21 protein-coding genes and 2 pseudogenes (1 of these 23 running past the window's edge) are annotated in these 57671 nt (G+C 72.6%); 16 read left to right on the top strand and 7 right to left on the bottom strand.

Annotated elements, in window-relative coordinates; all coding sequences use genetic code 11:
• The 3 genes from AC07CM_RS41455 to AC07CM_RS41445 all read right to left on the bottom strand — a co-directional run.
• A protein-coding gene (locus AC07CM_RS41455) for an AAA family ATPase (protein ID WP_478881711.1) crosses the window boundary here: on the bottom strand, positions 1–2053 show its 5' portion. It extends 782 nt beyond the left edge of the window; 2053 of the gene's 2835 nt are visible here — the first part of the coding sequence; the start codon lies at positions 2051–2053; its stop codon lies beyond the left edge, outside the window.
• An 80-nt stretch (positions 2054–2133) separates the two neighbouring features.
• Entirely contained in the window at positions 2134–2985 is an 852-nt protein-coding gene (locus tag AC07CM_RS41450) for a mycofactocin-coupled SDR family oxidoreductase (RefSeq protein ID WP_478881710.1), read from the bottom strand.
• Between the two features lie 687 nt (positions 2986–3672).
• Positions 3673–3921 (bottom strand): acyl carrier protein, encoded by a 249-nt coding sequence (locus AC07CM_RS41445; RefSeq protein WP_478881709.1) that lies wholly within the window; start codon positions 3919–3921, stop codon positions 3673–3675.
• 98 nt (positions 3922–4019) lie between these two features.
• Between AC07CM_RS41445 and AC07CM_RS41440 the strand changes: the two genes are divergently transcribed.
• The 7 genes and pseudogenes from AC07CM_RS41440 to AC07CM_RS41410 all read left to right on the top strand — a co-directional run bounded on the left by AC07CM_RS41440 (position 4020) and on the right by AC07CM_RS41410 (position 26160).
• The gene (locus AC07CM_RS41440) at positions 4020–5573 is read left to right on the top strand and encodes an AMP-binding protein (RefSeq protein ID WP_478881708.1); all 1554 of its coding nucleotides are present in this window, start codon (positions 4020–4022) and stop codon (positions 5571–5573) included.
• A 93-nt stretch (positions 5574–5666) separates the two neighbouring features.
• Positions 5667–21950 carry a type I polyketide synthase gene (locus AC07CM_RS41435; RefSeq protein WP_478881707.1) on the top strand — a complete coding sequence of 5428 codons (16284 nt, stop codon included), beginning with the start codon at positions 5667–5669 and terminating at the stop codon, positions 21948–21950.
• Positions 21947–22000: pseudogene (locus AC07CM_RS41430) on the top strand (hypothetical protein); the annotation flags it as partial. The gene AC07CM_RS41435 and the pseudogene AC07CM_RS41430, both read left to right, overlap by 4 nt.
• A pseudogene (locus AC07CM_RS41425) lies at positions 21983–23302 on the top strand (type I polyketide synthase); the annotation flags it as partial. The pseudogenes AC07CM_RS41430 and AC07CM_RS41425, both read left to right, overlap by 18 nt.
• A 45-nt stretch (positions 23303–23347) precedes the next feature.
• Complete coding sequence (locus AC07CM_RS41420; RefSeq protein ID WP_478881706.1) at positions 23348–23896, top strand: flavin reductase family protein; 549 nt, start codon at positions 23348–23350, stop codon at positions 23894–23896.
• Between the two features lie 113 nt (positions 23897–24009).
• Positions 24010–25317 carry an LLM class flavin-dependent oxidoreductase gene (locus AC07CM_RS41415; protein ID WP_478881705.1) on the top strand — a complete coding sequence of 436 codons (1308 nt, stop codon included), beginning with the start codon at positions 24010–24012 and terminating at the stop codon, positions 25315–25317.
• A gap of 78 nt (positions 25318–25395) precedes the next feature.
• Positions 25396–26160, top strand: a complete 765-nt coding sequence (locus AC07CM_RS41410) for a thioesterase II family protein (RefSeq protein ID WP_478881704.1) — start codon at positions 25396–25398, stop codon at positions 26158–26160.
• A 9-nt stretch (positions 26161–26169) separates the two neighbouring features.
• Here AC07CM_RS41410 and AC07CM_RS41405 read toward each other — a convergent pair whose 3' ends face one another.
• Complete coding sequence (locus AC07CM_RS41405; RefSeq protein ID WP_478881703.1) at positions 26170–26943, bottom strand: TetR/AcrR family transcriptional regulator; 774 nt, start codon at positions 26941–26943, stop codon at positions 26170–26172.
• 34 nt (positions 26944–26977) lie between these two features.
• A complete protein-coding gene (locus AC07CM_RS41400) occupies positions 26978–27250 on the bottom strand; it encodes a hypothetical protein (RefSeq protein WP_478881702.1) in 273 nt (90 codons plus the stop codon).
• A gap of 193 nt (positions 27251–27443) precedes the next feature.
• On the opposite strand from AC07CM_RS41400, the gene AC07CM_RS41395 reads away from it, so the two are divergent.
• Both AC07CM_RS41395 and AC07CM_RS41390 read left to right on the top strand, forming a co-directional pair.
• Positions 27444–28418 (top strand): ATP-binding cassette domain-containing protein, encoded by a 975-nt coding sequence (locus tag AC07CM_RS41395; protein WP_478881701.1) that lies wholly within the window; start codon positions 27444–27446, stop codon positions 28416–28418.
• Positions 28419–28458: 40 nt separating this feature from the next.
• Entirely contained in the window at positions 28459–29202 is a 744-nt protein-coding gene (locus tag AC07CM_RS41390; RefSeq protein ID WP_478881716.1) for an ABC transporter permease, read from the top strand.
• Positions 29203–29280: 78 nt separating this feature from the next.
• Here the strand turns inward: AC07CM_RS41390 and AC07CM_RS41385 are convergent, their stop codons facing one another.
• On the bottom strand, positions 29281–30027 hold the full coding sequence (locus AC07CM_RS41385) for a TylF/MycF/NovP-related O-methyltransferase (RefSeq protein WP_478881700.1): 747 nt from the start codon (positions 30025–30027) through the stop codon (positions 29281–29283).
• Positions 30028–30286: 259 nt separating this feature from the next.
• Positions 30287–31042, bottom strand: a complete 756-nt coding sequence (locus AC07CM_RS41380; protein WP_478881699.1) for a TetR/AcrR family transcriptional regulator — start codon at positions 31040–31042, stop codon at positions 30287–30289.
• A gap of 410 nt (positions 31043–31452) precedes the next feature.
• On the opposite strand from AC07CM_RS41380, the gene AC07CM_RS41375 reads away from it, so the two are divergent.
• The 7 genes from AC07CM_RS41375 to AC07CM_RS41345 form a co-directional block, all read left to right on the top strand.
• Positions 31453–32688 carry a cytochrome P450 gene (locus tag AC07CM_RS41375; protein WP_478881698.1) on the top strand — a complete coding sequence of 412 codons (1236 nt, stop codon included), beginning with the start codon at positions 31453–31455 and terminating at the stop codon, positions 32686–32688.
• A gap of 16 nt (positions 32689–32704) precedes the next feature.
• Complete coding sequence (locus AC07CM_RS41370) at positions 32705–32899, top strand: ferredoxin (protein ID WP_478881697.1); 195 nt, start codon at positions 32705–32707, stop codon at positions 32897–32899.
• Positions 32900–32969: 70 nt separating this feature from the next.
• Complete coding sequence (locus tag AC07CM_RS41365) at positions 32970–34160, top strand: DUF993 family protein (protein ID WP_478881696.1); 1191 nt, start codon at positions 32970–32972, stop codon at positions 34158–34160.
• Positions 34157–35575, top strand: a complete 1419-nt coding sequence (locus AC07CM_RS41360; protein WP_478881695.1) for an NAD(P)/FAD-dependent oxidoreductase — start codon at positions 34157–34159, stop codon at positions 35573–35575. The genes AC07CM_RS41365 and AC07CM_RS41360 overlap by 4 nt, the downstream gene beginning before the upstream one ends.
• Entirely contained in the window at positions 35572–43407 is a 7836-nt protein-coding gene (locus tag AC07CM_RS41355; RefSeq protein WP_478881694.1) for an SDR family NAD(P)-dependent oxidoreductase, read from the top strand. Before AC07CM_RS41360 ends, AC07CM_RS41355 begins: the two co-directional genes overlap by 4 nt.
• Positions 43408–43413: 6 nt before the next feature.
• Positions 43414–48273 (top strand): type I polyketide synthase, encoded by a 4860-nt coding sequence (locus AC07CM_RS41350; RefSeq protein WP_478881693.1) that lies wholly within the window; start codon positions 43414–43416, stop codon positions 48271–48273.
• 33 nt (positions 48274–48306) lie between these two features.
• The coding region (locus AC07CM_RS41345; RefSeq protein ID WP_478881692.1) for a type I polyketide synthase at positions 48307–57671 on the top strand (9365 nt) is incomplete at its 3' end.

Below are 57671 nucleotides of genomic sequence, written 5' to 3'. Positions count from 1 at the left end.
AGCCCCTCGCCTCCAGGTAGTACAGCCCGAGGAACGTTTCGAACATGGCGTCCGGCACGGGCTGGCGCAGCACCTGGGCGGCCGCGTCGTAGTCGCCGAGGCTGGTGCGGGCGGAGACCAGAGTGGCCCGCGGCAGTCCGATGAGGATGCCCCAGGCCTTGGCCGGCAGGAGCTGGAGCGCCTGCTCCGCCTGCTGTACGGCGGTGGCCAGGTCGCCGAGCCGCAGCGCGATGCTCGCGTTGATGCCGCTGAGCACCGCCTGCCAGGTGATGTCGCCGAACCGGGCCGCCTCCTGGACGAGCCGCTCGCACCAGGAACGCGCCAGATGCGGCTTGCTGCCGCACCGCAGGGCGAGCAGCGCGCCCGCCACCACCTCGAGGGCCGTGTCTCCGACATGGCAGCTCTGGAGGATGTGCTGCGCGGACGTGGTGGCCGTGTCGCCGCCGCCCCGGACCCAGAACGTCGTCATCCGGTCCACCGCGTGGGCCCAGGTGCCCCGGCGCGCCGAGACCCGGCCGCCGTCGGTGCCGGGCGTCTTCAGCCGGCGGTCGGAGCCGAAGTACCAGTGGAACGTGGCGGACAACTCGGCGGCGCTTCGCGGATCGAGACCTTCGGGCGCGTCGGACAGCACGGCCGCCGCCCGCGTCGCCGCCTCGACCTCGCCGTGCCACAGGGAGTACCGCACGACCGCGACCGCGGCGGCGACCGGCAGCTGCCCCGCCAGCACGGCGTCGCGCAGTAACGGCAGGTAGGTCGTGGCCACCGCGGAGTTCTTCCGCCAGAGGGCACGGGTGAGGGCGTACATGCTGGCGTGCCGCTCTCGCGGGTCGGCGCTCGCGCCGACCGCGAGCTCCAGGCAGCGCACCGCGGTCTCCGGGTCGCCCGCGGTCAGCGCGTGCTCGGACGCGTCGCGCAGCGCGGCCACCGCCCACGGCTCGGGTGCCTGGTCGGCCGCCAGCAGGTGCCGGGCCACGTCCATCGCGGCCGCGCCACCCTGGGACAGCAGCCGTGCCACCCGGGTGTGCAGCGCCGACCGCTCGCCGTGCGGCATGCCGTCGAGGATCGCGGACTCACCACGCGGATGCCGGATCCGTCCGCCGAGCAGCAGCCCGGCCTCCGTGAGGATGCGGACGAGCTCCTCGGTGTCCTCGAGCCTGCTGTTCAGCAGCTGGGCGATCAGTGCCGGTGAGGAGCGGTCGCCGAGGACCGCGGCGGCGCGCGCCACGGACAGCAGCTCGGCGTCCCACCGGTACAGGCCGGCCAGCACGGCCTGCGCGTAGGCGACCCCGGCCACGGGTCCCTCGTGGTCCGCGTCCTCGTCGGCGGACACGGCGCCGAGCCGGTCGTCGAGCGCCGCGTGCAGCAGCATCGGGTTGCCGCCGGTGAGCCGGTGGTACCCGTGGGCGAGCTGCGCGGGATCCGGGACGCCCTCCTTGGCGAAGAGGGTGGTGATGTCCTCGACCGACAGCGGAGCCAGCCGGATGTGACTGTAGGGGTGGCGGGTCAGCTCGGCCCGGAACTCGGGGAGCGTCGGCTTGCCGCGGTGCCACTCGTTGAGGACGATCAGCAGCCGTGTGCTGACCATTCTGCGCTGCAGCGAGAGCAGCAGTCGTAGCGACGGGGCGTCGGCGAACTGCACGTCGTCCACGGCGAGCACCAGTGGCTGGTCCGCGCACAGGTCCAGGAGCAGGCCGCACAGTTCGCGGACCTTGGTGTCCAGGGTGCCGTACGGAGTCAGCTGGTTCGCTCCCCACGAACCTGCCGACTCGTCCGGGATGCCGATGAGCCGCGCCGCGTGTTCCGGCAGGGACGCCGCCGGGCCCGCGCTGCGGAGCAACTGGTCCACGATGCCCATGGCCAGCTTCCGTTCGGCTCTCGAACCCGTGGCGCTGAGCACCAGGGCGCCCGACTTCACCGCCTGCCGCGAGAACTCGTGCAGCAGATGTGTCTTGCCGCTGGCCAGGCCGCCCTCGACGAGGGCCAGTTTGCCGTTACCGCACATGCTCTCCGCCAGCAGGTCTCGCAACTGGGACAGCGCTGCGTCGTAGCCCATTCTCGCCATAAGTGCCTACCCCCCGAGCTCGGCCTTTTCCGTGCTGAGCGAGACTTCGCGCCTACCCGCGCCCGCCCCGTTCACAGACGATGTCTGGCGATGGCGCCTCCGTCGATCCTCAGCTGCGTTCCGGTGACGTAACGAGATTCGTCCGAGGCCAGGTAGACCACGGCGTGGGAGACGTCCGAGGTGGAGACGTGGGTGATGGGCATCGCCTGGATGGTGGCCAGGATCGGCGCCACGTCGTCCTTGGTCGGGTTCTCCAGGTCCGGACGGTAGGTCCGGAGCATGGCGTCGTTGTTGGTCATGTCGGTGTCCACGGTGGTCGGGTGGACCGAGTTGACCCGGATGCCGCGGGGCGCGAGCTGAAGGGTGAGTTCCTTCATGTAGTCGACGAGGACGTGCTTGCTGAAGCGGTATCCGACGTAGCCGGCGCCGGCCATCTCGTCCTCGCCTATGGGCGGCAGCAGGCTCGCGATCGAACCGGACAGGATGACGGAGGCGCCGTCGCGCAGGTGCGGCAGCGCGGCGTGCACGGTGTTGAGTACGCCGACGAGGTTGACGTCGATGCTCGCGGCGAAGCCGTCGACGCTCACGTCCGAACCCATGGGCAGGATGCCCGCGTTGGGGATCAGGACGTCGACACCTCCGTCGAGCTCGGCGACGCCCTCGGCGACGGCCGAGCGGACGGCGGCGTAGTCGCGCACATCGGCGTACTTCACGACCGCGCGGCGCCCGGTCTCGCGGACCTGTCTGGCGGTCTCCTCCAGGTCCTCGTTGCTGGCCATGGAGTAGCCGGCGGTCTCGATGTCCTTGCACAGGTCGACCGCGACGACGTCGGCACCCTCCTGGGCCAGCCGGACCGCGTGGCTGCGGCCCTGCCCTCTGGCCGCGCCGGTGATCACGACAACCTTGTTCTCAACCCGACCCATCTTTGGGGACCTCTTTCACGCGATGGAAGCTCTGCTTTTCAGGTGGGAAGTAAAATGCGGGTTTCGCCGTGGGGACTGGCCGACGCCAAATCGTTCACGAACGGCACGGGAGTTTGCGGCGAATCGCTGCTGTGTTCACCTGGGAACGGTTGAATGGGCAAGTAACCGGCGCCGAATGGCGGGGCACAGGTCCGCACGCGGACCGGTGATCTTGGCCGTAATGCTGTCCGTCATGATGGTCGCATTATTTGTCTGACTGTTCGACGGCGCAAGAGAATCGGTAAATATCTTGTGGAGATGACCGCTTGCTCATGGTGGGTGCGCTCTCCGGCCCGTGGCCGTTCCCTCAGGTTTCACTCAAACCGCTTGACATCGATCCGAGTTGACGTTCCTTCGCCGGCGCTCCATGTGCCGTTGGCCGATTTACGTCGGTGCGCCCGTGGCGGGGGCCGAACCGCGGGCGGCCGGCGAGGCGTGCCGTCCGGCCATCCCGGCCGAAGGTGACTTACCGTCAAGTATTCGCGCGTAGCGTTGACTTCTGAGTGAGCGCGGTGTCAGGGGAGGGGTTGCCGGCCGGTGAACTCTGGGGTCGGTAGGGGTTGTGGCGCGCGCCGGCTCCCCGTCAGCATGACGCCCGAAAAGGGTCAGCCGCTCACTTGGGCCGGCGTCCTCCGGTGACTCGCTCGGTCATTCGGCGGGTGCGGTCATCTGCGAAATACTCGCCCAGATCCGACCGGGTGTGGCGAACGTTTCCAGGCTGAGCAGGTCGTTGACGAACCGGATGTGGTACTCCGCCTCCAGGTCGCTGATCAGCTCCACAGTGGCCATGGAATCCAGGCCGTAATCCCGGAGCGAGGTTTCCTCGTCAATCACATCCGCCGCGGATATGAACGGAAGGTATCTGCGCAGTATGGCGTCGAACTTGGCGTCGAGCATGATGACTCCGACTCAGAGGCGTGGCTGCTCTTCGCGATGCAAGACCACTACCGGACGTATCGACAACCCCTATCCCCCCTTACTCGCTGGAGATCGGAATGTCCGACCTGGTCGACTCCGCGCTGACGGCGCGCTTCCTGCGGGGCCTGGCCGCCGCCCCCGCCGACACCGCGGTGAGGATCGGCGCACGCTCCGTGAGCTACTCCGAACTGCACGAGCTGGCCCTGCGCCGGGCGGGCGCGCTGCGCACCGCGCCGGGCGGCCCGCCGCGTGCCGTGGGCGTGCTCACCGACCGGACCCTGGAGGGCTACGCCGGCGTCCTCGCCGCACTGTACGCCGGGGCCACCGTGGTACCACTGCACGCGGGCTTCCCGCTGGAGCGCACCCGCCGGATGCTGGTGACGGCCCGCGTGGACGCGGTGATCGCCGACGGGCCCGGCCTCGCCACTTTGTGTGAACTCGCCCGGGCCGGGCTGCGGTTGCCGGTGCTCGCGCCCGAGGCCGGCGACGGCACCCCGCATCTGATCCCGACGACCGGGCGCACACTCGACGCACCGGCCCGGGTGCGCGACACCGACACCGCCTACATCCTGTTCACCTCCGGCTCGACCGGCCGGCCCAAAGGCGTGCCCATCACCCACGGCATGACCCGGCACTACTTCACCCTCGCCGACCGGCACTACGACTTCTGCGCCGACGACGCGTTCTCCCAGACGTTCGACCTGAACTTCGACTGCGCGATGTTCGACATGTTCTGCGCATGGGGAGCCGGCGCGAGCCTCCACCCCGTCCCGGCACAGGCCTACCGGGATCTGCCCGGCTTCTTCGCCGAACGGGCCCTGACCGTCTGGTTCTCCGCGCCGAGCGCCATCGCCCTCGCCCGCCGCACCGGAGGTCTCGTCCCCGGCGGAATGCCGACGCTGCGCTGGAGCCTGTTCGCCGGCGAGGCACTGCGCGCGGCGGACGTCGTCGACTGGCAGGCCGCGGCCCCCGCCTCCACCGTCGAGAACATCTACGGGCCCACCGAACTCACCCTGACCGTCACCGGCCACCGCTGGTCCCCGAAGACCTCACCGGACCTTTGCGTCAACGGCCTCGTGCCGATCGGCACGGTGCACGAGGGCCACGACCACCTGCTGCTCACGCCGGACGGGCGGTTCTCCGACCAGGAGGGCGAACTGTGCGTCACCGGCCCCCAGATGACCCCCGGGTATCTCGAACCGGAGGACAACGAGGGACGGTTCCTCCGGCACGACGGCCGCATGTGGTACCGCACCGGCGACCGGGTGCGCGCACTGGCCGACGGCGAGCTGATCTACCTCGGCCGCTGGGACTCCCAGGTACAGGTCAACGGCTGGCGAGTGGAACTGGCCGAGATCGAGTTCGCGCTCAGCGCCTGCCCCGGTGTACGGGACGCGGTCGCCGTCACCCGCACCGCCGGTGGCACCGTCGAGATCGTGGTCTTCTACACCGGCGAACCCGTGCCCCCCGCCCGGCTGACCAAGCAGCTCGCCGAGCTCCTGCCCAAGGGCATGCTGCCCCGGCGGTTCACCCATCTGACGGAATTCCCACTGAACTCCAACCGGAAGATCGACCGCAGACGCCTCGCCGAGGAAGCGGCCGGGGAGCCCGGCACTATGCGGCCCAACTGAACCCGCGTAGGGGTCGCTAGGGGCTCTTGGCCGACGTCCGTTGCGCGAACGTGGCCCGCAACGGCAGGCGGATGCAGATCGCGGAGGAACCTCTTGACGTCGGCACACACGCTGGGGGTGCTGCCCGCACCCGAGCAGATACGAGTCTTGGTCGAGCTGGTGCGTGAGCAGGTGCTGGCCGTGCTGCGCGAGGCCGGCGAGGAGCCGGACGCGGTCGACCCCGCCCGCCCGTTCCGCGAACTCGGCGTGGACTCCCTCGGCCTGGTCAAGCTCCAGCGGCTGCTGAACGCCGCCACCGGCCTGACCATGCCGCCCACCGTCGGCTTCGACTTCCCCACGGCCGCGGACCTGGCCCACCATCTGCGAGCCGAACTCGTCGGATCGGTGGCCGAAGCCACCGACGAGTTCACGCCACCCCCGGCCACGGACGAGCCCATCGCCGTCGTCGGCATCGGCTGCCGCTTCCCGGGCGGCGTCGCCTCCCCCGAACAACTCTGGCAGCTGATCGCCGAGGGACGGCACGTCGTCGACGACTTCCCCGACGACCGCGGCTGGGACCTCGACCGGCTCTACGACCCGGACCCCGCCACCCCCGGCTCCACATACGTCCGCCATGGCGGATTCCTACGGGACGCCGGTGACTTCGACGCCGGCTTCTTCGGGATCAGCCCCCGCGAGGCGCTGGCCATGGAACCGCAACAGCGACTCGTCCTGGAGACCGCGTGGGAGGCGCTGGAACGCGCCGGCATCAACCCCGGCACCCTCCGGGGCAGCCGCTCGGGCGTGTTCATCGGCGCCGACCCGCAGGACTACGGCATGCCGCTGCACGAGGCCCCGGACGGACTCGACGGCTACCTGATGACCGGCAACTCCCCGAGCGTGCTGTCCGGGCGGGTCGCCTACGTCCTCGGTACCGAGGGCCCGACGCTGAGCGTGGACACCGCGTGCTCCAGCGCGCTGGTCGCCCTGCACCTCGCCGTGCAGTCGCTGCGTGCCGGCGAGTGCTCGCTCGCGCTGACCGGTGCCGCGTCCGTCATGGTCCACCCGGGTGCGTTCACCTCGTTCAGCCGCCAGCGCGGACTCGCTCCCGACGGGATCTGCCGGCCCTTCGCCGCCGCCGCGAGCGGCACCGCCTGGTCCGAGGGCGCAGCCGTCTTCGTCCTGGCCCGGCTGTCCGAGGCACGGCGGCTCGGACACCCCGTGCTGGCGACGATCCGAGGTACGGCCATCAACTCGGACGGCGCCAGCAACGGACTGACCGCGCCCAACGGCCTCGCGCAGCAGCGTGTCATCCGGCAGGCACTGGCCAACGCCGGGCTCACCGCCGGCGACGTGGACGCCGTCGAGGCGCACGGTACGGCCACCACCCTCGGCGACCCGATCGAGGCACACGCGCTGATCGCCACCTACGGCACGGCGCACTCGCCCGGGACACCGCTGTGGCTGGGCTCGGTCAAGTCCAACATCGGGCACAGCCAGTCCGCAGCGGGCGCCGCCGGACTCATCAAGATGATCATGGCGATGCGGCACGGTGTGCTGCCGCAGACCCTCCACGTCGACCAGCCCACCCCGCACGTCGACTGGTCCTCCGGCACCGTGCGTCTGCTGACCGAGGCCGCGCCCTGGAAGCCGTGCGACCGCCCGCGCCGCGCCGGCGTCTCGGCGTTCGGCGTCAGCGGCACCAACGCCCACGTCGTCGTCGAGGAACCCCCACGCCCCGAGCCCGCCCCCGAGCCGCGCCCACAGCCCGAGGGCCCGCTGCCCCTGGCCGTCTCCGCCCGCTCCGAGCAGGCCCTGCAAGCCCAGGCACAACGCCTGCTGGACCTCGTACGCACCGAGCCACAACCCCGGAGGGACGACCTCGGTCTCTCCCTCGCCGTCGGCCGGGCCGCCATGCCGCACCGGGCAGTGCTGCCGGCGGCCGACGCGGACGAACTCCAGGCCGGCCTGCGCGCCCTCGCGGCCGGTGAGACACATCCCGCGCTGCTCACCGGGACGGCGACCGGTGGGGGGCTGGCCTTTCTCTTCACCGGGCAGGGCAGCCAGCGGAACGCCATGGGCCGGCAGCTCTACCGCACCGACGCCCGATTCGCGGAGGCGCTCGACGAGGCGATCGGCTACCTCGACCTCCAGCTCGAACGCTCCCTGTGGGACGTGCTGTTCGGCGACGACGACCCCGAAACGGCCGCGCTGCTCGACCAGACCATGTACGCCCAGCCCGCGCTGTTCGCCCTGGAGACCGCCCTGTTCCGGCTGGTCGAGTCCTGGGGGCTGCGCCCGGACTTCGTCGCCGGTCACTCGGTCGGCGAACTGACCGCGGCCCACGTCGCGGGAGTGCTCAGCCTCCCCGACGCGGCGATGCTGGTGGCCGCCCGCGGCCGGCTGATGCAGGAACTCCCGCAGACGGGCGCCATGGTGGCCGTCGCGGCGCCCGCCGACGAGGTCACCGAGCTGCTGCGCGAGGCACCCGGCGTCGACATCGCCGCGATCAACGGCCCCCACGCCGTCGTCATCTCCGGCGACGAGACCTCCACCGTCCAGGTCGCCGCCGCACTCGCGGCCCGCGGACACCGGACCAAACGCCTGCGGGTCAGCCACGCCTTCCACTCGGCGCTCATGGACCCCATGCTGGCCGAGTTCCGCCGGATCGCACAGGTCATGACGTACGCCGAGCCCACGATCCCCGTCGTGTCCAACGTGACCGGCGGCCTGCTCGCCACGGACCGGCTGCGTTCGCCCGAGTACTGGGTCGAACACGTCCGGCAGCCCGTGCGGTTCGCCGACGGGATCGCCTTCCTCGAGGCGGCCGGCGTCACCACGTTCCTCGAACTCGGCCCCGACGGCGTACTCACGTCGACGGCACAGGACTGCGTCGACGACGAGGCCGACTGCGCGTTCGCCCCGGCGCTGCGCCGCGACCACGACGAGCAGACCTCCATCCTGTCGGCCGTAGCCCTGGCACACGTACGCGGCGCGCACGTCGCCTGGGACACCTGCTACCCGGACGCCCAGCGGATCGAACTGCCGACCTACGCCTTCCAGCGGCAGCGGTACTGGCTCACCGCGGAGAAGACGACGGGCGACGCGCGAGTCGTCGGACAGCAGCCTGTCGGGCATCCGCTGATCGGCGCGATGCTGACCCTGGCGGCCGGCGACGGCGTACTGCTGAGCGGCCGACTCTCACGCCGCGTACAGCCATGGCTCGCCGACCACGTCATCGCCGGCAGCACCCTGCTGCCGGGCACGGCGTTCGTGGAACTCGCCCTGCTCGCCGCGGACCAGGTCGGCTGCGGCACCGTCGAGGTACTGGACCTGGAGACCCCGCTGACCCTGCCGGACGACTGCGGGACCGCCCTGCAGATCGTGGTCGGCGAGGCCGACACGGCAGGCCGGCGCACCGTGGAGTTCTACGCCCGCCGCGAGGACAGCACCACCGAGGACGACTGGACACGCCACGCGGGCGGCGTACTCGCCCGTGCCACCACCGCTCCCGCGGCGGGGACGGCGGAGTGGCCGCCGCCGGGTGCGGAGCCGGTGGACGTCGCCGACTTCTACGAACGGCTCACGCGGGAGGGATACGGGTACGGGGCCGCCTTCCAGGGCCTGCGCGCCCTGTGGCGCACGGACGCGGAGGTGTACGCCGAGGTCGCGCTCCCGGCCGGTCACGGCGACCGCGCCTACGGCCTGCACCCGGCCCTGCTGGACGCGTCCCTGCACGCGCTCGGCCATGCCCTGCCGCAGCCTGACGGCCAGGTGACCCTGCCCTTCACCTGGCGCGGAGTGACCCTGCACGCCACCGGCGCGAACGTGGTGCGGGTACGGATCACCGCTACCGGACCCGACTCGGTCGGCATCGAACTCACCGACACCACAGGCGCGTTGGTGGCTTCGGTGGACTCCCTGGTCGTGCGGTCGGTCGACGCCGACCGGATCGGCGGCACCGGCACCAGAGGCGCACTGCTCCGCGTCGACTGGACCGAACTGCCGCTCGCCGAATCCACCGGGAACGCCACCTGGGCCGTCCTGGGGCCCGACCCCTACGGACTCGTCGAGGCCCTCGGCGCCCGGCGCGCGACCGACCTGTCCGAGGCGGCGGGCGCCGACCTGGTGATGGCCACCTTCCGGCCGAGGGCCGGGGTCGCGCCACTCGATGCGGCACGAGACGTCGCCGGGCAGGCGCTGCGCCTGGTGCAGGACTTCCTGGCCGACGAGCGACTCGGCGCCGCACGGCTGGTCGTCGTCAGCGGGAACGCCGTGCCGGCACTGTGGACGGAGGCACCCGACGACGCGGCGCCGGCGACGGCAGCCGTGTCGGGGCTGCTGCGCGCGGCGCAGGCGGAGCATCCGGGCCGCGTGATCCTGGTGGACGGGGACGCGAGGACGGCCGGGACGGCGGCGGACCTCGCATCGCTGCTGCCCGCGGCCGTGGCCTGCGGGGAGCCCGAGCTGGCCGTGCGCCACGGGCGGCTGCTAGCCCCCCGCCTGGTGCGCGGCGGCGGCACGGCCGAAGCGGCCGGCTGGCCCGCCCACGGCACCGTGCTGATCACCGGCGGCACCGGAGGGCTCGGGGCGCTGGTGGCCCGCCACCTGGTCACCGAGCACGGCGTACGACGGCTGGTCCTGGCCGGCCGACGTGGCCTCGAAGCCCCCGGCGCCGAGCGCCTGCGCGACGAGCTCACCGAGGCCGGAGCCACCGTCACCATCGCCGCCTGCGACGTCGCCGACCGAGGCGCGCTGGCCGCCGTACTCGACGCCGTACCCGAGGACCATCCCCTCACCGGAGTCGTGCACGCGGCCGGCGTCGTCGACGACGGCACCTTCGAGGACCTGACCCCCGACCGCATCGGCACCGTCTTCGCCCCCAAGGCCGACGGCGCCTGGAACCTGCACGAGCTGACCCGCGACCTGCCCCTGCACGCCTTCGTCCTGTTCTCGTCGGCGGCCGGATTCCTCGACGGCGCGGGCCAGGCCAACTACGCGGCGGCCAACACCTTCCTCGACGCGCTGGCCCAGCACAGACGACTGTCGGGGCTGCCCGCCACGTCCATCGGCTGGGGACTGTGGCCACGCGAGCACGGCATGGGCGCAGGCCTGTCCGACGTGGCCGTCCACCGCGTGACCAGGCTCGGCCTGCGCGAACTCTCCGTCGCCGAGAACCTCGCCATGATGGACGCCGCACTGCGCTCCGGCGAGGCGTTCACCGCACCCCTCTGGTTCGACGCGCACGCCCTGCGGGGGAGGCCGGGAGGCGTACCGCCGCTGCTGCGCACCCTGGTCCGGGCACCCGTCCGCCGAACGGCAGGCGCGGCCGGCGCCGACCCGGCCGGTCCCACCTCCATCGCACAGCGCCTGGCCGAACTGTCCGACGAGCAGCGGCGGGACCACCTCCTGGACCTCGTACGCGAGCAGGTCGCAGCCGTGCTCGGCCACTCCGGCGCGGACGCGATCGACGCCAAAAGGGCCTTCAACGACATCGGCTTCGACTCACTGGCCGCCGTCGAACTGCGCAACGCCCTGAACACGGCCACCGGTCTGCGCCTGTCCGCCACCCTCGTCTTCGACTACCCGACACCCCTCGCGCTGGCCACACACCTCGAAGACCGCATCCTCCAGGGCGGCCCGAAACGGAAGGCCTCCGTGCCCGCGGTACGCGCGGCGTCCGACGATCCCGTCGCGATCATCGGCATGGCCTGCCGCTATCCGGGCGGCGTGTCCTCGCCCGAAGACCTGTGGCGGCTCGTCGCCGAAAGCCGGGACGCCATCGCCGAGTTCCCCGGCGACCGTGGCTGGGACATCGCCGAACTGTACGACCCCGAGCCGGGCAAGCCCGGCAGGACCTCCACCAAGGAGGGTGGATTCCTCTACGACGCCGCCCTGTTCGACCCGGACTTCTTCGGCATCAGCCCGCGCGAGGCCGTGGCCATGGACCCGCAGCAGAGGCTCATGCTGGAGGCATCCTGGGAGGCGTTCGAACGGGCCGGGATCGACCCCCGTTCGGTCCACGGTTCACGCACCGGTGTCTTCGCCGGCGTCATGTACCACGACTGGGCCACCCGGCCCGGCGAGATACCGGAGGAGTACGCCGGCTATCTCGGCAACGGCGGTCACACCGCCGTGGTGTCCGGCCGGGTGGCGTACACGTTCGGCCTGGAGGGCCCGGCGGTCACCGTCGACACGGCCTGCTCGTCCTCCCTGGTCGCCCTGCACCTGGCGGCCCAGGCCCTGCGCAACGGCGAGTGCACGCTGGCCCTGGCCGGCGGCGTCACCGTGATGTCCACGGCGGACACCTTCGTCGACATGAACCGGCAGGGCGGCCTGTCCTCGGACGGCCGCTGCCGCTCGTTCGCCGATGCGGCCGACGGCACCGGCTGGGGCGAGGGCGTGGGTGTGCTGCTGGTGGAGCGGTTGTCGGACGCGCGTCGTCTTGGGCATCCGGTGCTGGCGGTGGTGCGGGGTTCGGCGGTGAACCAGGACGGCGCGTCGAATGGTTTGACGGCGCCGAACGGGCCCTCGCAGGAGCGGGTGATCGAGCAGGCGTTGGCGTCGGCGGCTTTGTCGTCGGCGGATGTTGATGTGGTGGAGGGGCACGGGACGGGGACGGTCCTGGGTGATCCGATCGAGGCGCAGGCGTTGCTGGCGACGTATGGGCAGGGTCGGCCGGAGGACAGGCCGTTGTGGCTGGGGTCGATCAAGTCGAACATCGGTCATACGCAGGCTGCGGCGGGCGTGGCCGGGATCATGAAGATGGTTCTGGCGATGCGGCATGGTGTGTTGCCGCGGACGTTGCATGTGGATGAGCCGTCGGGACAGGTGGACTGGTCTTCCGGCGCGGTGGAGTTGTTGACCGAGGCTCGGGAATGGGCGGAGGTTGCGGGGCGTCCGCGTCGGGCGGCGGTGTCGTCGTTCGGGATCAGTGGGACGAACGCGCACGTGATCGTGGAGGAGCCGCCGGTGGTCGAGGCGGTCGCTGTTTCCGGTGATGTCGCCCCTGTGGCGTGGGTGGTGTCGGGGAAGACGCCCGAGGCGCTGACGGCTTACGCCGACCAGCTCAGGTCTCATGTGGCCGGGCGTGAGGCGTTGCGTCCGGTGGATGTGGCGTGGACGCTGGCCGGTCGTGCGAAGTTCGAGCAGCGGGCCGTGGTGGTCGGTGCGGACCGTGAGGAACTGCTGCGCGGTCTGGACGGCGTGGGTGTGGTGTCCCCGGTGGCGGGCAGGCTGGCGTATCTGTTCACCGGGCAGGGTGCGCAGCGGCTCGGCATGGGACGTCAACTGGCCTCCCGTTTCCCGGTGTTCGCCGACGCATTTGACGAGGTGGCCGCGGCGCTGGACGCGTATCTGGAGCGGCCGCTGCGCGAGGTCGTATGGGGCGAGGACCCCGATCTGGTGAAGCAGACGGGCTGGGCGCAGCCGGGGCTGTTCGCCGTCGAGGTTGCGCTGTTCCGCCTTCTGGAGTCGGCGGGGCTGAAGCCCGACTTCGTGGCCGGGCATTCCATCGGTGAGCTGGCCGCGGTACACGTCGCCGGTGTACTGACGCTCAAGGATGCGGCCCAACTCGTAGCTTCCCGCGGCCGGTTGATGCAGGGGCTGCCCGCTGGTGGCGCCATGGCCTCCGTTCGGGCCGAAGAGGCCGCAGTACGGGTCGCTCTTGCCGATGGTGCCGAGATCGCAGCGGTCAACGGACCCGGTTCTGTAGTGATTTCGGGCTCCGAGGACGCGGTCGCAAAGACGATCGAGAGGCTCCAGGGCCACAAGGTCACCCGCCTCCGTGTCAGCCACGCCTTCCACTCCCCGCTGATGGAGCCGATGCTGACCGACTTCGCCGAGATCGCGTCCCAGCTGTCCTACGACGCACCGCGCATCCCGGTGATCTCGACCCTGACCGGCCGACAGGCCGCCGAGGAGCTGTGCGATCCCGACTACTGGGTCCGCCAGGTACGTCAGCCGGTCCGCTTCGCCGACGCGGTGGCCGCGCTGACGGCCCAGGGCGCGACCAGGTTCCTCGAGGTCGGCCCGGACACCGTCCTGGCCGCCATGGCCGAGGACACCCTCCCCGCCGAGGCCTACGCGGTTGCCACTCAGCGCCGCGATCGCGAAGAGGCGTACTCACTCCTCTCCGCCCTCGGCGACCTCCACTCCCGTGGCACCGACATCGACTTCACCGCCCTCCACCCCGGACGGCACATCGAAGGTCTCCCCACGTACCCCTTCCAACGCGACCACTACTGGCTGACCCCCCTCCGCACCGCCGGTGACGTCGGCTCGGCCGGGCTGGAGGCCGTCGAGCATCCGCTGCTGAGCGCTGCCGTCACCGTGGCCGACGCGGACCGGGTGATCATGACGGGCCGGCTGTCGCCCGGCCGGCAGGAATGGCTGGCCGATCACGACATCCTGGGGAGTCTGCTGCTGCCGGGCACCGGTTTCGTGGAGCTGGCCATGCGGGCCGGGGACCACGTCGGTTGCGGACGGCTGGAGGAGCTGACCCACCGGGCGCCACTGATCCTGCCCGCAGCCGGCACGGTGACCGTGCAGGTCGTGGTGGACGCGCCGGACGAGGCGGGCGTGCGCGCACTGACCGTCCACTCGCGGCCCGACGCCGACACACCGTGGACGCTGCACGCGACCGGCGCGGTGGCCCCCGCCATGGCCGACGCGTCCTTCGACCTGGCCGAGTGGCCGCCGGCGGGGGCGACTCCGTTGAACGTCGAGGGGTTCTACGAGGGCCTGCGCGAGCGCGGCTACGGCTACGGACCCGTGTTCCGTGCGCTGCGCCGGGCATGGCGGCAGGGTGAGCACGTCTACGCCGAGGTGGAGCTGCCCGAGGGCAGTGACGGCACCGTGTACGGGCTGCACCCCGCTCTCCTGGACGCGGCCATGCACGCCGACCAGTTGGGGGAGCACGGTGCCGTGGACGGCGACACGCTGCTGCCGTTCTCCTGGTCCGGTGTGACCCTGTACGCCACGGGCGCGACGGCGCTGCGGGTGCATCTGGAGCGGCTGCGCGGCGACGAGGTGTGCGCCATACGGCTGGCCGACCCGACGGGGCGGCCGGTCGCGACCGTGGAGCAGATGACCGTACGCCCGGTGTCCGCCGGACAACTCGACCAGGGCGGTCACGGCGGCGAGCTCCTCCGGCTGGCGTGGACACCCGCGCCGGTTCCGGAGAGCGCGGGCGAGGCCGCGCTCGTGGGCGATCTTCCCGGCACCGGGCTCGCGCGGTTCCCCGGACTGGCCGCGCTGGACGTCGTACCGCCCGTGGTGTTCTGGGCCGTGGGGCCCGTCGAGGGCGATCCGGTGCGCGGCTCCCGCGCGGGTACCGTCGAGGTGCTGGCGGCCGTGCAGGAGTGGCTGGCGGAGGACCGGTTCGCCGGCAGCCGGCTGGTGTTCGTGACCCGGGCTGCCGTGGCGACCACCGAGGCGGAACCGGTCGAGGTCGGCCAGGCGCCCGTGTGGGGGCTGGTCCGAGCCGCGCAGGCCGAGCACCCCGGCAGGTTCGGGTTGATCGACACCGACCGGACGGCCGAGTCCGCCGCCGTGCTCGGACGGCTCGCCGGGACGAGCGAACCGGAACTCGCCCTGCGGTCGGGCCGGGTGACCGTGCCGCGCCTCGCGCCGATGACCACGGCCGGCAGCGGGGAGGTGCCGTGGAACAGTGCGGGCACCGTGCTCATCACCGGTGGTACGGGCGAGTTGGGCGCCCTGGTGGCCCGGCACCTCGTCGCCGAGCACGGTGTGCGCCACCTGCTGCTGACCAGTCGTCGTGGTCCGGACGCGCCCGGGGCCGACGCCCTGCGCGCGGAGCTGATCGGGCTCGGTGCGACCGTGTCCGTCGTGGCCTGTGACGTCGCCGCGCGGGCGCAACTCGCCGCTGTGCTGGCCGGCGTGGCCGACGAGCATCCGCTGAACGCGGTCGTGCACGCGGCGGGCGTCGCCGACAGCGGCCTCGTCACCGATCTGACACCCGAGCGGCTCGACGCGGTCCTCGCGCCCAAGGCCGACGCGGCCTGGCATCTGCACGAACTCACCCGCGACGCCGGCCTGGACGCGTTCGTGATGTTCTCCTCGGCCGGGGGACTGGTGCTGGCTGCCGGGCAGGGCAACTACGCGGCCGCCAACGTCTTTCTGGACGGCCTCGCCGCACACCGGGCCGCCGCGGGACTGCCCGTGACGTCGGTGGCGTTCGGCCTCTGGGACACCCGCGAGCCGGGCGCGTCCAGGTCCGCCGAGGATTCCGACGTGGCCCAGGTGCGGCGCCTGGGGCTGCCCGCGCTGCCGGCCACCGACGCGCTGGCCCTGCTCGACGCCGCCGTCACCGCCGGGGAGCCCTGTGCCACGGCTCTGCGCGTCGACCGGGCGATGGTCCGGGCCAGGGGCGACGTGCCGGCGCTGCTGCGCGGACTGGTGCGCGGCGGCACCACCCGCCGCGCCGCCCGGACGAGCGCCGACACCGGTGCACCCGCACACGCTCTCGCCGAGCGGTTGGCGGGACTGGCCGAAACCGAGCGCGTACGCGTCGTGGTCGACCTCGTACGGGACCGCGCCGCCACCGTGCTCGGTCACGCGAGCGGCGACGACGTACGTGCCGACCGGGCCTTCTCCGACCTCGGCTTCGACTCGCTGGCGGCCGTGGAGCTGCGCAACGCGCTGAACGCCGCCACGGGGCTGAGGCTGCCCGCCACCCTCGTCTTCGACTACCCGAACGCACAGGCGGCGGGCGAGTTCATCGTGTCCCGCCTGACGGGGACCGTCACCATGACCCCGGTGCCCGCCTCGGGGACGACGCGCGTCGCCCCGGCCGACGAGCCCATCGCCGTCGTCGGCATCCACTGCCGTTTCCCCGGCGGCGTGAACTCGGCCGAGGAACTGTGGCAGTTGCTCGACGAGGGCCGGGACGCCGTCACCGACTTCCCTGTCGACCGCGGCTGGGACATCGACGGCGTCTACGACCCGGAGGAGGGCGTCCCCGGCAAGACGTACGTGCGCAGCGGCGGATTCCTGCACGACGCGGGGGAGTTCGACCCGGAGTTCTTCGGCATCATGCCGCGCGAGGCACTGGCCCTGGACCCGCAGCAGAGGCTCCTGCTCCAGGGGGCCTGGGAGACCTTCGAGCGGGCCGGGATCGACCCCGCCTCGGTGCGCGGCAGCCGGACCGGCGTCTACGTCGGCGTGATGTACACGGAGTACGGCATACGGGTGCAGCAGCACGTGCCCGAGGAGATCGCCGCCTACCTGTCCGGCGGCAGTGGCGCCAGCATCGCCTCCGGGCGGGTCGCCTACACCCTCGGCCTGGAGGGCCCGGCCGTCACCATCGACACCGCGTGCTCCTCGTCCCTGGTGGCCCTGCACATCGCCTGCCAGGCGCTGCGGCAGGGCGAGGTCGGCATGGCGCTGGCGGGCGGCGTGACCGTGCTGCCGACACCGGACGTGTTCGTGGACTTCAGCCGGCAGCGCGGCCTGGCGCCGGACGGCCGGTGCAAGGCGTTCGCCAAGGGCGCCGACGGCACCGGCTGGTCGGAGGGCATCGGCCTGCTGCTGGTGGAACGGCTCTCCGACGCCCGCCGCAACGGGCACCCGGTGCTCGCCGTGATCCGCGGCTCCGCCATCAACCAGGACGGCGCGTCCAACGGCCTCACCGCGCCCAACGGCCCCTCCCAGCAGCGGGTCATCGAGGCTGCCCTCGCCGCGTCGGGACTCTCGCCCCGGGACGTCGACCTGATCGAGGGCCACGGCACGGGCACCGCGCTCGGCGACCCCATCGAGGCGCAGGCGCTGCTGGCGACGTACGGGCAGGGCCGGCCGGCCGACGAGCCGGTGCGGCTCGGTTCGGTCAAGTCCAACCTCGGTCACACGCAGGCCGCGGCCGGTGCCGCCGGCGTGATCAAACTGGTGCAGGCCATGCGCCACGGCGTCATGCCGCGCACCCTGCACGTGGACGAGCCCTCGGACCAGGTCGACTGGTCGGTGGGTGCGGTGGAACTGCTCACGCGCGCCAGGGAATGGCCGCGCAACGGCCGTCCGCGCCGGGCCGCCGTGTCGTCCTTCGGCCTCAGCGGTACCAACGCCCACGTCATCCTGGAGGAGCCGCCGGCCGACCTCGAGGTCACGGTGGACGCCGAGCCGAACGACTCGCCGGCCGTCACGCCGTTGCCCTGGGTCCTGTCCGCCAGGACCGAGGCGGCACTGCGCAGCGCGGCCGAGCGGCTCGCCGCCCATGTCACGGACACTTCTCCGGCAGGCGCCGACGTCGGGTGGTCCCTCGCGTCCGGCCGCGCCCAGCTGGAGCACCGGGCCGTGGTGCTCGGCGAGGACCGCACGCAATGGCTTGCCGGACTGGAAGCCGTCGCCGCCGGGAAGGCCGCGCCGGGCGTGGCGACCGGCACGTTCACACCGCACGGCCGTCTCGCCGTGCTGTTCACCGGCCAGGGTGCCCAGCGGCTCGGCATGGGCCGCGAACTCCACCAGACGTACCCGGCGTTCGCCATGGCCTTCGACGCGGCCGTGGACCTCCTCGACGGGCATCTCGACCGGCCCCTGCGAGACGTGATCTGGGGAGCGGACGACGAACTCCTCGACCGGACGGTGTACGCGCAGGCCGGGCTGTTCGCGGTGGAGACGGCGCTGTTCCGGCTGGTCGAGTCGTGGGGTGTTCGGCCGGACTTCGTGGCCGGGCACTCGATCGGGGAGCTGGCCGCCGCGCACGTCGCCGGGGTGCTGTCCCTGCCGGACGCGGCGCGACTGGTCGCCGCGCGGGGCCGGCTGATGCAGGCGCTGCCGTCGGGCGGTGCGATGGCCGCGGTGCAGGCCGCGCCCGACGAGGTGCGGGACGCGCTGCCGGACGGCGTCGGTCTCGCGGCGGTCAACGGCCCCCGGTCGGTGGTCGTCTCCGGTCCCGAGAAGGCCGTGACCGCCACCGTCGAGCACTTCCTCGCGCAAGGCCGCAGGGCCACCCGCCTGCGCGTCAGTCACGCCTTCCACTCCGCGCTGATGGAACCGATGCTGGACGAATTCCGGGCCGTGGCCTCGACGCTGGACTACGGCAGGCCGCGCATACCGGTGGTCTCCAACGTGACCGGACGCCCCGCCGACGCGGAGACCCTGTGCACCCCCGAATACTGGGTGGATCACGTACGGCAGACCGTCGCCTTCGCCGACGGCGTCGGCGACCTCGTCGAGCGCGGCGTGACCGCCTTCCTCGAACTCGGGCCCGACGCCGTGCTGACGCCGATGGTCGACGAAGTGACCGACGGCGACCGGCTCGTGGCGCCCGCACTGCGCCGCGACCGTTCCGAACCCGCCCAACTGCTCACCGCGCTCGCCCAGCTCCACGTCACCGGTATCCCCGTGCGCTGGACGGCAGCCTTCGCGCACACCGGCGCCCGGCGTGTCGACCTGCCCACCTACCCCTTCGAGAAGCGGCACTTCTGGCTCTCGCCGCCGGCCGGGCCGGCGGCCGCGCGGGAGAACGGTGACGCGACCGGGCACGGCCAGCGCAACGCCGGCCACCCGCTGCTGTCCGCGGTCATGCCCGCGCCGGAGGGCGGCGGCCTGGTGCTCACCGGCCGGATCTCGATGCAGACGGACAGCCAGGCCTGGCTCGCCGACCACAACGTGATGGGCATGGGCCTGCTGCCCGGCACCGGATTCGTCGAACTCGCCCTGCGCGTCGCCGAGGAGGCCGGCTGCGACACCGTCGAGGAACTGGTGATCCAGCAGCTCATGCCGCTTCCCGACCGGGGCGGCGCCGCCGTACAGGTCGTCGTCGACGGGCCGGACGAGTCCGGGCGCCGCCCGTTCGCGATCTACTCCCGCTTCGAGGACGCCCCCGACCCGATGCCCTGGACCCGGCACGTCACCGGCATCCTGGCCACCGAGCGGCAACCCGCCCCCGGCCGGGAGGAGTTCGGCCTCGGCGGCGCCCAGTGGCCGCCCGCCGACGCGCAGCCGGTGAACATCGACGGCGTCTACGACTACCTGACCGGCAAGGGCTACCACTTCGGCCCGATGTTCCGGGGCCTGCGCGCCGTGTGGCTGCGCGGCCGGGACCTGTTCGTCGAGGTCGCGCTGCCCGACCACGCCGAGCAGGACGCCCGCGCCTACCGGCTGCACCCGTCCCTGCTGGACGCCGCCATGTCCGCCACCGACTTCCTGGGCGGCCGCAGACCGCAGGACGCCGGAGCCGGCCAACTCCCCTTCTCCTGGACCGGGGTGAGACTGCACTCGACCGGAGGCCTGAGCAGGCTGCTGGCCCGGATCAACTGGCTCGGCTCCGACGAACAGGCCGGTTCCGAGGCGGTCCGCATCGACCTCGCCGCGCCCGACGGCAGCCCCGTCGCCTCGGTGGAGTCGCTCGTCGTGCGCCCGGTCACCGCGGACAGGCTCGTCGCCGAGGGCGCCGCACAGACCGGGGCCCGGCATCTGGAATCGGTGTTCCGGGCCGGCTGGAGCCAGCTGCCGCTGGGCGACGCGAGCGAAGCCACCCCGGGCCGATGGGCCGTCCTCGGTGACGACGGCCTCGGGATCGGCGCAGGCGACGTCCCCGTGTACGCGGACCTCGCCGCGCTCCGGGCCGCGCTGGACGCGGGCGGGGAGGCGCCGGAGCTGGTGTTCCTGCCGGTGGAGCCGGGCGACGACGAGATGCCGGACGCGGTGCGCTCGCGGCTGCGCACCGTGCTCGCGACTCTGCAGGACTTCCTCGCCGACGAACGGCTCGCCGCGACCCGGCTGGCCGTCCTGACCTGGTTCGGCGCCGACGGGGACGGCGCGCACCTGGACCTCACCGTCGCACCGGTGTGGGGCCTGGTCCGCGCGGCGCAGGCCGAGAACCCCGGCCGGATCCTGCTCGTCGACCTGGACGCCCAGGAGTCCTCGCTCGGCATGCTGCCCGCGGTCGCCGCCCTGCCCGAACCGGAGGTGTCGGTGCTCGGCAACCAGGTGCGGGTCCCGCGACTGGCTCATGTGCCGCGGCCGGCGGACCCGGTGGCGCCGCGCTGGCGCCCGGAGGGCACCGTGCTGATCACGGGTGGCACCGGCGGGCTGGGCGCCCTGGTCGCCCGTCACCTGGTCACCGAACACGGCGTACGCCACCTGCTGCTGGTCGGCCGACGCGGCCCGGACGCCCCGGGTACCTCCGAACTCCGTACCGAACTCCTTGAGTTGGGGGCCGAGGTCACCGTGGCGGCCTGCGACGTCGCCGACCGGGAATCGCTGAGCGCACTGCTCGCCACCGTTCCCGGCGACCGTCCGCTCAGCGGCGTGATCCACGCGGCCGGGGTGCTGGACGACGCCCTCGTCACCTCGCTGACCCCGGAGCAACTGGACACGGTGCTGCGGCCGAAGACGGACGCGGCCTGGGCGCTGCACGAGCTGACCGAGGAGCTCGACCTCGACGCGTTCGTGCTGTTCTCCTCGGTCGCCGGACTGCTCGACCCGCTCGGCCAGGGCAACTACGCCGCCGCCAACGCCTTCCTCGACGCGCTGGCCCGGCACCGGCACCGGCACGGCCTGCCCGCCACGTCCTTGGTGTGGAACCTGTGGGCGGGGGACAGCGGCATGGCCGGCGGCACCGACCCCGCGCTGGTGCACCGCCTGGCCACCCGCGGCACCCCCGTGCTGACCGCCGGCGAGGGACTCGCCCTGTTCGACCGGGCGCTCACCGTGGACGAGCCCGTCCTGGTCCCGCTGCGGCTCGACCCGTCCGGCACGCGGATTCCGGACGCGCTGCGCGACGTCATGCCGACCGCCCAACGCAACGCACCTCCCGCCGACGCCGCCGCCCCGGCACCGCGGCCGACGGGAGCCGGGGACCCCGACGACCTGGTGCGGCGGCTGGCCGGGCTGCCCGCCGACGGCCGCGAACGGCTGCTGGGCGACCTCGTCAGGGCACAGGTCGCCGAGGTGCGGCACGGTGATCCCGGCGGCGTCGACATGAGCAGGGGATTCACCGAACTCGGACTGGACTCGCTCGCCGCGATCGAGCTGCGCAACCGGCTCGGCGCGGCCACGGGGCTGCGGCTGCCGGCCACGATGATGTTCGACCACCCCACTCCGGCCGACGTGGTCGAGCTGCTGCTCGAAGAGCTGGCCGCCGACCTGCCGGACGCCCCGGACCCGGAGGAGCCAGGGCCGGTGTGGAGCGGTGGGCAGCCCGACGACGCGGAGGTACGGCGCCGGCTGTCCGCCGTACCCGTGTCGGCCCTGCGCGCGGCGGGACTTCTGGACGCGATTCTGCGCCTGGGCGCCCCGGAAACCGACGCGCCGCCGACCGGCCAGGCGGCCGACGCCCCGGCGGACCGCAGCGAGGAGATCAGGAGCATGGACGTCGACGACCTGGTCGCCGCCGCCCTCGCGGGCGCGGAAACCAGTGAGGAGCAGGAGCGATGACGACGGCGGACACCGCGAAGATCGTCGCGGCGCTGCGGGCCTCCGTGCTGGAGAACGACCGGCTCAAGCAGGAGAACGCCCGGCTGCTGCGCGCCGCCGCCGAACCGGTCGCCATCATCGGACTGGCCTGCCGCTACCCCGGCGGAGCCGACTCGCCCGAGGCGTTCTGGCGACTGCTCAGCGAGGGCCGCGACGCGGTCACCCCGTTCCCCGCCGACCGCGGCTGGGACGTCGACGGACTGTACGACCCGGAGCCCGGCAGACCCGGCCGCAGTGTCACGCAGGAAGGCGCGTTCCTGCACGACGCCGCCGAGTTCGACGCTGACCTGTTCGGCATGTCCCCGCGCGAGGCCCGCGACATCGACCCGCAGCAGCGGGTGGTGCTGGAGACGGCGTGGGAGGCGCTGGAGAACGCCCGGATCGACCCGCTGTCCCTCAAGGGCAGCCCCACCGGCGTGTACTGCGGCGTCATGTACCACGACTACGACGGCGCGGACGGCGGCGGCAGCCTCACCAGCGGGCGCATCTCGTACACCCTGGGACTGCAGGGCCCCGCCGTCTCCATCGACACCGCCTGTTCCTCGTCGCTGGTGGCCCTGCGGATGGCCGCGCACGCGCTGCGCACCGGTGAGTGCACGCTCGCGCTGGCCGGCGGCGTGACCGTGATGTGCACACCGGAGACGTTCGTGTACTTCAGTTCGCAGCGCGGTCTCGCTCCGGACGGCCGCTGCAAGTCCTTCGCGGACGCCGCGGACGGCACCGGCTGGGGTGAGGGCTCGGGCCTGCTCGTCCTGGAGCGGCTGTCGGACGCCGAGCGCAACGGCCGGCGGATCCTCGCCGTCGTGCGGGGCGTGGCCACCAACTCCGACGGGGCGTCCAGCGGCATCACGGTGCCCAACGGACCGGCGCAGCGGCGGGTCATCCGGGACGCGCTCCGGCAGGCGGGACTGCGGGCGGACGAGGTCGACGCGGTCGACGCGCACGGCACCGGCACCCGGCTCGGCGACCCCATCGAGGCACAGGCGCTCCTGGCCACCTACGGTCGGGACAGGCCGGCGGAACAGCCGCTGTGGCTCGGCTCGGTCAAGTCCAACATCGGGCACACTCAGGCCGCCGCGGGCGCCGCGTCGATCATCAAGATGGTGCTGGCCATGCGGTACGGCGTACTGCCGCGAACCCTGCACGTGGACGCGCCCACCTCCCAGGTGGACTGGTCGGCCGGGAACGTGGCCCTGCTGACCGAGGCCAGAGCGTGGCCCGACACCGGGCGGCCCAGGAGAGCGGCGGTGTCGTCGTTCGGGATCAGCGGGACCAACGCGCACGTGATCCTCGAACAGGCGGCGCCCGCTCCGGGCGACGACAGCCGTGCGGCGACCGACTGACGGGCGGAGCGACTGATGCGCGTACACACGGAGGAGACCAGCGACGGCAGCCTGCTGGATCCGGCGCGGCTGCGCCACGTCCTCGGCCACTTCTGCACCGGGATCGCCGTCATCACCGCGCGGGAGGAAGGCCGGCCGCCCGTCGGGTTCACCTGCCAGTCGTTCGTCTCGCTGTCCCTCCAGCCCCCACTGGTGTCGTTCTCGGTGTCCCGCTTCTCCCGGTCCTGGCCGGGGATCCGGCGTGCCGGACGGTTCTGCGCCAACATCCTCAGCGCCGAACAGGAGCCGCTGTGCCGCCGGTTCGCGGCCACCGACGACAACCGGTTCGCCGGCGTGGAGTGGTGGGCGAGCCCGGCGACCGGATCACCCCGGCTCGCGGGAGCGCTGGCCTGGGTCGACTGCACGATCGAGGCGGTGTATCCGGGCGGAGACCACCGGATCGCCGTCGGCCGGGTGCAGGACCTGGACGTGACGGCCGGCGAGCCGGACCCGCTGCTGTTCTACCTGGCCCGATTCCACCGTGCCGCCCCCACGACCCCTAGCGGCTCGGCACCCACCCCCTGAAGCGCCCGGCCGACCCCCTCAGTGCCCGGCCGGGCGTCTCACCGGCCCGGCACCGCGTCCTAGGGTCGGCCTGCAGCCCCCTTGTGTGCGGTTCTCGTCCTGCGGAGGAACTCATGAGATTCGGCCTGATCTACCATCACCAGCTGCCGCGCCCCTGGGCGGAGGACAGCGAGGAGAGGCTGTTCAACGAGGCGCTGGAGCAGATCGAGCTGGCCGACCGGCTCGGCCTCGACTACGCGTGGGCGACCGAGCACCACTTCTTCGAGGAGTACTCCCACTCGTCGGCGCCCGAGGTGTTCCTGGCGGCCGCCGCGGCCCGCACCAAGAACATCCGGCTCGCGCACGGGATCGTCCACATGCCGCCCGCGGTCAACCACCCGGCGCGCATCGCCGAGCGGCTCGGGGTGCTCGACCTGATCTCCGGCGGGCGGCTGGACTTCGGCTCCGGGCAGGGCAGCTCGCAGCTGGAGGTCGGCGCGTTCGGCATCGAACTCAAGGACAAGTACGAGCAGTGGCACGAGGCGCTGGAAGTCGTCGTCCGGATGATGACCGAGACGCCGTTCACCGGCCACGAGGGCACCTGGGTGAACATGCCGCCCCGTAACGTGGTGCCCAAGCCGAAGCAGAAGCCGCACCCGCCGCTGTGGCGGGCGTGCACGCGCCGCGACAGCATCCAGGACGCGGCCCGCGAGGGCATGGGCGCACTGGCCTTCTCCTTCGTCAATCCGGAGGAGGCCAAGGAGTGGGTGGACGCCTACTACGGCACCCTCGCGTCGGACGAGTGCCGGCCGCTCGGCCGCGCCGTCAACCCGAACGTGGCCATGGTCCTGCCGTTCATGTGCCACGAGGACGAGGAGGTCGCCCTGGACCGTGGCCTGGAGGCGGCGCACTTCTTCTCGTACTCGCTGATGCACTACTACATGACGGGTGAGCACCGCCCCGGAGTCACCGACATCTGGGCCGAGTTCCAGGCCGCCAAGGAAGCGCTGGGCTTCACCCGGACGCCGGCCGCGCCCGCCGAGGACGACGGCCAGACCGGTGTCCAGCAGGCGATGATGGACCAGGTCGGCATGTTGCGCCGCGGCATCGGCACGCCGGAGCAGATCCGCGACATCGTCCGGCGCTACGAGGCGGTCGGCGTGGACCAGATCATCTTCTCGGTGCAGATCGGCAAGAACAAGCACGAGCACATCCTCGAGTCGCTGGAGCTGTTCGCCCGCGAGGTGATGCCGGAGTTCGTCGAGGGCCGCGACCGCAAGGAGGCCGAGAAGGCCGAGCGGCTGAGTGTGCCGATCAAGGAGGCCCTCGGCCGCGTCGAGCGCAGGACCGCGGACGTATCGGACTTCGCCATCGCGCCCGAACTCTCCCTGCCCGACTACCAGGACGACGATGACGACGATGACGGCGATGACGACGACTGACTAGGGATCCGGCGGCACCGCGTCGCGCGGGGCGTGTCCGCGCGGCTCAACTCGGTTCGTACGACGAAGGGACAGGCAGTGACCGTCGGCACTGGAGAGTGGATCCGGCGCTTCCATCCGGCTCCGGAGGCCGCGGCGCAGCTGGTGTGCCTCGCGCACGCGGGGGGCGCCGCGTCCTACTTCTTCCCCGTCTCCAGGGCGCTGTCGCCCGACGTGGAGGTGCTGGCCGTGCAGTACCCCGGCCGGCAGGAACGCCGCCGGGAGGCGCCGTTCGAGGACGCGGAACTGCTCGCCGACGCCGTCGCCGAGCAGCTCGCGGACGTCACGGACCGGCCGCTGGCTCTGTTCGGCCACAGCCTCGGCGCGACGGTCGCCTTCGAGGTCGCGCTGCGGCTGGAGGCCGCCGGGATCACCCCGCTGACGCTGTTCGTCTCGGGGCGGACGGCCCCGTCCAGGCATCGCGCGCGGTGGGTGCACCGGGGCGACGACGAGCAACTGCTCGCCGAGATCGTCAAGATGGAGGGCACCGAACCGGCGATGCTCCAGGACCCGGAACTCGTCAGGATGATCCTCCCCGCGCTCCGCAGCGACTACAAGGCCGCCGAGACCTACCGTTTCCGGCCCGGCACGCCGCTCCGGTGCCCGGTGCTGGCGCTGACCGGGGACGCCGATCCCCAGGTCACCCTGGCCGAGGCCGAGGCATGGCGGGAGCACACCACCGGACCCTTCGAACTGCGGGTGTTCCCCGGCGGCCACTTCTACCTCAACCGGCACGCCCCGGACGTCGTGTCACTGATACGGCAGCGGATGACCGCGCCGTCCGGGAACACGACGCGGCCGTGACGTCCCGTCCTATCGTTCGTCGCCGGCCTCCTTCGCGCGAGCCCGCACCAGCACGCCCACGCCGTCGAGGATGCAGTCCAGCCCGAACGTGAACTCCTGGTCGCTGCCCGTGGGTTCGTCGAGCACCCCGGCGTCGATCACCCGGTTCATCGCCGGGAACCGGCCCGGCTCCGTGAGGCCGCGCATCAGCAGGCCGTACGAGGCCATCGCCGCACGCTCGTCCGGTGCCGCCGCGAGGAACGACTGCTGCACCTCCGCGGTCACCGTCGCCTCGTTGCGGATGTAGCCGCTCAACAGCATGATCACCGACAGTTTCTCGCCCTCGGCGAGCGCGGTCGAGCCCAGCCGGGTCAGGCCGTGCTCCAGCCAGTTGAGCTGATGGGGAGTCACCGGCGGGCCGCTGACCGGCACGTACAGGGCCCAGGTGTGCTCGTCGAGGATCGCGTGCTGCTCACAGGCCCAGCTCCGCAGGCCCTCGCGCCAGTCGCCGTCCTCCGCCGCGTGCGGGGAGGGCGGGGTGCGGTAGATGGCGTCCACCATGAGCAGCAGCAGGTCCTCCTTGGAAGCCACGTAGCGGTACAGGGACATGGGGGACGCGTCGAGCTCGGCCGCCACCCGGCTCATCGAGACGGCGGCCAGGCTCTCCGCGCCCGCGACCGCCACCGCGGCGTCCACGATGCGTGGCAGGCTCAGCGCGCGTCGCGGCCCCTTGGCCGGCCGTTCGCGCAGTCCCCACGCGTCGGCGAGGTGGGCGGGCATTCCCTGGTCCGTGTGCCCTTCCATCGTCGTCACCTTCTGTCGCAGTGCGGAATCCGGCCTAGGGGTGGTCGTCGCGGATCAGCCTGGCCGTCCGCAGCTCTTCCAGCCATTTCTGAACAGCCGTCAAGGTCTCCGACGGGTCTTCCTGCCACATTTCGGCGATTTCGTCGGTGGCGAGATGAGGGTCGCCGCCCCAGCGTTGCAGGGCGATCCAGGCGACCGTGAACGGGGGCGGATAGAAGTGCTCCTTTCCCGTTCGCCCGCTGCACAGCACGAGCCAGCCGTCCGGATTCACCGTGACCTCGACACCACGTTCCCGGTGCAACGGCACGCCTGTCCTCCAAGTCATCGATCCCTCGCATGCGAACGCCGCCCCGGATGAGCTGAGTTGAGCTTCTCCGCAGCTCAGGAGGCGGGTGGACACCGGACTGTGTATGGGATACGCTCAATAGCGTACGGTACACGCAGATCGCCTTCAAGATGCTGCGGACATGCTCTCCGGATGGCGAGGGGTGCAACGGCGAATGATCCACGAAATGGCTATCGAGGCCCGTGGGCTACGGAAATCCTATGGAAAAGTACAGGTGCTTCAGGGCGTCGACCTGAGTGTTCGGAAGGGCAGTGTCTTCGCGCTGCTCGGGCCGAATGGCTCGGGAAAGACAACCACGGTTCGCATCCTGTCGACACTTACTTCTCTCGATGCCGGAGAGGCGAAAGTCTCCGGTTTCGACGTCACCCGGGAGCGACGCAAAGTCCGGCAGCGGATCACGCTGACGGGGCAGCAGGCGGCGATCGACAAGAACCAGACCGGCGCGGAGAACCTCTACATGATGGCCCGGCTGTCCGGGCTGTCGCGCGCCGAGGCCCACGAGCGCGCGCGGTACCTGCTCGAGAGGTTCGACCTCACAGAGGCGGGCGGGCGCAAGCTCAGCACGTACTCGGGCGGCATGGCCCGTCGTCTCGACCTCGCGGCGAGCCTGGTCAGTTCGCCTTCGGTGGTGTTCCTCGACGAGCCGACCACCGGTCTCGACCCACGCAGCCGGCAGGCGCTGTGGGGTGTCGTCGCGGCTCTCGCCGAAGGCGGTCTGACCGTGTTCCTCACCACGCAGTACCTGGAGGAGGCGGACCGTCTCGCGGACCGCATCGCCCTGCTCGACGGTGGCAAGGTGGTCGCCGAGGGCACTCCGGACGAGCTCAAGGAGCGGGTCTCCGGGCAGCGCCTGGACCTCGAACTGGCCGACCGGGGCGCCTTCGACGCCGTGCTCGCACTGCTCGGTGATCGGGTGTCCGCGCAGGACCCCGGCCTGCTGACCATCGGTGTGGCCACGGACGGTTCGGCCCAGCGGGTGCGGGCCCTGCTCGACGAGGTCGACCCCGACGGCGACCGCGTCGCGAAATTCAACGTCCACAGCGCCACCCTGGACGACGTGTTCCTGGCGCTGACCGGCCGCACCGCGAACGCGGAGGCGGACGAAGCGAAGGAGACCGCCGGTGTCTGAGAGCATCGCGCTGACCTCGAGGCCGCGTTCCGTCGGAACGGTGTCCAGCCTGCTGACGATGATCGGCCGGTGCACCCGTCTGACGAGGCGTGACGTCGACGCGCTGATCATGTCCCTGATGCTGCCGATCATGATGATGGTGCTGTTCGTCTACCTCTTCGGCGGGGCGATCCAGACCGGCGGCGACTACGTCACCTATGTCGCACCCGGCGTGCTCCTGCTGTGCACCGTGTGGGGCGCGGCCCAGACCGGCGTCGGGGTCGCCAACGACATGAGCACCGGCATCGTCGACCGGTTCCGGTCGATGGACGTCAGCGGCGCGGCCATGCTGGGCGGCCATGTGATGGCCAGCATCATCAAGAACATCACCTCGACCTTCGTGGTGATCGGGGTCGCCCTGCTCATCGGGTTCCGCCCCAAGGCCGACACGCTCCAGTGGCTCGCGGCCGCCGGCGTGCTGGTGGCGTTCATCCTCGCGATGTCCTGGCTGGCGGCGGTCGTCGGCCTGCTCACCAAGTCGACGGACGCGGCCGCGAGTTTCGCCTTCGTGATGATGTTCCTGCCGTACATCAGCAGCGCCTTCGTGCCGATCAAGACGCTGCCGAGCTGGCTGCAGGGCGTGGCCGAGCACCAGCCGTCCACGGCCATCATCGAGAGCGTCCGGGGCTTCCTGCTCGACCGGCCGGTCGGCGACCACGCCTGGATCGGCCTCGTCTGGTCCGCCGGCATCCTGCTGGTGTCCGTGACGCTCGCCGGCGTCTTCTTCCAGCGCCGCGCCGACTGACCCGCCGGCGGCTCTCTCCCCCCCGCACGGCCGAAGGCGGCCTCCACGACAGAAGTCGTGGAGGCCGCCTTCGTCTTGTCAGGACTCCTTGCGCCACCAGACGCCGACGGTGTCGGCCGCCTTGATCTCCTCCTTGATGCCGTGGGCGTCGCGGTACTCGTGCACCGCGGCACGGCACGGGGCCATGTTGTAGTCGTCGATGATGACGAAGCCGCCCGGCGACAGCTTGGGGTAGAGCGCCGACAGTGAGTCCATCGTCGAGACGTACAGGTCCCCGTCCAGCCGCAGCACGGCCAGCGACTCTATGGGCGCGGCCGGCAGCGTCTCGCTGAACCAGCCCTCCAGGAACTCGACCTGCTCGTCCAGCAGGTCGTACGACTTGAACACCGCCCGCACCGCGTCCGCCGACACACTGAGCACGGTGTTGAGGTTGTGCAGGGCCATCTCCTGGTCCAGCGGGTGGCTGCCCTCGCCGGCCTCGGGCACGCCCTCGAACGAGTCGGCGACCCACACCCGCCGGTCGTCCACGCCGTGCGCCTTGAGGATGGCGCGCATCAGGACGCAGATCCCGCCGCGCCAGACGCCGGTCTCGATGAGGTCGCCGGGCACGCCGTCCGCGAGGACGCTCTCGACGCAGTACTGCACGTTGTCGAGGCTCTCCGGGCTCACCATGGTGTGCGCGCTGAACGCGGCCGGCCGGGCCTCCTCCCCGTCCGCCGCCTCGCCGGTACCGGCCGGCCAGGCCGCGGGGGTGTCCATCTGAATCCGGTTGGTGAGCACCTTCTTCAGCAGCTCCAGGTAGAGCCCGGTGCCGGTGTCGGTCATGTCGCCTCCTGCGATCAACGTGTCGGTCGCACCGCCGGCCCGACGCCCTGGCGCCCGCCCGGCGGCCTGCTACGGCGTGCGCGACAGCCGACGCGGCGAGCGAATGGCGGCGCACCCGGGCAGACCGTAGCCACGGAGGGCGTGCGGCGGCCCCCCTTCCGCCCCCTAACCGGAAGCACACAGGGGGCCGGCCCGGACATCCCTGAGCCGGACCGCGCATACCGAAGTCGGATGAGCGGGGAGGAACGGGCGGAAGGACTCAGCCCTGCGGCTGGTCGATCAGCACACCGATGCCGTCGAGGATGCGCTCCAGGCCGAAGACGAACTCGTCGTCCGGGCCCGCGGGCTCGTCCAGCACGCCGGCGTCGATCACCTTGTTGAGCGCGGGGAAGCGGTCGGGACCGACCAGCCTGCGAACCAGCTGCCCGTACGACACCATGGCCGCCAGCTCGTCCGGCGCCTTCGCCATGAACGTCGCCTCGACGTCCGCGGAGACGGTCGCCTCGCTACGGGTGTAACCGCTCAGCAGCATGATCACGGAAAGCTTGTCGCCCTCGGACAGCGGAGTGTCGCTCAGGCAGTCCAGGCCGCGCTCCAGCCAGATGATCTGATTCGGCGTCACCGGCGGGCCGGTGATCGGGATCCGCAGCGCCCACGTGTGCTTGCGCAGGATGGTGTGCTGCTCCCAGGCCCACCGCGACAGGCCCGCGCGCCACCCCTCGTCCGGCGTCTGAGGAGGCGAAGGAGGCGTCTGGTAGATCGCGTCCATCATCAGGACGAGCAGCTCGTCCTTCGAGGCGAGATACCGGTACAGGGCCATGGTCGAGGCGCCCAGATCGGACGCGACACGGCTCATCGAGACAGCGGACAGGCCCTCCGACGCGGCGATGGCCACGGCGGCGTCGACGATGCGCTGAAGGCTGAGACCGCGCTTCGGTCCCTTGGTCGGCCTCTCCCGCAGCCCCCATGCTTGGCCGAGGTAGCTCGGCAGGGTTGGCTCCCCGCTTGCGTCCATCGACTCACTTCCTTCGAGAGATCCTGCCCGGGGGCAGAACCGGTCGTCCTGCAGCTCAGTCTATGCGGTGCCCGTCCGCAACCGAACAGGGCTTCGCCGCCGAACACGCGATGACACCCGCGCTGACCTGTTCAAACGCCCCGGCACCGGGGCCGCCCCGCGCGCGGCGGCCGACGGAACCGGCGGCTGTGCGGGGCAGCGGACCCCCACGCCGGCCGGGAAATCACCCGCCGTACAAGGACCATACGTCACCCCGCGCAGCCCGTGGCATGCGCCGCGTAGGGGCGACCCCAGCCTGTGTCCCCGGGCGGTGTTAGGGGTTTCCGGGCGACCTTAGGGGGGTCTCCCGGCTCCCCGGGTCTCCGGTGCGCGCTTGGATCGAGCCACGATCGAAGAGAGGACTCCAGGCGATGACCGAGAACTCCGAGACCGGCAGTGCCACCGGGTCGCTCCCGGTGTTCCCGCTCGACCGCAGGAAGTGCCCGCTCTCGATTCCCCAGGAATACGAGGCGATGCGCGCGGACGAGCCGGTCGCCAAGGTGGTCAACCGCATGACCGGAAAGGCCGTGTGGGCGCTGACCCGCTACACCGACGTCCGGCAGGTGCTGGGCGACCCGTCGATGAGCTCCAACGCCCGCAACCCCGGCTACCCGCACCAGTTCCAGGTGCCGGAGGAGATGCTGCCCTACATCGCCTTCCCGTTCGCCGCCATGGACCCGCCGGAGCACACCGTGCGCCGCCGGATGGTGATCCCCGAGTTCACCGCCAAGCGGATCGCCGACCTCAAGCCGCGCACGCAGGCGATCGTCGACGCGCGGATCGACGCCATGCTGGCCAAGGGCGGACCCGTCGACCTCGTCGCGGAGCTCGCCGTGCCGGTGCCGTCGCTCCAGTTCTGCGAGATGCTCGGCGCCGACGCCGAGCACATCGGCTACTTCCGCAAGTACGCCGAGACCACCACCGGCCGCGACTCCAGCATGGAGGCGGTCGCCGGCGCGATCGCCGAGATGGACGAGTTCCTCGACGAGCTGATCACCGAGAAGACCCACAAGCCCGGCGAGGACCTGCTCAGCCGGATCGCCGCCAAGCTGCCCGAGGAGCCCACCCTCGAACACGACGACCTGGTGGCCATCGCCCGGCTGCTGGTGATCGCCGGCTCCGACACCACGGCCAACATCATCTCGCTGGGCACCCTCGTGTTCCTCGAACACCCCGACCAGCTGGACGAGGTACGGCGCGACCCGTCGCTGCTGCCCGGCGCCATCGAGGAACTGCTGCGCTTCCTCAGCATCCTGGACTCGGCGACCGTACGCGTCGCCACCAAGGACATCGAGCTGGCCGGCGGTGAGACCGTCCGCGAGGGCGAGGGCGTCCTCGCCCTCAACGGCGCCGCCAACTGGGACCCCTCCCGGTACCCGGACCCGCACCGCTTCGACATCCACCGCGACGCCGAGGGCCACATGGCGTTCAGCTACGGCAACCACATGTGCCCCGGCGCGAACCTCGCCCGGATGCAGCTGGAAGTGGTGTTCGGCACGCTGTTCACCCGCATCCCGGACCTGCGCCTCGCGGCCCCCGCCGCCGAGCTGCCCTACATGTTCGACGCGCACGCGTACGGGCTCCACGAACTGCCCGTCACCTGGTGACACGGGGGTGAGGACGATGCGGATCTCGGTCGACCGCGAAGCGTGCGTGGGATCGGGCAACTGCGTCTTCTTCGCACAGGGCGTCTTCGACCAGCACCCCGACGGCCGGGTACTCCTGCTCGTCGAGGAGCCGGACGAGGCGCTGCGCGCCGCCACGCTGACCGCCGCCGCGAACTGCCCGGTCAACGCGATATCCGTCAACGACGCATGAGCCGCGCGAGCTCCACCGCGAGCTCCGCCGCTCCACGAGACCTTCCCGGGAACGGGGTTCGGAGCAGAAGATGATCAAGCTTCCCGAGGCGGACGGCACACTCACCACCTACGAACCGGACCACACCACCCAGGTGGACGCGGCCGACCCCACTCCCTTCCGGACCCGGTCGATGCTGGCGACGGCCCACGTGCTCGCCGACCCGCTGGCGGACAACGAGCCGCTCGGCCCGGTGGGCCCCACCCCGCCGCCGCAGAACCTGGACTGGGACGCCACGCTCGCCTTCCGCCGGCACCTGTGGTCCCACGGCTTCACCCTGTGCGAGGGCATGGACACCGCTCACCGCGGGATGGGCGTCGACTGGCCGCTGGCCGCCGAACTGATCCGCCGCTGCGGCGCCGAGGCCAGGGCCGTCGGCGGCCGGATGGCCGCCGCGGTCCTCACCGACCAGATCGAACCCTTCGAGCCCTGCACCCTCAAGGACGTACAGGCCGCCTACGAGGAGCAGCTGGCGGTCGTCGAGGAGGCGGGCGCCCAGCCGGTCATCATGTGCAGCCCCCACCTCACCGTCGCCGCACGCGGCTACGACGACTTCGCCGAGGTGTACGGCGCCCTGATCCGCCAGTCGAGCCGGCCGGTGATCCTGCACTGGATCACCTCCGAGTGGGACCCCCGCAACACCGAGTACTGGGGCCACGAGGAGCCCGAGCCCGCCTACGACGCCCTCCTGGACATCGTCCGCGCCCACCCCGGCAAGGTCGACGGCGTCAAGATCGGCCCCGCGGAACTCGACCGCCAGATCGCCTGGCGCGCCAAGCTGCCCGACGGCGTGAAGTTCTACACCAGCGACACCACCGACTACGCGCGGATGTTCGTCGGCGACGAGCAGGGGCACAGTCACGGCCTCACCCCGGTCATCGACCCCGTGATCCCGCTCGCCGCCCGGGCCTTCCGCGCGCTGGACGACGGGGACACCGCCAAGGCCGCCGAACTCCTCGAGGCCACCCTGCCGCTGAACCGGCACCTGTTCAGCGGCGAGGGCCGCAGCATCTACTTCTTCCGCACCGGCGTGACGTTCCTAGCCTGGCTGTCCGGGCACGCCCCGCACTTCCGGATGGTGTGGGGCGAGCAGTCCGCGCGGTCCGTGCCGCACCTGGCCACCGCCTACCGGCTGGCCGACCAGGCCGGCGCCTTCCCCGACCCGGTACTGGCCGAGCAGCGGATGAAGCTGTTCCTCGCCGTCTCGGGGGTCGACCAGTGACCCGAGCCCTCGTCCTCGGCGGCGGCCTCGCCGGCATGCTGGCCGCCGCCGCCCTCACCGACACCGTCGACCAGGTCGTCGTGCTGGAGCGCGACACCTTCCCCGACGCTCCCGAACCCCGCCGCGGCCTGCCGCAGGGCCACCACAGCCACATCCTCATGCGCGGCGGCGTCGAAGCCATCGACGAACTGCTCCCCGGCACCGTCGACCTGCTCTACGCCGCCGGAGCCAAGAAGCGCGGCCTGCCCTCCGGCGCGCTGGCCCGCGGCCCCGAAGGCTGGATGGAACGCCTCGACACCGACGCCTACCTGCTGCTGTGCAGCCGCGACCTGCTCGACCACGTCGTCCGCCGCCAGGTGCTGCGCGACGACCGCGACGGCAAGGTCTTCGTGCGCGAGGCCACCAAGGTACTGGAGCTGACCGGCAGCGCCTCCCGGGTGACCGGCGTGCTCGTCGAGACCCGCGAAGGGCAGGAGCGGCTCTACGCCGACCTCGTCGTCGACGCCACCGGCCGCGGCTCCAGCGCCCCCGCCTGGCTCACCGCGCTCGGGCTGCCCGAGGTCCGCGAGGACGTCGTCGACGCCGGAATCACCTATGTGAGCCGGTGGTTCGAGGCGCCGCCCGGCGCGAAGGACGACTTCCCCGGCGTGATGATCCAGATGACCCCCGGCACCGGGAAGCCGGGCCGGGGCGCCGGGTTGCTGCCGATGGAGGAGGGCCGCTGGATCCTCAGCCTGTTCGGGAGCCGCGGCGGCGAACCACCCAACGACGAGGACGGCTTCGCACGGTTCGCCCGCGAGCGGCACCACCCGATCATCGCCGACCTCATCGCCCAGGCCACCCCGGCCGGCCCGATCCGCACCTACCGCAACATCCCCGACCGCAGACGCCGCTACGAGAAGCTCACCATGCCCGACGGCTTCGTCGTCATCGGCGACGCCGCGTCCGCGCTCAACCCCGTGCACGGCACCGGCATGTCCGTCGCCGCCCAGTGCGCCCGCCTGCTGCGCGACGAGCTGGCCGACGGCGGCCTCCGGCCCAAGCTGGCCCGCCGCGTGCAGTCCGGCATCGCGCGGATCAACGGCGGCGCCTGGCGGCTGGCCACCAACACCGACCAGGGCCTGCCCGACGTCCGCGCGAACGTCCGCCTCCAGGGCGGCGCCCTCGCGGACCGGATGGCGGCCCGCGTCGCCAGGACCGGCTGCCGCGACCCGCACGTCATCAACGCCGTGTTCGGCGTGGCCTCCCTGGTCAAGCCCATGACCGCGATGATGTCCCCGGCCTTCCTGCTGGCCGTGCTGCGCGGGCCGCGCAAGCCCGCGCTCACCGCCGAGCAGGCCATCGCCCAGTTCCCGGAGTTCGGCGACCTGCTTCCGTACGGTGCGTCGGACCGGCCGACCCGCAACACGGCATGAGCGCGCGGCAGGCAGGGTCCGCCGAAGCCCCGACGGTGGTCCCGTGGGCGCTGTCCGGCCGCGGACAGCAGGCACTGCGCGGACAGGCGGAACGCCTCGCGGCCCACGTGACGGACGGCACCGGCAGCGCGGTCGACATCGGACACTCCCTGCTGACCACCCGCGCCCTGCTCGGACACCGTGCCGTGGTCCTCGGCACGGACACACCCGGACTCCTGGCGGGACTGCGCCTGCTGACCACCGGCGAACGCACCGACGACGGGCCGGCCACCGCGGTGTCCGGCACCGTACTGCCGGACCCGCGGGTGGCGTTCGTGTTCCCCGGCCAGGGCTCGCAGTGGCGCGGCATGGCCGGCGAACTCCTCGACACGGCACCGGACTTCGCAGACCGGATGGCCCAGTGCGCGACCGCCCTCGCCCCCTTCGTGGACTGGGACCTCCTCGACGTCCTGCGCGACACCGAGTCCCCCCTGTGGGACCGGGTCGACGTGGTGCAGCCGCTGCTGTGGGCGGTCATGGTGTCGCTGACCGCGCTCTGGGAGTCGTACGGCGTCCGGCCCGCGGCCGTCGTCGGGCACTCGCAGGGCGAGATCGCCGCCGCCTGCGTGGCCGGCGCGCTGTCCCTGCAGGACGGCGCCCGAGTCGTGGCACTGCGCAGCAGACTCATCCGGGCCGAACTGGCCGGCCTCGGCGGGATGCTCTCCGTACCGCTCTCCCAGACGGACGTCGAACCGCGCCTGACACCGTGGGCGGGCCGCCTGCAACTGGCCGCTGTGAACGGACCCTCGTCCGTCGTGGTGTGCGGCGAGACCGCCGCCCTGGACGAGCTGTTCGCGGAGCTGACCGCCGAGGAGGTCCAGGCGCGCCGCATCGCGGTGGACTACGCCTCGCACTCCCACTACGTGGAGACACTGCGGGACGCCCTCCTGGACGCCCTGGCCCCGGTACGGCCGGCGTCAGCGGACATCGCGTTCTACTCCACGGTCAGCGGCGGCCCGCTGGACACGGCGGAGCTGACCGCGGACTACTGGTACCGCAACCTGCGCGGCACCGTGCGGTTCGCAGAGGCCACCCAGGCACTGCTGACCGACGGTTTCGGCGTCTTCGTGGAGTCCAGCGCCCACCCCGTGCTCACCAGCGCCGTCCAGGACAGCTGCGCGGCCGCCGACGTCGACGCGGCCACTCTCGGCTCACTGCGGCGCGACGCGGGCGGCCTGGACCGCTTCGCGCTGTCGCTGGCCCAGGCCCACGTCCGGGGCGTCCCCGTGGACTGGACACCCTTCCTGCCGGACGCCCGGACCGTCGACCTGCCGACCTACGCCTTCCAGCGCAAGCGGTACTGGAAGGACCCGGCCGTCACGACCGCGCAGCGGACCGTCGCCGGGCAGCGCACCGTCGACCACCCCCTGCTGTCGGCCGCCGTGGAACCGGCACACGCCGGCGGCACCCTGCTCACCGGCCGGCTCTCCGTCCAGGCCCAGCCGTGGCTCGCCGACCACGAGGTGTTCGGCGCGACCGTGGTGCCCGGCGCCGCACTCGTCGAGCTCGCACTGTGCGCGGGCGAACAGCTGGACTGCCCGGTGCTCGGCCAACTGACCCTCCGCACACCGCTGGTCCTCCCCGAGCACGGCGGCGTGGCCGTCCAGATCGCCGTCGGCACGGCCGACGACTCCGGCGCCCGGTCGTTCACCGTGCACTCCGGCGTCGCCGAGGACGCCGGGCCGTGGACCCTGCACGCGGAGGGCCTGCTCACCAACACGGCGGACACCGCGACGGAGTTCGACTTCACACAGTGGCCGCCGGCCGGAGCCACCGCGGTGGACGTCACGGACGGCTACGCCGGCCTGGCGACCCAGGGGTACGGCTACGGCCCGGCCTTCCAGGGCGTCACGGCGATGTGGCGGCGCGGCGAGGAGACCTTCGCCGAAGTTGAACTGCCCGAAAGCGTACGGGCGGACGCCGAGCGGTACCTCCTGCACCCCGCGCTGCTCGACGCCTGCCTGCACCCCGGCGTGCTCAGCGGACCCGACGCACCCGCTCGACTGCCCTTCGAGTGGACCGATCTGCGCCTGCACGCCGTGGGCGCCGGCGCGCTGCGTATCCGGATCGCTCCGGGACCCGACGGCGAACGGCTGGACGCCGCGGACACGACGGGCGGCCCCGTGCTGTCCCTGGCCGCACTGTCGGCACTACCGGTCTCGCCCGACCAACTGGCGTCCGTGCGGCGCGCGTCGGCGGTGGAGCCGTTGGGCCTTCAGTGGATCCCACTCGCGGTGGACGGGGACGGATCGGCCCCGGACCTCCCCGACCTCGACACCGTGCGCGCCACGTCGGACGAGGCGGACACCGTGCCCGGCACGCTGGTCTGGACGGTCGACCGAACCGACCAGGGGACCGTGCCGGACGCCGCGCACCAGATGGCTCGCGGCGCGCTGACGGTGGTCCAGGACTGGCTCGCCGACGAGCGCTTCGCCGCGTCGAAGCTGGTCGTACTGACCCGGCGGGCGCTGTCGGTCACGGGGGACGCGCACCCTGCCGACGTGGTGCTCGCACCGGTGTGGGGACTGGTACGCGCGGCCGTCACGGAGAACCCGGACCGGTTCGTCCTCGTCGACACGGACGACCACCCCGACTCGGTCCGCGCCCTCGCGGCGGCCGTCTCCGGCGACGAGCCGGAACTGGCCCTGCGGAGCGGCACGGTCCTCGCCCCCCGCCTGATGAGGGCACCGCTGGCCGCCCGGGACACGCGCACCCCGGACCCCGAAGGCACGGTGCTGGTCACCGGTGGTACCGGTGGTCTGGGTGGGCTGGTGGCGCGGCATCTGGTGGCTGAACACGGTGTGCGGCGGCTGGTGTTGGTGAGTCGCCGGGGTGTGCAGGCGCCGGGGGCGGGGGAGTTGGTGGCCGAGCTGGAGGGGCTCGGTGCCGAGGTGGCGGTTGTGGCCTGTGATGTGTCGGACCGGGAGGGGCTGTCCGTGGTGCTGGCCGGGATTCCGGCCGAGTATCCGCTGGCGGGTGTGGTGCATACGGCGGGCGTGCTGGACGACGGTGTGGTGGCGTCGCTGAGTGCGGACCGGCTGGACGCCGTGCTGCGCGCGAAGGCGGACGCCGCCTGGCACCTCCACGAACTGACCGCCGGCCACGACCTTGCCTTCTTCTGCATGTTCTCCTCGGCGGCGGGCACGGTCGCCCCCGGCGGCCAGGGCAACTACGCCGCCGCCAACACGTTCGTCGACGCGCTGGCCAGTCACCGCAGGGCCGCAGGACTCCCGGGCCAGTCCTGCGTCTGGGGCATGTGGTCCCTGGACACCGGCATGACCGGCCACCTCGACGAGACCGCCCTGCGCCGCCTGCACCGGCAGGGTTTCGGCGCACTCTCGGAGGCCGACGGCCTGGCCCTGTTCGACGCGGCCATCGCGTCCGACGCCACCGCTCCTGTCCTGATGAAGCTGGAGCCCACGGGACTACGGACGCGGGCCGCGTCCGGCACGCTGCCCGCCGTACTGAGCGCCCTGGTCAGGGCCCCGCGCCGGCAGGCCGGAGGAGTCGCGACCGGCGCCACGCTCGCCGACCGCCTCGCCCGGCTGGCGGACGAACAGCGCCGGCCGATGCTGCTGGAACTCGTACGCCGCGAGATCGCGGACGTCCTCGGCCACACGTCCCTCGACGGGGTCGCGCACGACCGCGCGTTCAAGGAACTCGGCTTCGACTCACTGACCGCCGTCGAACTGCGGAACCGGCTGAACGCCGTGACCGGTCTGCGGCTCCCCGCGACGCTGGTGTTCGACCATCCGACGGCCACCGCGGTCGCCGACCACCTGCACAACCTCCTGCTCGGCACGACGAACCGGCGCGCACCGGTCGCTCCGGCCGCGCGGGTCGACGACGAGCCGGTGGCGATCGTGGGGATGGCGTGCCGTTTCCCGGGTGGGGTGTCCTCGCCGGAGGAACTCTGGCGGCTGGTGGAGTCCGGGGTGGACGCGGTGTCGGACTTCCCGGTGAACCGGGGCTGGGACGTGGACGGCCTCTACGACCCCGAGCCGGGCGTGGCCGGGCGCAGCTATGCCCGGTCGGGTGGATTCCTGCATGAGGCGGGGGAGTTCGACGCGGACTTCTTCGGGATCAGCCCGAACGAAGCACTGGCGATGGATCCCCAGCAGCGGTTGCTGCTGGAGACCTCGTGGGAGGCATTCGAGCGGGCCGGCATCGACCCCGCCTCGCTGCGGGGCAGCGCCACGGGCGTCTTCGCGGGCCTGATGTACCACGACTACGCCAACAGCTCAGCCGCCGGCGCGATCGCCTCGGGCCGGGTGGCGTACACGTTCGGCCTGGAGGGCCCGGCGGTCACCGTCGACACGGCCTGCTCGTCCTCCCTGGTCGCCCTGCACCTGGCGGCCCAGGCCCTGCGCAACGGCGAGTGCTCGCTGGCACTGGCCGGGGGTGCCACCGTGATGGCCACGCCAGAGGTGCTGCTGGAGTTCAGCAGGCAGCGGGGCCTCTCGCCGGACGGCCGCTGCCGGTCGTTCGCCGCCAGGGCGGACGGGACCGGGTTCTCCGAGGGCGTGGGTGTGCTGCTGGTGGAGCGGTTGTCGGACGCGCGTCGTCTTGGGCATCCGGTGCTGGCGGTGCTGCGGGGTTCGGCGGTGAACCAGGACGGCGCGTCGAATGGCTTGACGGCGCCGAACGGGCCCTCGCAGGAGCGGGTGATCGAGCAGGCGTTGGCGTCGGCGGCTTTGTCGTCGGCGGATGTTGATGTGGTGGAGGGGCACGGGACGGGGACGGTCCTGGGTGATCCGATCGAGGCGCAGGCGTTGCTGGCGGCGTATGGGCAGGGTCGGCCGGAGGACAGGCCGTTGTGGCTGGGGTCGATCAAGTCGAACATCGGTCATACGCAGGCTGCGGCGGGCGTGGCCGGGATCATGAAGATGGTTCTGGCGATGCGGCATGGTGTGTTGCCGCGGACGTTGCATGTGGATGAGCCGTCGGGACAGGTGGACTGGTCTTCCGGCGCGGTGGAGTTGCTGACGGAGGCTCGGGAATGGGCGGAGGTTGCGGGGCGTCCGCGTCGGGCGGCGGTGTCGTCGTTCGGGATCAGTGGGACGAACGCGCACGTGATCGTGGAGGAGCCTCCGGCCGTCGAGGCGGTTCCTGCTGCTGATGACGTGCAGCCCGTGGCGTGGGTGCTCTCGGGGAAGACACCTGAAGCACTGACCGCATACGCCGATCAGCTCAAGACGTATGTGGCTGGGCGCGAGGGATTGCGTCCGGTGGATGTGGCCCGGTCGCTTGGCGGGCGTGCGCAGTTCTCGCACCGGGCTGTGGTGGTCGGCGCTGACCGTGAGGAGTTGCTGCGTGGGCTGAGCAACGTCGGCGTGGTGCCCTCGGTGGCGGGCAAGCTGGCGTTTCTGTTCACAGGGCAGGGTGCGCAGCGGCTGGGCATGGGTCGTGAACTGGCGTCTCGTTTCCCGGTGTTCGCGGCAGCGCTCGATGAGGTGGCCGCGGCGCTGGACGCTCACCTGGAGCGGCCGCTGCGTGAGGTCGTGTGGGGTGAGGACCCCAGTCTCGTGGAGCGGACGGGCTGGGCGCAGCCGGGGCTGTTCGCGATCGAGGTCGCCCTGTTCCGGCTCCTGGAGTCGGCCGGTGTGAAGCCCGACTTCGTCGCCGGGCACTCCATCGGTGAGTTGGCTGCCGCGCACGTGTCCGGTGTGCTGTCCCTGTCGGATGCCGCCCATCTGGTGGCCGCGCGTGCCCGGTTGATGCAGGCGCTGCCCGTGGGCGGTGCGATGGCATCCGTCCGGGCCGGCGAGGCCGAGGTGCGGGCGGCGCTCGTCGACGATGTCGAGGTCGCGTCGGTCAACGGCCCGCGCTCGGTGGTGATTTCGGGCTCCGAGGACGCGGTAACGGAGACCATCGAGAGGCTCCAGGACGACCACAAGGTCACCCGTCTCCGTGTCAGCCACGCCTTCCACTCCCCGCTGATGGAGCCGATGCTGGCCGACTTCGCCGAGATCGCGTCCCAGCTGGGCTACGACGCGCCGCGCATCCCGCTGATCTCCACTCTGACCGGTCAGCCTGCTGCGGAGGAACTGCGCGACCCTGACTACTGGGTCCGCCAGGTCCGCGAGCCGGTCCGTTTCGCCGACGCGGTGGCCGCGTTGACGGCCCAGGGCGCGACCAGGTTCCTGGAGATCGGCCCGGACACCGTCCTCGCCGCCATGGCCGAGGACACCCTCCCCGCCGATTCCTACGCCGCTGCCACTCAACGCCGCGACCGCGACGAGGCCCACACCCTCCTCACCGCCCTCGGCGACCTCCACGCCCGAGGCGCCGACGTCGACTTCACCGCCCTCCACTCCGGACGGCACCTCGACGACCTCCCCACCTACCCCTTCCAACACCAGCTGTACTGGCTGTCCACGCCAAGAGGCACCGACCCCGCCGGGAGCGGGCAGGCCTCGACCGGGCACCCCGTCCTCACCGCCAAGGTGTCAGTCCCCGACAGTGATCTCGTCGTGCTGACCGGGCGGCTGACCGAGGGTGAGCACGACTGGCTCGGTGACCACGACCTGCACGGGCGGCTCCTGTTCCCGACGGCGGGATTCGTCGAGTTGGCGTTGACCGCCGGGCTTCAGGCGGACTGCGGCCTTCTCGCCGAACTGACCGTCGACACACCGCTGTTCCTCGACGAGGGCCCGGTGACCGTCCACGTCGTCGTCGGTGCGGAGGACGCCGAATCCGGGGCGAGGCCGGTCACCGTCCACAGCCGGAGTGAGCAGGACACGCCCTGGACGCGGCACGCGCACGGCACGCTGGAACCCCTCGATCTCCCGCCCGCCGATGTGTTCGGGCCCTGGCCGCCCGTCGGCGCCACCCCGGTAGACGTGCCTGAGGTCTACGAGGCGCTGCTCTCCGCCGGGTACGGCTACGGTGCGCCGTTCCAGGCCGTCACCGCGGCCTGGCGGCACGGCGAGGAGTCGTACGCGGAGGTCGCTCTGCCCGAAGGAGACGGCGGTGGCGGGGACTTCGCGCTCCACCCGGCCCTCCTCGACGCGGCACTGCACCTGGACCGGGCGGTGGACGAGGTGACCCAGCCCGTGGTGTGGCGGGAGGTGTCCCTCGGGACCGTCGGTGCGCGGACGTTGCGGGTGCGCATCACACCGGGCGACGGCGGTGTCGCGCTGACGATCGCCGACGGCAGCGGGCGGCCGGTGCTGTCCGCCGCGCGTGTCGAGAGTCGCGCGGTCCCCGTGCCCGGGCCTGCGGACCGGGACGCACCCGCCCGGAGGCGGCCGTCCGTCAGGCAGCCCGTACCGGCGGACGGTCTGCGTGAGCGGCTGGCCGGCATCCCGGAGGGCCAACGGGCCGACGTACTGCTGGAACTGGTCCGCACGCACGTGGCAGCGGTCCTGGGGCACGGGTCGTGGCAGGACGTGGCTCCGGACCGGCCGTTCCAGGACCTCGGGTTCGACTCGCTGGCCGCCGTCGAACTGCGCAAGGCGCTGAGCGCGGCCTGCGGACGCTGGCTGCCGCCCACGCTGGTCTTCGACCACCCGACCGCGCTGCAGCTGGCCGGTCATCTCGGCGAGCAGCTCGCCGGCACCGCCGACCCGGCGGACCCGGTGCTGGCCGAGGTCGACCGGCTGGCGGCGCTGCTCAACGGAGCCGATCTGGAGTCGGCCGCGGCCCTGAGGGTCACCGGGCGGCTCGAGGCGCTGTTGCGGGAGTGGCGGGACGCCGGCGACGAGTCCGGGCCCGCCGCCACCGACGGGGACGATCTCACGTCCGCGTCCGACGACGAACTGTTCGCCATGCTCGACAACCTGCAGAGCTGAAGGACCATGGGCAACGACGACAAGCTCCGCGAGTACCTCAGACGGGCCACGGCCGAACTCCGGCAGACCAGCCGCCGGCTGCGCGACGCCGAGCAGCGTTGGCACGAACCCATCGCCATCGTCGCGATGGGCTGCCGCTTCCCCGGCGGCGTCCGCACCCCCGGGGACCTGTGGGACCTGGTCGCGTCCGGCACCGACGCGATCTCCGGGTTCCCGCGCAACCGGGGCTGGGACGTGGACGGCCTGTACGACCCCGAGCCGGCCACGCCCGGCAGGACGTACTGTGCGCAGGGCGGCTTCCTGCACGACGCGGGGGAGTTCGACGCGGACTTCTTCCGGATCAGCCCGCGCGAGGCGAGGGAGACCGATCCGCAGCAGCGGCTGCTGCTGGAGCTGTCGTGGGAACTGCTGGAGCGGGCCCGTATCGATCCCACATCGCTCAAGGGCAGTCCCACCGGCGTGTTCACGGGCCTCGTCTACCACGACTACGCGGCACAGGGCATCGGCAGCCTGGCCAGCGTCGCCTCCGGCCGGGTCGCCTACACGCTGGGCCTGGAGGGGCCCGCCGTGACCGTGGACACCGCCTGCTCGTCCTCCCTGGTGGCGGTGCACCTGGCCGCACAGGCGCTGCGGGCCGGGGAGTGCGCCCTGGCCATCGCGGGCGGCGTCACGGTGATGGCCACACCCGACTCGTTCGTCGGCTTCAGCCAGGACCGCGGGCTGGCTCCCGACGGGCGCTGCAAGTCGTTCTCCGCCGACGCCGACGGCACGACCTGGTCCGAGGGCGTCGGACTGCTGCTGCTGGAGCGCCTGCCGGTGGCGCGCCGGCTCGGCCACCCGGTGCTGGCGGTGCTGCGCGGCAGCGCCGTCAACCAGGACGGCGCCAGCAACGGACTCTCAGCGCCCAACGGCCCCGCCCAGCAGCGTGTGATCGAGCAGGCGCTGACCGGCGCCCAGTTGTCAGCCGACCAGGTCGACGCCATCGAGGCGCACGGCACCGGCACCTCCCTCGGCGACCCCATCGAGGCGCAGGCGCTGCTGGCGACGTACGGACAGGGCCGCCCTGCCGACCGGCCGCTGTGGCTCGGCTCCATCAAGTCCAACATCGGTCACGCCCAGGCCGCCGCCGGGGTGGGCGGCGTGATCAAGATGGTCGAGGCGCTGGGCCGCGAGACGCTGCCGCGGACCCTGCACCTGACGGCGCCCACGCCGGGCGTGGACTGGTCGGCGGGCCACGCGCGGCTCCTGACCGAGGCCCGTCCGTGGCCGCGTACCGACCGTCCACGGCGTGCGGGAGTCTCGGCGTTCGGCCTCAGCGGTACCAACGCCCACGTCATCATCGAGGAGGCGCCGCCCGCCGAGGAGCTGACGCAATCACGTCCCGCAGCCGAGCCGCCTTCCCCCCGACTCGTCCCTCTGCTGGTGTCCGGCCGCGGCCAACCGGCCCTGCGTGCCCAGGCCGCCGCCCTGCTCGACCACATACGGGCCCACCCCGGGCAGCCGTTGCTCGACCTGGGCCACTCGCTGGCCGTGTCGAGGGCCCATCTCGAGGAGCGGGCCGCCGTGGTCGCCGCCGACGAGGCGTCGGCCCGCGCCGCGCTCGCCGCGCTGGCCGACGGCGGCACCGCGGCCGGCCTGGTGCGGGGCGTGGCGCACGCGGACGCCAGGACGGCGTTCCTGTTCACCGGGCAGGGCGCCCAGCACCTCGGCATGGGCCGCGAACTGCACGCGGCACACCCGGCGTTCGCCGAAGCACTCGACGCGGTGCTGGCCGCACTCGACCCTCGTCTGGACCGCCCGCTTCGGGACGTGATGTGGGGCTCCGACGCCGCGCTGCTCGACCGCACCGGCTACGCCCAGCCCGCCCTGTTCGCCGTGGAAGTCGCGCTCTTCCGGCTGCTGGAGTCCTGGGGCATACGGCCTGACCATGTGCTCGGCCACTCGGTCGGCGAACTCGCCGCGGCACACGTGGCCGGGGTGTTCACCCTGGCCGACGCCGCCGAACTGGTCGCCGCGCGCGGCCGCTTGATGCAGGCCCTGCCGGCCGGCGGGGCGATGGTGGCGGTGCAGGCGGGGGAGGAGGAGGTCACGCCCCTGCTGGACGACCGGGTCGCGGTGGCCGCCGTGAACGGCCCCTCCTCGACCGTGCTGTCCGGCGCCGAGGACGCCGTCATGGCCGTGGCGGAGCAGCTCAGGGCCGCCGGGCGGCGAACCAAGCGGCTCACCGTGTCGCATGCCTTCCACTCGGCGCTGATGGAGCCGATGCTCGACGAGTTCGCCGCGGTGGCCGCCGAGATCCGCTACGAGGCGCCCGAACTCGCGGTCGTCTCGACCCTGACCGGCGGGCCCGTGACGACGGAACTGACCGACCCCGGTCACTGGGTGCGCCAGGTGCGGGCCACCGTGCGCTTCGGCGCCGGTGTGCGGTGGCTCGCCGACCGTGGCGTGACCACCTTCCTCGAACTCGGCCCCGACGCCGCCCTGAGCGCGGCCGGACCCGAGAGCCTCGCACCCGGCACCGACGTGGCGTTCGTACCCGCGATGCGCCGCGACCGCGCGGAGGAGAGCGAACTGATCACCGCCGTGGCACGGGCCCACACCCGGGGCACGGCCGTGGACTGGTCCGCCTTCCACGCGGGCAGCGGCGCCCGTCGGATCGACCTGCCCACCTACCGATTCCAGCGCACCTGGTACTGGTCCGAGCCGGCCGCGCAGACCCGGACGACCACCGACCCGGCCGACGAGGAGTTCTGGAACGGCCTCGAACGAGCCGACCTGCCCGCGCTGGCGACGGACCTGGGCGTCGGAGCCGAGGCGCTGGCCGAGGTACTGCCCGCCCTCTCCGCCGCGCGCGGCACCCGGCGCGCCGAGTCCGTCGTGGCCGACTGGCGCTACCGGGTGGTCTGGCACCCCGTCGCCGACCCCGCGCCCCGCCGGTTCGACGGCCGCTGGCTGCTCGCGGTGCCCGAGGCCCGTACGGACGATCCGCTCGTGTCCGCGGTCGCCGCCGCGCTCGCGGAACACGGCGCCGATGTCGTGTCCTTCCCGGTCAGCCTCGACGAGGACCGAGCCGCACTTACCGCCAGGCTGCGGGAGAACACCGGTGTACCCGGCGGGCAAGGCGTACAGGGCCTCCGAGGCGTGCTGTCCCTGCTCGCCCTCGCCACCGAGCCACATCACCGCCATCCCGCACTGCCCACCGGGTACGCCGCCACGGTCATCCTGGTGCAGGCGCTCACCGACGCCGCCATGGCCGCGCCGCTGTGGTGCGCGACCGTCGGCGCGGTCGCCGTCGACGAAACGGAACGGCCGGACCCCGGCCAGGCGATGCTGCACGGTCTGGGCACCGGACTCGCGCTGGACCTGCCGGACACCTGGGGCGGCCTCGTCGACCTGCCCGCCGCCCCCGACGCCGAGGCACTGCGCAGGATGTGCGCGATGCTGTCCGGGGCCGGCGAGTCACCCACGCCGGACACCGCCCCCGAGGACCACGTCGCCGTCCGCTCGGCCGGAGTCTTCGCCCGCCGTATGGTCCGCGCGCAGCTCGAGGGGCTCCCGGCGACCCCGTGGCGCACCTCGGGCACCGTACTGATCACCGGTGGAACCGGCGGGCTCGGCGCCCATGTGGCCCGTCTCATGGCCGAGTCCGGCGCCCGACACCTCCTGCTCGCGGGCCGGCGGGGGGCGCAGGCACCGGGAGTCGAGGAACTGCGAGCCGAGTTGACCGGGCTGGGCGCCGAAGTCACCGTGGCCGCCTGCGACGTGTCCGACCACGACGCCCTCCGCGCCCTGCTGGACGGCATCCCCGCGCACCGGCCGCTCACCGCCGTCGTGCACGCGGCCGGCGCCATGCAGCGGATGGCGCCGCCGGCCGAACTCGCCCTCGACGAACTCGCGTCCGTGGCCTCCGCCAAGGTGGCCGGCGCCGCACACCTCGACGAACTGCTCGCCGGGACACCGCTGGACGCGTTCGTGCTGTTCTCGTCGGGCGCGGCGGTGTGGGGCAGCGCCGGTCAGGCGGGCTATGCCGCCGCCAACGCCCACCTGGACGCACTCGCGGCCGCCCGCCGGGCCCGAGGCCTGACCGCCACGTCGATCGCATGGGGCTCCTGGGACGGCGGCATGGTCGACGCCGAACTGGCCGCGGGCATGCGGCGGCTGGGCGCCCCGCCCATGCGGCCCGACCTGGCCGTCACCGCGCTGCGTCAGGCCCTCGAGCACCGCGAACACCACCTCGTGGTCGCCGACATCGACTGGGCCCGCTTCGCCCCCGTCTACACGATGGCCCGCCGGCGCCCCCTACTCGACGCCCTGCCCGAAGCGGCGGGCGCCGGGACCGGCACGGGAGCCGCCGAAGCGTCGAACACCCTGGCCGAACGGCTGGCCGGACTGCCGCCCGCCCAGCAGGACCGCGAGGTGCTCGACCTCGTCCGCACCCACGTGGCCGCCCTGCTCGGCTACGACGACCCCCAGACGCTGGAGCCCGGAAAGGCCTTCTCGGACCTGGGTTTCGACTCCGTGGCCGCCACCGACCTCAAGATCCGGCTGTCGACGGCGACCGGCCTCGACCTCCCGGCCACCCTGGTCTTCGACCACGCCACCCCCGCCGCGGTCGCCGAGTATCTGCGCACCCTGCTCGCCCCGCCCACCGGTGCGGCGCGGCTGCTCGGCGACCTCGACCGGCTCGAGGCCGCCGTCGCCGCTCTGCCCGCCGAGGAGATCGAGCAGCACCGGATCGCCGCCCGGCTCCGCACCCTGCTCACGGCAGCCGAGGCGGCCGGCACGGACGGCGGCCGGATCAGTGAGGACGCCACGGCCGACGAACTCTTCGAGTTCATCGACAACCAGCTCGGACTGAACGGCTGAGCCCGCGCACCCGACCCTGCAGATGAGGACAGTGTGATGGCCGAGGACAAGAAGCTTCTCGACTACCTGCGACGGGTGACGGCCGACCTCGCGCAGACCAAGCAGCAACTCCAGGACGCCCGGAGTGCGGCGCACGACCCGATCGCGATCGTCTCCATGGCCTGCCGCTACCCCGGTGGCGTACGCACACCCGAGGCCCTGTGGGACCTCGTCGCCGGCGGCGTCGACGCCGTCGGGCCGCTGCCCGACGACCGGGGCTGGCCCCTGGACCGGCTGCTCTCCGACGAGGCCGGCCGGCAGGGCACGAGCTACGTCGCCGAGGGTGGCTTCCTCTACGACGCCACCGGATTCGACGCGGGCCTGTTCGGCATCTCCCCACGTGAAGCCGTCGTCATGGACCCGCAGCAGCGGTTGATGCTGGAGGTGTCCTGGGAGGTGTTCGAGCGGGCCGGCATCGCCCCCGACGTCGTACGCGGCAAGCCCGTCGGCGTGTTCACGGGCTCCGGCTACCAGGACTACGGCGACCTGCTCAACGCCGCTCCCGACGCGGCCGAGGCCTACCTCGGCACCGCCGCCGCGTCCGCCGTGATCTCCGGCCGCGTCGCCTACACCCTCGGCCTGGAGGGCCCCACCCTCACCGTCGACACCGCGTGCTCGTCCTCGCTGGTGGCGCTGCACCTCGCCGTGCAGGCGCTGCGCCGCCGCGAGTGCACGATGGCGCTGGCCGGCGGCGTGATGGTGATGTGCACGCCCGCGCCGTTCGTGGCGTTCAGCCGGCAGCGCGGGCTGGCGCCGGACGGCCGGTGCAAGGCCTACTCCGACAGCGCGGACGGAACCGGCTGGGCGGAGGGCGCCGGCGTACTGCTGCTGGAACGGCTCTCCGACGCGCGGCGCAACGGGCACTCCGTGCTGGCCGTCATCCGGGGCAGCGCGGTCAACCAGGACGGTGCGAGCAACGGCCTCACCGCGCCCAGCGGACCGGCCCAGCAGCGAGTGATCCGGCAGGCCCTGGACGACGCACAGCTGCCCGCCGGACAGGTCGACGCGGTCGAGGGACACGGCACGGGCACCACCCTGGGCGACCCGATCGAGGCGCAGGCCCTGCTGGCCACGTACGGACAGGGCCGGGCACCGCAACAGCCGCTCTGGCTCGGTTCGCTGAAGTCGAACTTCGGCCACGCCCAGGCCGCCGCAGGTGTCGGCGGCGTCATCAAGATGGTCATGGCCCTGCGGCACGGCGTCCTGCCGCGCACCCTGCACGTGACGGAACCGTCCGCCAAGGTGGACTGGACTTCCGGAGCGGTCCGGCTGCTGACGGAGGCCCAGCCGTGGCCGGACCGGCAACACCCCAGGCGCGCCGGCGTGTCCTCGTTCGGTGTGAGCGGCACCAACGCCCACGTCATCCTCGAAGCCGAACCGCATGACCCCTCGCCGGTCCCACCGCGCGGCGTGGACGTCACGCCCGCCGCGCACGCGTGGGTCCTGTCCGGGAACGACGACGACGCGCTCGCCGCTGCGGCAGGACAGCTGGCCGACTTCGTGACCGGCCAGGAAGCCGACCCCGCCGACGTCGCCTACTCGCTGGCCACGACGCGGGCCGCGCTCGGCCGCCGCGCCGTGGTGATCGGCGCGGACACCACCGAACTGGTCGCCGGACTCACGGCGCTGGCCGGGCACCGCGACGCCGCGAACGTCGTCCGCGGCACCGCCCGCGCCGACTCGCAGGTCGCCTTCGTCTTCCCCGGCCAGGGTTCCCAGTGGACCGGCATGGCCGTGGAACTGCTCGACTCCTCCGAGGAGTTCGCGCGGCACATGACCGAATGCGCCGAAGCCCTCCGCGCCTTCGTCGACTGGGACCTGCTCGCCGTTCTGCGGGGCGCACCGGACGCGCCCACACTGGACGCCGTCGACGTGGTGCAGCCCGCGCTCTGGGCGGTCATGGTGTCCCTCGCCCAGCTGTGGCGCGCGCACGGCGTCGAGCCCTCGGCCGTGATCGGCCACTCGCAGGGCGAGATCGCCGCGGCCTGCGTGGCGGGCGGCCTGACACTGCAGGACGGCGCACGCGTGGTCGCCCTGCGCAGCCGCCTCATCGCCGAGGAACTGGCCGGACTCGGCGGCATGATGTCCGTGGCGCTGTCCGCCGAGGCCGCCGAAGCCCACCTGCGCGACCTCGACGGGCTGTCCCTCGCGGCGGTCAACGGCCCCGGCTCGGTCGTCGTCTGCGGCGAGCCCGACGCGCTGGAACGCCTCCGCGCGGACCTCACCGACTCCGGCGTCCGCGCCCGCATGATCCCGGTCGACTACGCCTCGCACTCCCACTACGTCGAAGGCATCCGCGACCGGCTCCTGGAACTCCTCGCGCCGGTACGGCCGCGCAGCGGCGACGTGCCGTTCCACTCCACGGTGACCGGCGGCCTCCTCGACACCGCCGCACTCGACGCCGAGTACTGGTACCGGAACCTGCGGCAGACCGTCCGCTTCGCCGACACCGCCCGCGCCCTCGCCGGCGCCGGCTTCGACGTGTTCGTCGAGACGAGCGCCCACCCCGTGCTCAAGCTCGCGATGGAGGAGACCTTCGCCGAGGCCGGAGCGCCCGCCACCGTCACCGGCACCCTGCGCCGCGACGACGGCGGCCTCGACCGGTTCCTGTCCTCGCTCGCCGAGGCCCATGTGCACGGCGTCGCGGTCGACTGGCCCCGCACCTGCCCCGGCGCCCGCCGTACCCGCCTGCCCACCTACCCCTTCCGGCACGCCCGGTACTGGCTGAACGCCACGACCGGCACGGCCGGTGACGTGACCGGCGCGGGCCTGCGCGCGGCGGCCCACCCCCTGCTCGGCGCCGTCGTCACCACCCCGGCGTCGGACGGTGTGATCCTCACCGGCAGGCTGTCCACGGCCGCCCAGCCCTGGCTCGCCGACCACACCGTGCTCGGCACCGCCGTGTTCCCCGGCACCGGCTTCGTGGAACTGGCCGTCCGCGCCGGCGACGAGACCGGCTGCCCCGTCCTGGCCGAACTGACCGTCGAGGCACCCCTCCTCCTCAACGACGCGAGCGGCACCCAGCTGCACGTCGTCGTGGGCGGCCCCGACCAGGACGGGGCACGCCCCCTGCACGTGTACTCACGCAGTGAGGACGCCCCCGAACACGAACCCTGGACCCGCCACGCCACGGGCCTCCTCACCCCGGAACCGGCCACCGCCCCCGCCGCCCTTACACAGTGGCCGCCCGCAGGTGCGACCGCCGTGGACCTCGACGGCTTCTACCCCGCACTGGCCGAGGCCGGACTGAGCTACGGCCCGGTCTTCCAGGGCCTGCGCGCGGTCTGGCGCGCAGGCGACGACGTGTGCGCCGAGGTCCAGCTGCCCGACACCGCCCTGGAATCCGGGGATCAGGACCGGACGTTCGGCCTGCACCCGGCCCTGCTGGACGCGGCCCTGCACGCCTGCGCCCTCACCGGCGCGGTCGGCGACCGTGCCCTGCTGCCGTTCGCCTTCTCCGGTGTCACCCTGCACGCCGCCGGAGCCTCGCACCTACGGGTCCGGCTCACCGCGCTCCGCGACGGCGAGGTCGCTATGGAGGCCGCCGACCCGTCCGGCGCCCCGGTGGCCTCGCTGGCCTCGGTCGTCCTGCGGCCTACGTCGGACGAGTGGACCGCCGACACCCCGCGACCCGTCCACGACGCGCTGTACCGGTCCTCGTGGACACAGGCGGCGGCCGGGACGGGCGAACCCGTGACCGCGGCACCCTGGGACGAACTGTCCGAGGCGGAGACGCCGGACGTGATCACCCTGGCCGTCGCACCCGGCATCGACCGGTCCGCCGTGCACGACGCCACCCACCACGCCCTGACCGCCCTCCAGACCTGGCTGACCGAGGACCGCTTCGCCGACTCGACCCTGCTGGTGCACACCCGGGGCGCGGTCGCGCTGGACGGCGAGGACGTCACCGACCTCGCCGGGGCCGCCGTATGGGGCCTGGTGCGCTCCGCCCAGTCGGAGAACCCCGGCCGTATCCTGCTGGCCGACATCGACGGCCCGCTCCCCGACCTGCTGCCCGCGATCGTCGCCTCGGGCGAACCCCAACTGGTCTGCCGAGGCACACAGTTCCACGTGGCCCGGCTCGCCCGGGTCCCCGCCGTCACCCCCACCGACGTCGAGGACACCCCGCCGTTCGCCCCGGACGCCACCGTCGTCATCACCGGGGGCGCGGGCACACTCGGCGGACTCCTCGCCCGGCACCTGGTCGCCCGGCACGGCGCACGGCACCTGCTGCTCCTCGGCCGCCGCGGACCCGACACACCCGGCGCCGACGAACTGCGCGACCAACTGACCGAACTGGGCGCCCACACCGTCACCTTCACCGCCTGCGACGCCGCCGACCGCGACGCCCTGGCCGAGGTGCTCGCCGCCGTACCCGCCGACCGGCCGCTGCGCGGAGTCGTGCACGCGGCCGGAGTCCTCGCCGACGGCACCATCACCACGCTCACCCCGCAGCACATGGACGCCGTGCTGCGGCCCAAGGTCGACGCGGCCCTCAATCTGCACGAACTGGCCGGCGACGTCGACATGTTCGTCCTCTTCTCCGGTGCGGCCGGCACTCTCGGCTCACCCGGGCAGGGCAACTACGCCGCCGCCAACGCCTTCCTGGACGGGCTCGCCGCCCACCGCCGGGCACAGGGCCTCGCCGCGCAGTCCCTGGCCTGGGGCTTCTGGGCGCAGGGCACCGGAATGACCGGCGGCCTCGGCACGGGCGACCGCGCCCGCATCACCCGCAGCGGCATGATCGGCCTGTCCGACGAGGAAGGCCTGGCGCTGTTCGACGCGGCCCGGAAGCGGCACGAGCCCATCCTGCTCCCCGCCCGTTTCGACCTGGCCGCGCTGCGCGGACAGACGGAGGTGCCCGCCCTCTTCCGCGGCCTCCTGCCCGGCGCCCGCCGAACAGCCTCCGCGCTGCCCACCGCGGACTCCGCCGCCGACTTCCTCACCGGCCTCTCCGAAGCCGACCGGGAACAGGCGGTACTCGACCTCGTCCTGGACCGCGTCGCGGTCGTGCTGGGCTTCGCCACGTCCTCCGACCTCGACCCCGACCGGGCCTTCCGCGAGATGGGTTTCGACTCGCTGACCGCCGTGGAGTTCCGCAACCGCCTCGGCCGGACCCTCGGCCTGCGACTGCCGGTGACGCTCGCCTTCGACTACCCGTCCCCGACTGCCCTCGCACGCTACCTGATCGGCGAACTCGCCGGAACGACCGCCGTCGCCCCCGGAACGCCGACCGCTCCGGCGGCCTCGGACGACGAGCCCATCGCGATCGTGGCCATGAGCTGCCGATTCCCCGGCGGAGTCAGCTCCCCCGAGGACCTGTGGCGGCTGGTCGCAGCCGGTGCGGACGCCGTCTCCGAATTCCCCACCGACCGCGGCTGGAACGTCGACGAACTGCACGACCCCACCGCCGAACGCCCCGGCACCAGCTACACCCGCCAGGGCGGATTCCTCTACGACGCCGCCGACTTCGACCCCGCGTTCTTCGGCATCAGCCCCAACGAGGCACTGGCCATGGACCCCCAGCAGCGCCTCCTCCTGGAGTGCGCCTGGGAGGCGTTCGAGCGGGCCGGCATCACCCCCGCGTCCCTGCGCGGCAGCCGCACCGGCGTCTACGCCGGCCTGATGTACCACGACTACGCCGGCAACAGCGGCACCGGCGCCAACGCGTCCGGCCGCGTGGCGTACACCTTCGGCCTGGAGGGCCCGGCGGTCACCGTCGACACGGCCTGCTCCTCCTCGCTGGTGGCCCTGCACCTGGCGGCCCGCGCCCTGCGCTCGGGCGAGTGCACGCTCGCCCTCGTCGGCGGCGCCAGTGTGATGGCCACCCCCGAGATCTACGTCGAGTTCAGCAGACAGCGCGCCCTCTCCCAGGACGGCCGCTGCAAGGCCTACGCCGACGCCGCGGACGGCACCGGGATCTCCGAAGGCGCCGGGCTGCTGCTGGTGGAGCGGTTGTCGGACGCCCTGCGTCTCGGGCATCCGGTCCTGGCGGTGGTACGGGGCTCGGCGGTGAACCAGGACGGCGCGTCGAACGGGTTCACCGCACCGAACGGGCCTTCGCAGCAGCGGGTGATCCGGGAGGCGTTGGCGTCGGCCGGGCTCTCGCCGGCGGATGTGGATGTGGTCGAGGGTCACGGGACGGGTACGACCCTGGGCGATCCCATCGAGACGCAGGCGTTGCTGGCGACGTATGGGCAGGATCAGCCGGAGGGGCGGCCGTTGTGGCTCGGCTCCGTCAAGTCGAACATCGGTCACACGCAGGCTGCGGCGGGCGTGGCCGGGATCATGAAGATGGTTCTGGCGATGCGGCATGGTGTGCTGCCTCGGACGTTGCATGTGGATGAGCCGTCGGAACAGGTGGACTGGTCTGCCGGTGGGGTTGAACTGCTGAGCGAGGCCCGGGAGTGGACGGGGGCGGAGGGGCGTCGGCGTCGGGCCGGGGTGTCGTCGTTCGGGATCAGTGGGACCAATGCGCATGTGATTGTCGAGGAGCCGCCGGCGGTCGAGGTGCCTGCTGGTGATGATGTGGCGCCGGTGGCGTGGGTGGTGTCGGGTAAGACGCCCGAGGCGCTGACGGCTTCTGCCGAGCAGGTCAGGACACATGTGGCTGGGCGTGAGGTTCTGCGTCCGGTGGATGTGGCGTGGACCCTTGGAGCGCGTGTGCAGTTCCCGAACCGTGCTGTGGTGGTCGGTGCGGGCCGTGAGGAGTTGCTGCGCGGGCTGGAGGGCGTGCGTGCGGTGTCCCCGGTGGCGGGCAAGCTCGCATTCTTGTTCACCGGGCAGGGTGCGCAGCGGCTGGGCATGGGTCGTGAACTGGCGTCTCGTTTCCCGGTGTTCGCGGCAGCGCTCGATGAGGTGGCCGCGGCGCTGGATGCTCACCTGGAGCGTCCGCTGCGTGAGGTCGTGTGGGGTGAGGAGCCCAGTCTCGTGGAGCGGACGGGCTGGGCGCAGCCGGGGCTGTTCGCGATCGAGGTCGCCCTGTTCCGGCTCCTGGAGTCGGCCGGTGTGAAGCCTGACTTCGTCGCTGGGCACTCCATCGGTGAGTTGGCTGCCGCGCACGTGTCCGGTGTGCTGTCCCTGTCGGATGCCGCCCATCTGGTGGCCGCGCGCGGTCGGTTGATGCAGGCGCTGCCGGTGGGCGGTGCGATGGCGTCCGTCCGGGCCGGTGAGGCCGAGGCGCGGGCGGCGCTCGTGGACGGTGTGGAGATCGCGGCGGTCAACGGCCCGCGCTCGGTGGTGATTTCGGGCTCCGAGGACGCGGTCACACAGACGATCGAGAGGCTCCAGGACGACCACAAGGTCACCCGTCTCCGTGTCAGTCACGCGTTCCACTCCCCGCTGATGGAGCCGATGCTGGCCGACTTCGCCGAGATCGCGTCCCAGCTCTCCTACGACGCGCCGCGCATCCCACTGATCTCGACCCTGACCGGCCAACCGGCATCCGACGACCTGAGCGACCCCCACTACTGGGTACGCCAGGTCCGCGAGCCCGTCCGCTTCGCCGACGCGGTGGCCGCGTTGACGGCCCAGGGCGCGACCAAGTTCCTTGAGATCGGCCCGGACACCGTCCTGGCCGCCATGGCCGAGGACACCCTCCCCGCCGAGGCCTACGCCATTGCCAGTCAGCGCCGGGACCGGGAGGAGGCGTACTCCCTGCTGACCGCCCTCGGCGCCCTGCACTCCCGAGGCACCGACGTCGACTTCACCGCCCTCCACCCCGGACGTACCGTCGACGACCTGCCGACATACCCCTTCCAGCGCGACCGCTACTGGGCCGACACTCAGGAGTACTGGTCCAGCGCCTGGGCGGGAGTGGGCGGCGGAGACGTCGTGTCGGCGGGTCTGCGGCCGCTCACGCATCCCCTGCTGGGCGCGGCCGTGGCGATGCCGGGTTCGGGTGACTTCGTGCTCACCGGCAGAATCTCGCAGGCCGCGCATGCCTGGGCGGCAGACCATGCCGTCATGGGCGTGGTGCTGCTCCCGGGCGCCGCGCTCGTCGAGATGGCCCTGCACGCGGGCGATCAGGTGGGCTGCCCGCTGCTCGCGGAACTGACGCTTCACGCGCCCCTTGTCCTGCCTGATGAGGACGCGGTGGTGCTGCGAGTCGTGGTCGGCGGGGCCGACGACTCCGGCTCCCGCACGGTCGGCGTGTACTCCGCGATCGCTGACGACGCATCCTGGACCCTGCATGCCGAGGGCCTGTTGACCACTGCCGCCCCCGAACCCTCGGCGGGGCCTGCAGACTGGCCGCCGGCGGATGCCGAGGAGTTGTCCACGGACGGCTTCTACCGTCGGCTGCTCGACGACGGCTACGCCTACGGCGGCACGTTCCAGGGGCTTCGGAAGGTCTGGCGGCGGGGCGAGGAACTCTACGCCGAGGTCGTCCTGCCGGAACCCGCGGACGCCGAGGCGGACCGCTACGGCCTGCATCCGGCACTCCTCGACTCCTGCCTGCACGCCCCTCTGCTGGCCGCGTCCCACACGGACGAGGGCACGATGCTCCCGTTCGCGTGGACCGAGGTGGCCTGCCACGCGGTCGGCGCCACCGCACTGCGGGTGCGGATCGCGCCGGCCGGAGGGGACGGTCTGTCCGTCACGGCCACCGACATGCTGGGCAACCCGGTGCTGACAGTGGGGTCGCTGGTGTCCCGCCCCGTGACGGCCGACCGGCTCCGGGAGCGGGCGGCGGACCAGGACGCGGGCTACCGCGTGGAGTGGACGTCGCTGCCGAAGCCTTCCGGCGCGGCCACTCCGGCGGTGCTCGGCGAGGCGCTGGAAGGCCTGGACGGTGCCACGTCCTTTGCGGACCTGTCCGCGCTGGCCTCGGCCGTCGCCGAGGGCGCGCCGGTCCCCGACCGGGTGGTGGTCCGGTGCGGGCCGTTCGACGGCGGCGGTGACGTGCCCATGGAGGTCCGTACCGCCATGGGGCGGGTGCTGGGGCTGGTCCAGGAGTGGCTGGCGCTGGAGCGGTTCGAAGACGCCCGGCTCGTGCTCGTGACGTCGAACGCCGTCTCCGACGGCCGTGGCCCGGTCGATCTGGCCGCGGCCCCGCTGTACGGCCTGCTGCGGTCGGCGCAGGCCGAGCACCCCGGCCGGTTCGCTCTGGTCGACACCGATGGCAGCCAGGCGTCGGCCGACGCGTTGGCGTCAGCGGTGGCCTCCGGCGAACCGGAGAGCGTACTGCGCGACGGTGAAACGCGCGCACCCCGGCTGGCACGTGCGACGACCGGCCATGCCGAGCCTCCGGCTCTGGGAGCCGGGACGGTGCTGGTCACCGGTGGTACCGGTGGTCTGGGTGGGCTGGTGGCGCGGCATCTGGTGGCTGAACACGGTGTGCGGCGGCTGGTGTTGGTGAG

The sequence above is a fragment of the Streptomyces sp. NPDC044061 genome, from assembly GCF_056434305.1.
Note: the sequence above shows the minus strand (reverse complement) of the source record. Positions and strands in the feature narration are given on the sequence as shown.

What these genes read in the sequence shown, in the direction of transcription:
- AC07CM_RS41450 (WP_478881710.1), bottom strand. Translation starts at nt 2,985, where the DNA reads ATGGGTCGGGTTGAGAACAAGGTTGTCGTGATCACCGGCGCGGCCAGA.
- AC07CM_RS41445 (WP_478881709.1), bottom strand. Translation starts at nt 3,921, where the DNA reads ATGCTCGACGCCAAGTTCGACGCCATACTGCGCAGATACCTTCCGTTC.
- AC07CM_RS41440 (WP_478881708.1), top strand. Translation starts at nt 4,020, where the DNA reads ATGTCCGACCTGGTCGACTCCGCGCTGACGGCGCGCTTCCTGCGGGGC.
- AC07CM_RS41420 (WP_478881706.1), top strand. Translation starts at nt 23,348, where the DNA reads ATGCGCGTACACACGGAGGAGACCAGCGACGGCAGCCTGCTGGATCCG.
- AC07CM_RS41415 (WP_478881705.1), top strand. Translation starts at nt 24,010, where the DNA reads ATGAGATTCGGCCTGATCTACCATCACCAGCTGCCGCGCCCCTGGGCG.
- AC07CM_RS41405 (WP_478881703.1), bottom strand. Translation starts at nt 26,943, where the DNA reads ATGGAAGGGCACACGGACCAGGGAATGCCCGCCCACCTCGCCGACGCG.
- AC07CM_RS41395 (WP_478881701.1), top strand. Translation starts at nt 27,444, where the DNA reads ATGATCCACGAAATGGCTATCGAGGCCCGTGGGCTACGGAAATCCTAT.
- AC07CM_RS41385 (WP_478881700.1), bottom strand. Translation starts at nt 30,027, where the DNA reads ATGACCGACACCGGCACCGGGCTCTACCTGGAGCTGCTGAAGAAGGTG.
- AC07CM_RS41380 (WP_478881699.1), bottom strand. Translation starts at nt 31,042, where the DNA reads ATGGACGCAAGCGGGGAGCCAACCCTGCCGAGCTACCTCGGCCAAGCA.
- AC07CM_RS41375 (WP_478881698.1), top strand. Translation starts at nt 31,453, where the DNA reads ATGACCGAGAACTCCGAGACCGGCAGTGCCACCGGGTCGCTCCCGGTG.
- AC07CM_RS41370 (WP_478881697.1), top strand. Translation starts at nt 32,705, where the DNA reads ATGCGGATCTCGGTCGACCGCGAAGCGTGCGTGGGATCGGGCAACTGC.
- AC07CM_RS41365 (WP_478881696.1), top strand. Translation starts at nt 32,970, where the DNA reads ATGATCAAGCTTCCCGAGGCGGACGGCACACTCACCACCTACGAACCG.
- AC07CM_RS41355 (WP_478881694.1), top strand. Translation starts at nt 35,572, where the DNA reads ATGAGCGCGCGGCAGGCAGGGTCCGCCGAAGCCCCGACGGTGGTCCCG.
- AC07CM_RS41350 (WP_478881693.1), top strand. Translation starts at nt 43,414, where the DNA reads ATGGGCAACGACGACAAGCTCCGCGAGTACCTCAGACGGGCCACGGCC.